This window comes from Rugamonas apoptosis (genome assembly GCF_014042355.1).
Lineage (GTDB): Bacteria > Pseudomonadota > Gammaproteobacteria > Burkholderiales > Burkholderiaceae_D > Rugamonas > Rugamonas apoptosis.
Map to the genome: position 1 here is coordinate 1 of NZ_JACEZU010000010.1, position 57,449 is coordinate 57,449.

Below are 57,449 nucleotides of genomic sequence, written 5' to 3' on the forward strand. Positions count from 1 at the left end.
GTTCATCCGCATTCATCGTTGAAGTTGAAATCGCCTCGCATGTTCAGGAGGGAGCTGGCGCGCCGGGCTCAGGAAAACGGCGCTAACTAAGCGATAGGCTGTGTCCGGCTATACGGGGGCAAGATCATAGAATCACCGGACTAGCATTTCTCGCACAGTTGAGCTGCCGCCTAAACATGCAAAAAAGCGCATTGCTGTACTTGATGCCCTTTTTCTTGCTTACCCATGGAAATTCCTTCGGCTGTTGCTCAAGTACCCACTGCCAGAGATTATCCAAGGTGCGGGCGCCCTTGATAGAGCTTATGTCCTTTTGCCTCGTCACACCGAGCGCTTGAGCCACTTGTTTCCGAGTAAGTAGTTGGGTGTCACTCACATCCGGACAGCATGGATGGCGATAAAAATGCAAAGTTATCCCAGGGTTCAATGCCTTTTGCTCAAGTTGGGCTTCAATGTACATAGCCAAGTCCCGAGCACCTTGAGTCATGCTACGCAATCGAACTATGGCCTTCTTCGAGATAGGGATCATCAATTGAGGCACCCATTTGATATCACCTCCATAGCCTTTGCCGGCGAAATACCGATATCCGTACTGCTGATCCCCGGCCGAGTCTAGGCCCTCAACTTCTAAATCTACAGGGAGGTCGTGCACCTCCTGACCACGCGATGGAGCGCAAAGAAGCATCGCGGCAACCGAGGTTGCGTAAATATCTTTCTGATGCGCTGGATTGAGCGGATCAAGATCGAGGGAAAAAATTTCCGCTATTGCGTCAAGCGCCAAGACATCCGGCATTTTCGTATTTCGCCTTAGCTCGGCATCCTCGCCTATTCGCTGACCGTGCTGAGTATGCGACCCTATAGGATTTTTCCAATCTGATAGGTCCGCAGCAACCAACGATTTCGCGCTCATGATGCGCGCAATGTTTCCTACGCCTCTTACCGCCTCGTAAGCTGTCTGCATGCTGCCGAAATACTCTCGTGCTATCTGCGCAGCACGGTCAAGAACGACATAATCGATTTCGGCCGGATCAGCGCTCCCCCTAACTTCAAGGAGCGCACGTTCGACTAGTCTTAACGCTGATAGCAGGAGTATTCCTTTACCTCTCGATTCTGGATTGAGACCTGCGGCATATCGCGTAATCGCTTTCGCAAACTCAATAAAATCCCGGTCCATATAATTTTGTTCGACACGGATTTTACTGCCGCCAATCCGCTTACCGAGTTTCGAAAAACAGCCCGTACCTGGCCACTGTACATCGGACCATAAAAACTCTGGGCCGAAAACTGTGATATCTTCCCGAGCAAAGCGAATAAACTCCACCATATTCTCTGCCGCAATCCGATTCGATCGAGCAGCAGAAATTGGAATATTTGCCGTCGATCCTGGCGCATCCCGAGCGTTACCAGTCATAGCAGCTTCCTCATTTGATGGGTAGGTCGCAGTTTAGTTCGTGTCGACGTGGTGCGCGACCTTATGTCCGATTCTGCTGCCGCGGCGAGTTCGCCGCGGCGTACCTCGCAACGCTGGATAACATTGATGACCGCGATAATGGTATGGTCCTCTATCCCCACCATTACTGGATTTCCCAATACAGTCAGGCGGTCCTGGCGCTCGCGTAGCAGTTCCAATAAAAATGCCTCATGGGGCCCATCCAACCAAGGCTGAAAATGCTGACATGTATAACAAGGCCGTGGTAATCGCTGCAGCCCGCACTCCGTTTCGGATCCGCACGTGGCAGCTCCATCACCTTTAAAAAGCACACGGCTTACTGCTGGGTCGTCGCCTCTGAATGCGTCAGCTTCCCGATCAACTACTTTACCCAAGAAAAGTCTTGCTAGGCCGGCCATCGATGTCGCCATGGCCAAATTAATGGATGCGGCGTGCTCAGGCAGAATTTTCGTGTATATATCAACACATGCCGTGGTGGAATGGTCGAGCAACTCTGCAATCACAAAAGTGCCGAAGCCTGCGCGGGCAGCATCAGTCCCCTTTGTGTAGCGGAGGCGCTTAGGTGATACATGCAACAGGCCCCCGCTTCGGTTTGTCGCTCCGGATAGTCTGGCATTTTCTTGGATAGTCAGTCCCATTCCCGTCGCGGTCTGGTGCCAAGCGTCAGTCTTGGACAGGTCGTGCAACGCAAGTGATATTCCCGGTTGCGGATATTCTGTCGAAATATTTATCAGTGCTTCGATTGTAGTTTTTATAGAAGACCAACTAGGGAATAACGGCAGCTCTCGATGCAGCTCTGCGAGCTCGTTTTTTCCCAAGGTAATACCGAAGTCAACCAAAATAGTCTCAAACCGACTGATTATGTCCGCACGTTGACGTATTACTGCTGCCCAGATGGGCTGTATCACAGCAACGGCTTTAAAAGAGTTTCTAAAAGACGCTCCTCGCTGCTTACTACGAGGTACATGAATCAAGAATAACGGCCGTTTGGTCTCTGCAATACCTGTCAAAGCATCTTCGTAGCAAGTATCGTCCAGGTCTTGTAGCTTAAGCGCTGCAAGCTGGATACTGCGCCGGCCAGTAAATGCAGCGAGGAGGAAAAATGTAAATTTATGATGTGTGATTTCGCCTCTCTCATAAGCAGCCATCACCGAATTTTTTAGTTCTGCCAACTCTGCTGGTTCTAGCGGACCCTCATCAGGATCAAGGCGCTTTACGGCATCACCGACCATCGGTTTTTTTAACTTCCAGCTTTCAAGTAAATCTACAACCTCCATCGATATTCCTGGATGGGACAGCTTTTTCCACGTGAGCAGAAACGGCCGGAGTAGAATCACGGCCCTATCATCTCCAAACGTTTGAAATGCGCTGCTACGGTAACTAATCAAGTTCGCGCTAGTGATTTCTTTAAGTGAGCCTCCAATAGCAGCAAAACTCACAAAGTGTCGAAATCGTGCCTCATGTTGACTTGCAGTAGCGGACGCGGTGCGTTCGGCGTAATGCGCCAATGTTGAGATGCATCCGTGGGAAATGGTCGCGCCCAGCGTGTTCCGCAGTTCTCGCGTGCTCAGCGATTTGCCTTTTTTTAAAGGCCACCTATCGGAATCGAAGTCAAAATCGTAGCCGCCGTGAGACCGGCGCATCTTATTCTCTACTGTGCTCATTCGGTGTCCTGATTGTGTAGAACTTGGCTGCCCCCCCCCCCCGGTTTACGATGTCTATTTATCTGTTGTCGCTTTGCGGGGGACGTGCATCGCAACCTCGTCATTCTTTTGAAGAGAAAGTCCTGCTAACATTGCTTTGCGCTCCAAAAAGCGAGCGTTGTACGTCTTGGCGCTACTCGAGCCCTGATTCCATCCCATCCAATAAGAGCGAATATTCTCCTGTTCCTGTTCTGACTCTGGGTCTACTTTTTGGTCCATCCACTCGCTGTAGCGATCATTCCAGGCATGTCGTAAATCATGTCCCGAAAATTGTGAGTCAGCAGGCATTGCGCGCGTAATTACGCTGATGACATTGTTGTACGACGCCTCACTCATCGGGTAACCTTGTGTTGGGCCAGACTTGTGAGTTACAAACAGATATGGAAATCTTCGCGCATTGGGAATCTTACGCCGCACGTCGACAATATACTTTCGAATCATTTCTGTTAACCGAGCGCCAAGTGCCAATCGTCGGGATAGCGTCTTCACAAGAGGCTGTTCCGTCCGAGGATCATCCTCCTGATCCGCTCGCCGAACGATCAGAATTTCACCTCGCCGGAAATCGATGTCTTCGATCCGGATATTTAGCAATTCGCCACGCCGTATTCCCAAGGAAACTAACATTTCGATAAGCAGCTGGTTCCTGTACTGTACACCCTGATCACGAAAAGGGTTGGCGATTGCGTTTGGCATCATCAACTCAACCAAGGAGGTTACACCTTCCTTTTTAAGGCCCCGCTTGCGGCTAATAAATGTATTCCGACCAGAATTCCTCGGACGCAAAGCCAATAAGATGTTCTTCACTGCCTCTACCTTAGTAGATGTGGCTACATCAAAAGACTTACCAAGCAAGAGTCGGGAAAGCCAAGTTAAGTAGTCGGCGATGTTAGTAAGTCGAATGTACTGGTACGGAGTCGTTACCGTTTGCGGGGTTCGATTAGGCCCATTGTTGCCCTTGCGAATTGGCAGATCTAGTGAACTAGAGACATGTTCGTTGAAGTTGCGTTGACAGAAATCCCTCAGGCGTGCGCACTCATGAGGCTCGAGGAACATACTTTGGAGTATTCGCTCCTCCATACTGAAACCATTTTCATTACAAAAATCAAGAAGAACCTTCAAGGTCTGGCAAGCCTTGACCATTGCACTCAAACTCAACGATGCATTTCGAACCTGCGTTGTCACATACAACGAAACGTAGTAGTTGGGTAAACCAGTGGCTCGGTCTACGAGCGCACAATATCGCTCACCGTCCGGCATGATCCACTTCCTCGCAACGAGTGCTGTCATGGGGTGACCTTAGCTTATGGACAGAAATGAGTACTAGAGGTTAAGCAGCCGGCGCTGCGGCATAGTGACAGATAGAATGCGCCGCGTTGGCCACTTAGTCAAAGCAAATCAATGGCCTGCAATTTATATTGCTATTTGATGTCTCACCTGTGAGTACTCGTACCAGCCGTGGGCCGGCACCACGGCGCGGCCCGTCTGCAACAGCCGGCGCCAGTAATTGCCGTGGATTTTCTCCAGCCGCGCCTGGTAGGCGACGGGCAGCTTGCCCACCGCCCAGGATGGACGGTAGCCCCAGTACACGTCCTCGGCCAGCGGCACGCCGCCGTGCCGGTGCAGGATCAGCCGTGCCGTGCCCGGGCTGGCGTTGTGGCTGGGTTCGGCCTGGCCACGGTAGGCCGCGTCGGCCCAGCCGAAGGCGGCCACGTAGCGCCGCGCAATATCGTTCTGATCGAATCGTCCGCACATGATGGCTCCGACCTACGTAGTCGATGACTGCATTATTCTAATGCCGAAACAATCATGGCGCAGTCGGCGCCCCCGGCGCCCCGGCGCCCGGCGCGGCGCAACGCGGCGCCGGCACGACTACCGCCTCGCTAGCCGCCAGTCCGATTTGCTCAATATTTCAGCACAATGCATGCACACGACGGGATTGCGGTGTACACTATGGTTTCTTGCCGAAGGGAAATATCATGAGTATCGCCGCCCTCAGCGCCGGCCTGTCCGGTCTGAACACCAGCCAGCGCGCGTTGGACAGCACCGCGCACAACGTCGCCAACGCCAGCACCCAGGGCTTCAAGCCCCAGCAGGTGCAGTTCCAGGAAGCCAGCCCGGCCGGCAGCGGCGTGACGCTGTCGCAACAGGCGCGCGCCCAGGCAGCAGCCACACCGGCGGCCACCTCCGGCGCGCTGCAGGGCGACAGCGGCACCGACCTGGCCAAGGAAACGACGGATGCGCTGGTCTACAAGGCCCAGTTCGACCTGTCGGCCAAGGTCATCAAGACCACTGACCAGACGCTGGGTTCGCTCATCAATATCAAGGCCTGAAATTAAGGCCTGGAATTAAGGCCAGACAACGGGCAATCCTCCTTGCAAGCACGCTTGCGCGCAAAGCAAGCTTTCAGAAAAAACATTGACAGCGATGCCCCCGCAGGGGCACACTGCGCCGGACTGGCGTGGCGCAGCGCCGTTCCCAGGCCCGGCGTCGCACGGCGTTCGCCTGCCCCCGGCCGGGCACTCTAACCTCCACCACGACCAGGGCCAGCACGCGCCCGGCGCCCGCGCGCGAATGGCAGCCGCATCCGCGATACGCGCAATATGCAATATTCGCAGTAGTCGCAATATTTGCAATTCGCGCGATATGCGCGATATGCGCCAGACCCGCAATACCGCAAGCCAACCGCCGGCTACGCCAACGAAAGGACGCCTTTGATACGCGACCAGGAAACGCTACCACCGTTGCTCGACAATGTGATCAGGGCCGACCATGCGTGACGCCGACACCGATCCCGTGCTGGACGCCCTGCCCGCGCGCCTGTCCGACATCGTGCGCGCTGGCGCCGTGCGCGCCCCGCATGATCACGCGCTGCACGACGGCCAGCGTCACTGGACCTACGCCGAACTGGCGCAAGCCGTGGACGACACGGCCGCCCTGCTGCGCAAACTGAAGGTGCGCGGCGGCGACCGCGTGATGGTGGTGGCGGAGAACTGCGTGGCGCAAGTGGTGCTGACCTTCGCCTGCGCCGCCGTCGATGCCTGGGTGGTGCATGTGAATAGCCGCCTGTCGGCGCGCGAGGTGGACCAGATCCGCGACCACAGCGGCGCGCGCCGCGTGTTCTACACTTCGTCCTGCTCGCCGGAAGCGGCGGCCCACGGCCAGCGCCACGGCGCGCGCCCGGCCGACACGCGGTTCGGCCCGTGGATGGTGGGCCAACTCAATGCGGCCTGCGTACCGGAACCCGTGCGCGCGGACGGCGCCGCGCAGACGGCGGCCCTCCTCTACACCACCGGCACCACGGGCCAGCCCAAGGGCGTGATGCTGAGCCACCGCAGCCTGCTGTTCATCGCCGCCGTGTCCAGCCGCTTGCGCGGCCTGCAGGCGAGCGACCGGGCCTGGGGCGTGCTGCCCATCTCGCACGTGTACGGCCTGGCCTCCGTGATGCTGGGTACCTTGTACGCGGGCGCCTGCCTGTACCTGTGCCCGCGCTTCCAGCCCGCGCTGCTGCTGCAAGCGCTGGAACGCGACCGCCTCACCATCCTGCAGGGCGTGCCCGGCATGTATGCGCGGCTGCTGGAATCGCTGCCCACCCGTGGCCAGCGCCTGCCCACGCAACTGCGCTTCATCTACGCGGGCGGCTCGCCGCTCACGCCCAGCTTGAAAGCGGAGGTGGAACAGTTGTTCGGCCTGCCCCTGCACAACGGCTACGGCTTGACGGAATCGGCCCCCACCATCAGCCAGACGCGCCTGGACCAGCCGCGCGCCGACACCTCGGTGGGCATGGCGATACCGGGCGTGGAGACGCGCATCGTCGATAACGACGGCGTCGACGTGGCGCCCGGCGCACCGGGCGAACTGTGGGTGCGCGGCCCCAATGTGATGCTGGGTTACTATCGCGAGCCGGGCCTGAGCGCGGCCGCCATGCGCCCCGGCGGCTGGCTCAACACGGGCGACATCGCCCGCAGCGAGGCCGACGGCGCCCTGTTCATCGCCGGCCGCACCAAGGAAGTAATCATCCGTTCCGGCTTCAACGTCTATCCGCTGGAAGTGGAGACGGTGCTCAACGCGCATCCGGGCGTGACCCAGTCCGCCGTGGTGGGCCGCGACGCGGCCGACGGCAACGAGGAAGTGGTAGCCTACGTGGAACTGGACCCGCGCCACAGCGTGACGCTGGACGAACTGCACCGCTATCTGGCGGAAGCGCTGGCACCCTACAAGCGCCCGGCCGAAATCATCGCCATGGCGGCGCTGCCGGCGGCGGCCAGCGGCAAGATCCTGAAAAACCAGCTGCGCCAGATGGCACAAGGCGCGGCGGCATACAACAAGCAAGGGAGAGATTGATCAAATGCGAACGACATTCAAGCGCGCCACGCAGGCGGCACTGGTGATGACCGCTTGCGCCACCGGCGCGGCGCGGGCCGAGGAATTCCTGGTCGGGGTGGAACTGCCGCTGACGGGCAGCCTGGCCCGGGTGGGCAACGGCATGCAGGAAGGCGTGGCCGTGGCGGCCGAGGTGTTCAACAAGAGCAACGGCAAGCACAAGATCAAGCTGGCCACGGTGGACGATGAATCGGCCCCGGCCAAGGCCATCGCGGCAGTGGAAAAGCTGGCCAGCCAGGGCGTGGTGGCCATCACCGGCGGCTACGGCTCGAACAATATCTCGCCCGCTTCGGACGCGGCCAACAAGCTCAATCTGGTCTACATGACTTCCGGCGGCGTGGACGACAGCCTGGTCAACAGCGGCCGCAAGACCTTCTTCCGCATCAATAACACGGCCGGCTATGAGCGCGCCGTATTGGGCTTGCTGAACGACGTGGGCGCCAAGTCCGTCTCCATCATCTATTCGACCAAGGAGGCGACCTCCGACCTGAGCGCCGCCGTCACCAAGGCGCTCGGTGCGCGCGGCGTCAAGGTCAACGGCCATTCCTTCGATCCGGCCATCACCGACTTCAAACCCATCGTCAACAAGATCAAGCTGCAGGACAAGCCAGACGTGATCCTGATGGTCGGCTACGAAAACGATTACGTGGGCATTCTGCGCGCCGCGCGCGTGCTCAAGCCCGGCGTCAAGGCCATGGTGGGCGTGTGGTCGCTGGCCACGCCCAAAATGGCGAGCGAGTTCCCGGACCTGATGCCCAATGTGTACGGCACAGCCCTGCTGCCCTTCCCCGCCACCTTCGAGACGGCCGACGGCAAGGCCTTCGCCGACGGCTATCGGCAGTTGTACAAGAAGGAACCGGACTACCTGGGCCAGTTCGGCTATGTGCAGGCCACGCTGCTGTTCGAAGCCATCGCGCGCGCCGCCGACAAGGGCACAGTGAAGAAAGGCGGCGTCGCAGAGGAATTGCGCAAGACCGACCGCGACACCCTGATCGGCCGCGTGCAGTTCAGCGCCAACGGCGACAACCCCAACTTCGTGCACCGCATGGGCCAGCACCAGGACAAGAAGATCGTCATCGTGTGGCCGAAGGAACACGCCACCGGCAAACCAGTCTACCCCGGCCTGCCGTGGTAACACCGGCATGACGGAACTGCTGCTCCAGGCCCTGTATTCCGGCCTGCTGCAAGGCTGCTCGTACGCGCTGATCGCACTGGGCCTGGCGCTGGTGTTCGGCGCCATGAATGTGATCAACCTGGCGCACGGCGAACTGGTGCTGCTGGCGGCTTACGTGGCCTACACGCTGGAGTCGGGCTTCGGGCTGGGGCCGGTGGCCGCCATTCCCGCCGCGCTGGCCGTCACCTGCGTGGCCTCGGCCGGCGTGTACGGTGTGGTGCGCCGCATCCGCCAGGACCGCGAAATCAATTCCCTGATCCTCACCTTCGGCATTGGGGTAATCCTCACCAATCTGATGCTGCTGGTATGGAAGGCCGACGTGCGCTCCACCAGTTCCAGCTGGCTGCAGGACGCGGTGGTACTGGGTCCGTTCTACAGCATGCGCAGCGAACTGCTGTTCGCCGTGCTGGCCGTGGTGCTGCTGGCGGCGCTGTGGTGGTGGCTGGCGCGCAGCTGGCATGGCCGCGCGCTGCGGGCCGTGGCCAGTAACCGCGACGCGGCCGCGCTGATGGGCATCCAGCCGGGGCGCGTGGAACTGCTGTCGTTTCTCGTGTCCGGCGCGCTGGCCGCCTTCGCCGGCGTGGCCCTGTACAGCTACGGCGTGATCCAGCCGGCCTACGGCGGCGCGCTCACCATCAAGGCGTTCGTGATCACCGTGCTGGCCGGCGTGGGCTCCATTCCGGGCGTGCTGCTGGGCGCCCTGCTGCTGGGCGTGTGCGAAGCGCTGACCGTCACCCTGGCCAGCTCCGCATTGCAGGAACTGGCCGGCATGGCGCTGTTCCTGCTGGTGCTGTTCGTGCTCCCCAACGGTTTGCTGGGCACGGCCCGGAGGCGCGGATGACAGACCCAAAGACACCGCACACATCGCACACGCCCCGCGCCTCTGATGTGTCCCGCGCATCTCACACATCGCATGGACCTCACCCATCCCGCACCCCGCTGCGGGCACTAATGTGGACGTGCTGCCTGGCGGTGTGCTACCTGCTGGTGCCGCTGCTGCTGGGCGACTATCGCTATGTCATGAGTTTGGTGGTGGCGGCGCTGGTGATCGCCTGCATGGCCCTGTCATGGGCCTTGCTGGGCAACCTGGGCGGGATGGTCAGCTTCGGCCACAGCGCGTTTTTTGGCGTGGGCGCCTACGTCTCGGCCCTGCTGACCACCAAAGCGGGCTTGCCGGTGCCGCTGGGGATGGCGCTGGGCGGCGCCGGCGCCGTGCTGGCCGCCATCGTCATGCTGCCCGTGCTGCGCCTGCGCGGCCCCTACTTCGCGCTGGCCATCCTCGCCTGCGCCCACATCCTGCGCATCGTGGCCACGGAATGGCGCGGCGTGACCGGGGGCGCGGCCGGCATCGCCAACATTCCCGTGCTGCCTGCGATGTTCGGCCTGGCGGCCGGTTCCAAAACGGTGGCCTACCTGCTCATGCTCACCATCGTGCTGCTGTTCGCGTGGATTTACCAGCGCATCCGCGCCAGCCACTACGGCCTGGCCCTGCGCGCCATGCACGACAGCGAGGACGCCACCCGCGTGGCAGGCGTCAACAGCACCCTGCTCAAGGGTGCCATGCTGCTGCTGTCGGCCTTCATGGCGGGCGTGGCGGGCGCGTTCAACGCTCACTACATCAACTTCCTCGAACCGGATTACGCCTTCAACAGCGTGTGGATCACGGTGCCGATCGTGGCCGCCATCTTCGGCGGCTACCGCACCATCGCCGGCCCTGTGATCGGCGCGCTGGTGGTGTTCCTGCTGGACCAGTTGCTGTTCAAGGCCCTGATGCCGACCGGCCACCAGCTGGTGCTGGGCGCGCTGCTGGTGGCCATGATGGTGGTCAGCCCAACGGGCCTGCTGCCGCTGCTGCGCCACCGGGGAGCGCGCCATGCTTGAACTGGATAAGCTGAGCGTGCGCTTTGGCGGCCTGGCGGCCGTCGATGGCGTGTCGCTGCGGGTGGACAGCCACGAGGTGCTGGGCCTGGTGGGGCCCAACGGCGCTGGCAAGACCACGCTGTTCAACGCCATTTCCGGCCTGGTGCGCCCGGCCGGCGGCGCCATCCGCTTCAACGGCGCCAACATCGTCCGCACGGCGTTGTTCCGCCGCGCACGGCTGGGCATAGGCCGCACTTTCCAGATTCCGCAACCGATGCACGAACTGACGGTGCGTGAAAACCTGATCGTCGCGCAGCGCTTCGGCACCGGCCGCGTGGACGAACAACGCATCGATGAAATCCTCGACTTCACCAGCCTGGCCGCCAAGGCCGGCAGCGATGCCGCCACCGGCCTGGCGCTGACGGAGCTGAAGGCGCTGGAAGTGGCCAAGGCGCTGGCCACCAATCCGCGCCTGCTGCTGCTGGACGAAGTGCTGGCCGGGCTGGAGACGGTGGGCAAGCGCCGCTTCATGGCCATGCTGCGCGACCTGCATGCGCGCTTTGGCGTGGCCATGATCATCATCGAGCACGACATCGAAACCATCAGCACCCTGTGCCAGCGGGTGGCCGTGCTCGATTTCGGCCGCCTGATCGCGGACGGCACGCCGGACGCCGTGTTCCGCGATCCGGCCGTGATGCGCAGCTATACGGGCACGTCTTCGGCAACGTCCACGGGAGTGCCCCATGCTTGAACTGAAGGACGTGCGGGCTGGCTACGGCGCCATCAACGTGCTGTGGGACGTGTCGCTGACGGCCGCCGCCGGCCAGCTGACAGCCATCATCGGCCCCAATGGCGCCGGCAAGACCACACTGCTGCGCGCCATCATGGGCCTGCTGCCCTTGGGGGCGGGCCAGGTGGTGCTGGACGGCCTGGCGCTGCACGGTGCGCCGGCCTGGCGCATGGCTGAACTGGGCGTGGCCATGGTGCCCGAGGGGCGCATGGTATTCCGCGACATGAGCGTGGAGGAAAACCTGGTCCTGGGCGCCTTCCTGCCGGCACACCGGCCGCACGTGAAGACGCGGCTGGAACAGGCTTACGCCACCTTCCCGCGCCTGCGCGAGCGGCGCAAACAGGCGGCCGGCGCGCTGTCGGGCGGCGAGGCGCAGATGCTGGCCCTGGCGCGCGGCCTGATGTCCGAACCGCGTTTGCTGATCGTGGACGAACCGTCGCTGGGGCTCGCGCCGCTGGTGGTCAACGAATTGTTCGATATCCTGGCCGGCCTGAAAGCGGCCGGCCGCACCATCGTCCTGGTCGAGCAGAACACGGAACGGGCGCTGGCCATCGCCGACCATGTGTACCTGATGCAGAGCGGGAAAGTGGCCCTGTCGCAGCCGGCCCGCGAAGTGGACCTGGCGCGCCTGCACGACCTGTATTTCGCCCGCTAGCCTGTTAGCCCGCTAGCCTGCCGGCCTGCTAGCCCGTTCGTCCACGGCCCAGTCGCGCGCCGCCCCGGTGCTGGCTGTGGCACACTGAACTTTTTGCACGCATGGGCCCGGGCATGGACCACGGTGAGGACAATCCGCAACCGCCGCGCCGCCGCAAGGAGGACGCGGAGGAAGCCATGCCGCGCTATCTCGATCCCGGCGACACCGTATTCACCCTGTGGGGCCGGGTGCTGCGGGCCCGCTACCGCCACCTGGCCGCCGCCGTCACCCGCCACATCATCCAGCGTCCGCTGCACATCGGCATATCGGCCCGCATCTTCCACCCGGAGCCGGGCGCGCGCGGGCTGCGCAGCAAGAAGCTGCAATACCTGGAGGAGTCGATCGCGCAGTGGGTGATGTCGCGCGACGTACTGGTGTTCATGATCCCTACCGTGAACACGGACGGCCTGCTCCACCCCAGTAACATCCGCCTGCGCGACTACGCGCGCCACCTGGACGGACTGGTGCTGCAAGGCGGCGCCGACGTCTCGCCCCAAAGCTACTCAGAATCACCGACCCGGCCCGAATGGAGCGGCGACCGCGCGCGCGACATGTACGAGCTGGAACTGCTGCATGAATTCGTGGAGGCGGGCAAGCCGGTGCTGGGCGTGTGCCGCGGCTGCCAGTTGATCAATGTGGCCTTCGGCGGCACGCTGTACCAGGACATCGCCTCCGACGTGCCCACCGCGCAGCCGCACGTGCATGACGATTACGACCGCCACCGCCACGCCGTCACGTTCCCGCGCGGCTCATCGCTGGCCAAGCTGTTCCAGGACCAGGCGCCGGGCGTGGTCAACTCCATCCACCATCAGGCCGTCAAGACGCTGGGACGCGACATGATGATCGAAGCGCTGTCCGTGCCGGACCAGATGGTGGAGGCGATCCGCTATCGCAAGGCGCCGTTCGTGATGGGCTTGCAGTGGCATCCGGAATTCCACCGCGCGGGCGGCGTCGAGCTGCTCGACTGCACGCCCATCCTCGACAACTTCCTGCGGGTGGCGCGCGAGACGCGATTCTGAACGGCGAGCGCCCGTAATTAGTTGATTACTCAAGTATCTGCGCGGCGCCGGCGCTGCCGCACCGCAGCTTGTCACCAGCCGCCATGCGGTATAGCATGCGTTGAACCGGCCCCGCAGCTTTAAAAAATGAAGGGAGTGCCCACCATGTCTGCGCTGCGTTACGCCATGCTGATCACCACCTGCCTGTGGCCGGCGTTCGCCCTTGCGCAAGCGGCCGCGCCGCTCATCGTCGGCTACAGCCTGCGCCCGCCCTACACCATCGCCGCGCCGGATGGCTCGCTCAGCGGCCTGCTCGGCACGCCGGCCACGCAAGCGTTCCGGGCCGCCGGCATCGCCGCCGAATGGCGCGCCATGCCGCCCAACCGGCAACTGGCCATGGTGAAAAACGCGGCCACGCCCAGTTGCGCCGTGGGCTGGGCCGTCACACCGGAACGCGCGCACTTCGCCAAATTCACCCGTCCCATCTACCGCGATCACGGCTGGGTGGCGCTGGCCAATGTGAAATTCGCCGCGTACGGCGACACCACGCTGCTGGCGGCCTTGCAGCGCAAGGACACCCGTGTCCTGGTCAAGGATAACTACTCCTACGGCGCGCAGATCGACCAGATGCTGGCCGAGCTGCACCCCATCACCGCCGTCACCACCACCACCGTGATGAAGATGGCGCATTCCGTCAGCAGTGGCATGGTGGACCTGATGTTCGCGCCTGAGGAGGAAGCGCGCTACGTGCTGGAACACGCCGGCGAACAAAGCGCCAACCTGCGCCTGCTGCGCTTCAGCGATATCCGCAGCGATAACACGCGCCACATCATGTGCGGCCTGGCCGTGCCGGACGAGATCATCGAACGCCTGAACCGGGTCATCAGCTTCAGGTAGGGTCGTTCCGGAAGCGGGCGATGGCTTCCTCCACCATGCCTTCGGCGCTGCCGCGCGCCAGGAACTGGGCGCGCAGGTGCTGCGCGTCGCCACCCTCGCGCACCACCTGCTCCAGGTGCGCCAGCGCGGCGATGCCGCCCAGCGCCGCGCTATGCGGCGCCATGGCCGCCAGTGTGGCCAGGATGTCGTCGCGCAGCGGCAGGTTGTCGTAGCTGCGCGGGTGCACCAGCGTGCCGTCCAGCCCGAAGCGGCAAGCCTGGAAACGGTTGTAGTTGTAGACCAGGTAGTCGTCCTCGCACGGCATCTCGTGCCGGTGTTCCAGCAGGTAGCTGCACAAGGCCTGCAGGTAGGCGGCCAGCGCGGCGGCCCGTTGCACCGTCAGCGGCGTGTCGCACACGCGCAGTTCGATGGTGCCGTATTCCGGCTTGGGCCGGATATCCCAGTAAAAGTCCTTCATGCTCTTGATCACGCCCGTATGTTCCATCTTGGCGAAGTAATCGTCGGCGAACTGGCTCCAGCGCAGCATGAACGGCGCCCGCCCGCTCATGGGGAAGGCGAACACGGAATTGAGGCGGGCCGAATGGAACAGCGTGTCGTTGCCCTGCACGAACGGCGACGAGGCCGACAAGGCGATGAAGTGCGGCACGTAGCGGCCCAGCGCGTGCAGCAGGTACAGCGCGTCGTCGCCGTTGGCGCAGCCGATGTGCACGTGCTGGCCGAACACGGTGAACTGCTTGGCCAGGTAGCCATACAGGGCCGACACCTGCTGGAAGCGGGGCTTGGCGAAGATGCGCCGCTCCGACCAGGTCTGGAACGGATGGGTGCCGCCGCCGCAGATGCCGATGTTGAGCATCTCGCCGGCCTGCACCAGCTTGTCGCGCACCTGCTCCAGCTGCGCCAGCAGTTCCGTATGGTTGGTGTGCACGTCCGAGTTAATCTCGATCATGCTCTCCGTGATTTCAGGCGTCACATTGCCGGGGAAGGGTTTACGGGCCAGCAGGTGCAGCAAGTCCGGGCTCGACGAAGACAGGTCGAAGTCGGACAGGCTGACCAGTTGCAGCTCCAGTTCCACGCCCATGGTCAGGGGCACGGAGTTCTTGAACGGTTCCAATGCCATGTCAGGCCTCCGGTCGTTGGGTTTCGTTGGCCCACACCAGCGCACACTGGGTGAGAATGGGGCCCACCAGTTCCAGCAGCAGGATCATGGCGGCCAGCGCCGCCAGCTCGTCCACCAGCACCACACCCATGTCGCGGGTCTGCTCTAGCAGCAGCGTGATGAACACCGACATGGGCGACAGCGCGATCCCCGTCAACAGCCCCTTGCGCCAGGACGCGCCGCCCGGATGCGAGAACAGCGCCACGGCCAGCATCTTGACGATGAAGCGCGCGCCCACCAGCACCGCGCCCAGCGCGGCGCCCTCCACCACCCGCTCCCACGGCAGCACGGTGACGGCGAACACGAACAGCAGCACCGTCAGCAGTTCGCCGATGCTGCCAAAGTTACGCTCGGTGCGCGCGAAGGCCACGCGCCGGTGGCGCGCCACCAGGCCGAACGCCAGCGCCGCCAGCACGGGCGACAGGTTGGCCGCGTGGGTCAACGCCACCAGCAGCACCACGCCCAGCGCGAAGCCTACGGTGCCGTCCTGCGACAAGGTGCCCAGGCGGCGCAGCAGGGCCGGCGCACCATAGCCGAACAGCGCGCCCAGCGCGGCCGACGCCGCCAGCTCGATCAAGCTGTGCGAAACGGCCTGCCACAGGTTGCCGGAAGTCTGGAACACCCAGACCCCTACGATCACCTTGAATACGAACACGGACAGCACGCAGTTGATGGCCACCAGGTGCAGCACCCGTTCCGTCACCTGGCCGGAGCTGTTCTGCTCATTGACCACCCGCAGCACGCCGGCCGGCGAGGTGGACATGGCCAGCGACGCCAGCAACAGCGACGTCAAGGGCGGCATGCCGGTGAGCTGGGAAATGCCGTACACGGCGCCAAACGTGGCGGCCGCCTCGGCCAGCCCGCTGACGGCGATCCAGGGATTGATGCGCAACCAGTGCAGGTTGATGCGGTAGCCGAATTCGAACAGGATCAAGCCGAAACCGAGATTGGCCAATAGTGTGACGGTGCTGGAGGCGCCGCTGGCCAGCGCATCCGGCCATACCTGGGCCAGGCCGAAGCCCACCAGTCCATACATGCTGATACGGGGCACGCGGACCCAGCGGTGCGCGCACTCCCCAGCCAGCCACGCCAGCGCGATGGCGAGCGGCCAGCCCAATTCCGTTAACACGAGGTCAAGATGCGGCATGCGCCTCCCTACTGTTGTGGACTTGGCGCCATATTGCCCATCCTTGCCCGCGCTCACTGTGCGGTACTAAACATAAGGAGCGTGGCGGGGGGCGCAGTCCAGTCATGGCAGGGCGGCGCGCATCCGCCACGAGCGCACGCGCCGGGAGGCGCGGCGCGTACGGGTACTTGAGGCTTACAACTTGATTTCCGTTCCCAGCCGTTGCAGGAACTGGCCCAGCCAGGCCGGATGGGCGGGCCAGGCCGGTGCCGTGACGAACTGGCCATCCGTGACGGCCTGGTCGACCGGGATATCGGCATATTCGGCGCCGGCCTGGCGCACTTCCGGCGCGCAGGCCGGATAGGCCGAGATACGCTTGCCGCGGATGACGTCGGCCGCCGTCAGCAACTGGGCGCCGTGGCAGACGGCGGCGATCGGTTTGCCGGCCGCCGCCATCTGCTGCACGATCTCGATCACGCGCGGGTTCAGGCGCAGGTACTCGGGCGCGCGGCCGCCGGCGATCATCAGGGCGTCGTACTTGGCCGCGTCCACGCTGTCGAAAGCGGCGTTGAGGGTGAAGCGGTGGCCCGGCTTTTCCGTGTAGGTCTGGTCGCCTTCAAAGTCGTGGATGGCGGTCTTGATGGTGTCGCCCGCTTGCTTGCCGGGACAGACGGCATGCACCACATGGCCCACCATCTGCAGTGCCTGGAACGGCACCATGGTCTCGTAGTCTTCCGCGAAATCGCCGGTCAGGAACAGTATCTTCTTAGCTGCCACGGTATATCCTTTCGAAAAGGGTTGAGGGCCGGGGCGGCCTGGAAAGTTATCCAAACCACCACGGCCCTCAAAGTGTAACCCGATTCGAATCGCGGCGCCGCGCGCCTCTTACTTCTGCAGCACCTGGCGGATGGTGGCGGCCAGGTCCTCGGCCACGAACTTGGCCACGTAGGCGTCCGCGCCCACGCCCTTGACGTGGTCCTCGTTGGTCTTGCCCGACAGCGAGGAGTGGATCACCACCGGAATCTTGGAGAAACGGGCATCCTGCTTGATCAAACGGGTCAGCGTGAAGCCGTCCATCTCCGGCATTTCCAGGTCGGTCAGCACCAGCGCCACGCGCTGGTCGACGGCCACCCCTTCGGCCTTGGCGCCGTCGGCGATATGCTGCAGCCGGTCCCACGCTTCCTTGCCAGTCTTGGTCATGATGAAGTGCACACCCATGGCCGTCAGGCCCTTCTCGATCAGGCTGCGCGCCACCACCGAGTCGTCGGCCGCCAGGATGATCTGGCCCGGCTTGAGCAGCAGTTGCGGGCCGATGGTTTCCGGGTCCACGTCCTTGCCTTCGGGCGGCACCAGCTCGCGCAGGATGGTTTCCACGTCCAGCACCTGGGCCAGGCGGGTGTTCTGCACGTCGCCGTCAACGCGGGCGATACTGGTCACGCGGCCGCCGGCCGTGCCTTCGGCCGTCAGCACCTGGCTCCAGTCCAGGCGCACGATCTCGTCCACCGACTCCACCGCGAAGGCTTGGGTGGTGCGGGCGAATTCCGTCACCAGCATGATGTTCAGGCCCGTCTTGGGAATCACGCCGACGATGGACGGCAGGTCCAGCACGGTGATGATCTGGCCGCGCAGGTTGACTACGCCCAGCATGTGCGGCGAGGAGCCGGCCACGGCCGTCACTTCCGGCATGGCGACGATTTCACGGATCTTGAAGACGTTGATACCAAACAGCTCGGAATGGTCGCCGTTCGCGTCGCCACCGAGGCGGAACAGCAGCAGTTCGAATTTATTGGAGTTGGTCAGGTTACTGCGTTCGTCAACTTCCTGTTGAACTGATTTCATTTCTCATCTCCGTGTTCGGTCATAGTGGCGCCCCGGCTGCGGCCGGTCGCTGGCCCATAGGTAAAGTCCTGCCCACGCAATCGTAACATTGCGCTGCCAGTATAGCGAATAAGCATGTAAATACGACAGCTTTGGGCCGCCGCGAGGTCATTCTGGCGCATGTTATACAACGTTCGCGCCGATGGCGATGTACTGCTTGCAGAAAGATTGACGCCGATGCCAGATCGGTCCGACATGGAACAAGATGGACGTAAAAAAAGGAAGCCAGCGGGCTTCCTTTTTTTTGAATCTGGAGCGGGAGAAGAGTCTCGAACTCTCGACCTCAACCTTGGCAAGGTTGCGCTCTACCAACTGAGCTACTCCCGCGGAGAGCCCGTATTATGACAGAAAGATTTCCGCTTGGCCAGTATCCGGGCCAACTTTCTTAAAAAACATGATTGCCATCCATCCCCTATAATTTGCCAGCTCAACACAGAATGGAACAGGGAACGGGAATGGATGCGATCGAAGTGGTGCTGGCCATGTTGCTGGCCGTGGTGGCCAGCGCCTTCATCGTGCGCGTGCTGCCGCGCGCGCCGCTGCCGCTGGTGCAGATCGGGCTGGGCGCGCTGATCGCGGCCAAATCGAGTCACGGCGTGGACCTGGAACCGGAACTGTTCTTCCTCACCTTTTTGCCGCCGCTGCTGTTCCTCGATGGCTGGCGCATCCCCAAGAGCGGCCTGCTGCGCGACAAGGGCACCATATTGGAACTGGCACTGGGCCTGGTGGTGTTCACCGTGCTGGGCGCCGGTTTCCTGATCCACTGGCTGATCCCGGCCATGCCGCTGCCGGTGGCGTTCGCGCTGGCGGCCATCGTCTCGCCCACCGACCCGGTGGCCGTGTCGGCCATCGCCGCCCGCGCGCCCATCCCCAAACGATTGATGCATATCCTGGAAGGCGAATCGCTGCTCAACGACGCCAGTGGCCTGGTGTGTTTCCGCTTCGCCGTGGCCGCCGCGCTGACCGGCCATTTCTCGCTCGGCTCGGCCGCCCTCACCTTCCTGTGGCTGGCATGTGGTGGGCTGGCGGCAGGGATCGCCATCACCCTGCTGGTGACGGGCGCCCTGCGCTGGCTCACGGCGCGCTTTGGCGAACCGTCAGGTTCGCCCATCCTGGTCAACCTGCTGCTGCCGTTCGGCGCCTACCTGGGCGCCGAACACCTGCACGCTTCCGGCATCCTGGCCGCCGTGGCGGCCGGCGTCACCATGAGTTATGTGGAGCTGAGCGGCCACGCGCTGGCGGCCACCCGTATCCACCGGGCCGCCGTGTGGGACACGGTGCAGTTCGCGCTGAACGGCATCATGTTCGTGCTGCTGGGCGAACAACTGCCCGACATCTTCCATGGCGCCCGCGAATCCATCGCCCAAAGCGGCCACGCCAATCCGTGGTGGCTGGCCGCGTACGCGCTGGCCATCAGCGCCGGCCTGCTGGTGCTGCGCTTTGGGTGGGTGTGGGCTTCGCTGCGGCTCAGCATCTTCAAGCATCACATGCGCGGCCAGCCCCGCGCCAAGATCAAGCCGCGCCTGTTGCTGGCCACCTCGCTGGCCGGGGTGCGCGGCACCATCACCCTGGCCGGCGTATTGACGCTGCCGCTGGTGATGCCCGACGGCTCGCCCTTCCCTGCGCGCGACCTGACCATATTCCTGGCCAGCGCCGTGATCCTGATCTCGCTGCTGGCGGCCAGCATCGTCCTGCCGCATCTGCTGCAGGACGTGCACTTCCCGGACGAACCGGCCGAACAGCGGGCCGAGGACCGGGCCCGGCGCGACGCAGCGACGGCCGCCATCATCGCCGTCGAAACGGCCCAGGTGGAACTGATGCCGCGCAGCGAAGACGCGCAAGCCTGGCCGCAGGCGGCGGCGCGCGTGATCGCACTGTACCGGCACCGGCTGCACGAGGCCGACAGCGACGGCGAGAGCGACGGCGGCAGCCGCGCCGCGATGCGCGAATTGGCCAACGCGGAACGGGCGCTGCGCCTGGCCGCGCTGGCGGCCGAGCGCGACGCCATTTTCCGCCTGGCGCGCCACGACCTGCTGCCGGACGACGTGACCCGCAAGCTGGTGCGCGAAATCGACCTGGTCGAGGCGCGCTACAATTAACGTTTTCAGAACCACACCAAGCACACCATCATGATGACCATCTTCGCCGCACCCGTATTCGACGCCACCGTCATTTTCGAGGACAAGGAATTATTCAAGGGCCAGGGCGCCGCCAAGGGCTGGGCCGAAAAACTGGCGCGCGAGCTGGAAACGGAAATCACCGTGCAGAAAATCGGCACCGGCTGGGCCCTGTGCGGCACCGTGGACGGCGAGGCGTGCCAGTGGGGCATTCACGGCCAGCGGCTCAAGCGCATCAACTAATGGTTCAACCCGAAAGCCCGCCTTGCGTTCGGACTTTCGAGTCAACGTTGTTTTAGCGTTCGATTAAGATTAACTTAACAATAGCGTTTGCTTTTCAGGTATTTTATGGATCGGCGCCGCCACGAGCCGCGCCATTCAACCTAACCTGAAGGGGACGTCCACATGCACCAGCATCCACGCTTCAAGCAACGCCTGACCCAAGCCGCGCTCGCGCTGAGCCTCGCCGCCTCGATCGCGCCCGGCATCGCCCTGGCCCACGACGCCGCCACCGCCGCGCCCCAGTACGCCTCCATCATCGCCAGCCCGCTGCGCACGGCCGACGACATCAAAGGCGACGCCAAGCGCCATCCGGCCGTGTTCCTGGCCTTCACCGGCGTGCAGCCCGGCATGAAAGTGCTGGACGTGGCCGCCGGCGGCGGCGCCACCTCGCAGTTGCTGGCGCTGGCCGTGGGCAGCGGCGGCGAAGTATGGGCCCAATCCCAGAAAGCCTCGCCGGCCATGGAAAAGCGCCTGGCCGAGCATCCGCAAGCCAACCTGCACCCCGTGCTGCAAAGCTTCGACAACCCGGTGCCGGCCGGCGCGCCGGCGCTGGACCTGGTCACGCTGATCATGAATTACCATGACATCGTCAACCTGCCCACCGACCGCGCGGCCATGAACAAGCACATTTACGACGCGCTCAAGCCGGGCGGCCACTTCATCGTGATCGATAACGCGGCCAAGGCAGGCAGCGGCCTGAGCGCCACCAACACCCTGCACCGCATCGACGAGGCGACGCTGGTGGAGGAAGTGACCAAGGCCGGTTTCGCCGTCGAAGCCAGCAGCGACTACCTGCGCGCGCCGTCCGACCCGCGCGAACAGCCGTTCTTCAAGATGGAAGGTAAGCCGGACGACAAGTTCGCCATCCGCTTCGTGAAGAAATAAGCGTCCGCCCGCCCCTGCCGTCAGCGCACGAAGGTCAGCGTGTGCGCGGCGGGGCCAGGCAGCAGCGGCGTCTGGCGGCCCGCCACCCAATCCTCCCGGCCGTCGAGGAAGTATGGCGACAGCGGATGGCCGCTCTGCCCGCCCGGCATATTGAAGATGCCCTGCTCCTCCTTACCTGGCGTCACCGTCAAGCGTTCCGACTGGCCGAACGTGGGCCCCGCCACGCGCGGCATGTGGCTGTCGCCAGGCAGCATCTCGGCCGGCACCTTGAGCCAGCGGCCCAGCAGCGGCACGGCGCTGGAGAATGGATGGGCGCTGGCGGCCGTGTTGCGCTGGCCCCAGGTGGCCGCCGCCAATGGCTGGCCATCCTTGGTCAGGTCGGCGATCACGCGGTCGATGGCCGCCAGTTGCAGCTCCTGCCAGTTGGCGTACGACGCCGGCAGCCAGGCGGCCGGTTTGGCGTCCACCAGGCGCGCCAGCGGCACCGGCCAGCGCTGCGTGACGCCGGCCATCGTTGATTTGGGATCGAGCTTGGCCAGTTCGTCGTTGGCGTGCTCGAACACGATGTCGTACAGCGCGTGCATGTAGCCGCGCGCGATGCGGTAGCCGGTCGAATCGACGCTGGCATGGCCGGTCCAGCTATCCTTCAACAGCCGCAGCGCTTCGGCGCGCTGCGCGTGACCCGCCACGGCCTTGCCATTGTCGGCCGTCAGCACCTTGAGCGCCCGTTCGCGCCAGCCTTCCATGAACACGGCACGGTCGTCCAGCCCCACCGCGTACACTTGCGGCACACTCGTCTTGCCACCCAGCGCGCGCAAATCGTCGCGCACCTGATGCGTGCGCGCGCCCAGGTCGAAGCCGCCGTCACCGATCAGCGCCGCACCGGGGCCAGCCAACTGGCGGCTGTTGGCGGTGGCCAGCTGGCCGCCGGCCGGATTGAACACGCGCGGGTAGTCGGCCGGCGCCAGCCAGCCTTGCCACACGCCAGCCGCGTCGCCCGCCGCCAGCGGATAGGTGGCCGCATCGCCCGTGGCGGCGCGGCGCGGCAGCGGGCCGGCGATGGTCCAGCCGATGTTGCCACGATCGTCGCCGGCCACGAAATTCTGGGCCGGGATGCCCAGCGTGGGCGCGATCATCAGCGCCTGCTCCACCGAGTTGGCCGATTCCAGCCGCAAGGCGTTGAAGTTGACGGCGGCCGCCGTGTGGGCCGTCCAGTGCACGGCGTACTGGCGGCCGGCCACTTCGCGGATCGGCCCCAGCGACGTTTCGCGCACCAGCAGCTTGTCGGCCGGCGCCCCCTTGACGAGGATGATTTCCTCATGCGGGGCCGGCGTCTCCCAGCCGGTTTGGGTGCGCACTTGGCCGGGGTGGGCGCCGTCTGAATCGAGTGCGATCAGGTCCAGGTAATCGCCGTAGCTGTTGGTGAAGCCCCAGGCCACGCGGCCATTGCTGCCCACCACCACGGCCGGCGTGCCGGGCAGGGTCACGCCCACCACGCGGCGCTGGCCACCGCCCGCGTCCGGGAATTGCAAGGCCGCCCGGTACCAGGTATTGGGCAGTTGGATCCCCAGGTGCATATCGTCCGACACGATGGCGCCGCCGTCGGCGCTGCGGCTGCCCGCCACGGCCCAGTTGTTACTGCCCACCATATCGAGGAAGGCGATGGACGCGGTTTGCGGTGCGCCTTGCGCGCGCGGCCTGCCCCACCACGCGGGTGGCGCGGCCGGAATCGGCGCTTCGGCGTCGGCCAGCTGGTCGGCGTCCAGCGGCGCATCCCACTGGCTGGCCGTGGGCGCCAGGAACGCGCGCTGGGCCTCATCCGTATTCGCCATCAGCCAGCCGCGCGCCAGTTCGCGCGGTTCCTGGCCGCCCTGCAAATCGAAATACATGGCCCAGATCACCAGTAGCGTGTCCTCGGCCGACCATGGGCGCGGCGCCATGCCGATCAGCGCATATTCGAACGGCCGCGCGCTCAGCGCCTGCAAGCCCGCGTTGACGCCGCCCACGTAACGATCCAGCAGCGCACGCTGGCCGGCCGGCATGTCCCGCAGCGCCAGCGTGGCGCGGGCGCGGAAACGGTGCAGCCGGTGCACGCGGTCCACGCCCAGCGCGCGGGCGCCGAACAGTTCGGACAGTTCACCGGCCGCCACCCGGCGCAGCAAATCCATCTGGAAGTAGCGGTCCTGGGCATGCACGTAGCCGGTGGCATAGGCCACGTCGAGCCGGTCGGCGCCGCTGATGAGCGGCACGCCGTGCGCGTCGCGCGCCACACTCACCTGCGCGTGCAAGGCCGGCACCTGTAGTTCGCCATCCAGTTGCGCCATGCTGGCGCGCAGGTACAGCCAGCCGCCCAACGCGCTCGCCGCCACCAGTCCCGCCGCGCCCAGCGCGATCCGCCCCGTCCACACCCTCGTTCTGCTCTTGCGCATGCATTTCCCTCTCGTCAGCGGCTGGCGCCGGCGGCAACCAGCGGGCAAGTGTGCCAGAAAACGGCGCGCCGGGATAGCGCGCGCCGGCCCCACAAAATTGCGCGCGGCACGGCCCGCATCTGCTACATTAGGCACACGATCGACTCGCTTGCAAGCTACCAGCCGCCATGCTCACCGCCCCCATTCCCGACAACGAAACGCAACGCCTGGCCGCGTTGCGCGCGCTGCTGATCCTGGACACGCCGCCCGAGGAACGTTTCGACAAGGTGGTCGCCTTCGCCCAGGCGGAATTCGACGTACCGGTGGCGCTGATCTCGCTGGTGGACAGCGAACGCCAGTGGTTCAAGGCCAACGCCGGCCTGCCCATGTGCCAGACCGCGCGCGGCATCTCCTTCTGCGGCCACGCCATCCTGCAACCCGACATCCTGGTGGTGCCCGATGCGCTGGCCGACGCCCGCTTCGCCGACAATCCGATGGTGACGGGTGAGCCCCATGTGCGCTCTTACGCCGGCGCGCCGCTGATCGCGCCGTCCGGCCTCGCGCTGGGCACCTTGTGCCTGATCGACTACCGCCCGCGCCAGTTCGACGCGGTGGAACTGACCATCCTGGCCACCCTGCGCGACCTGGTGGTGCAGGAACTGTATCCGCCCGCGGAGGCGCCCCATGTCTGACCGCGCCGCGAGAACCCTGCTGCTGGTGGAACCGGAAACGCTGCTGCGCCGTACCGTCTCGCTCACGGCGCGCACGCTGGGGCTGGGCAATGTGCACGAGGCGGCCAGCCTGGCCGAAGCGCGCCGCCTGCTGCGGGACCAGGCCTTCGACGGCGCCATGATCGCCATCGACTGCGAAACGTGCGCCAGCACGCCCTACGACCTGGGCCTGCTGGACCTGGTGCGGCTTGGCCATTCAGCCAGCGCGCCCACCATTCCGATCGCCGTGCTGGCCGACAGCGCCACCGCGCCCATGCTGCACGAGCTGCGCGAGCGCGACGTCAAGCGCGTCATCCTCAAGCCGTTCCGGGCCCGGGTGCTGCTCGACGCGTTCGCGGAATTCGACGGGTCCGGCGCCTGAGCGCGGACGGCGCAGCCCGCCGTCCCCGTCCTACTGGAACGCCACCTCCGTGAAGCTGCGCAGTTTGCGGCTGTGCAGCTTGTCCACGCCCAGCGCGCGCAGCATCTCCATGGCGCGGATGCCGATGCGCAGGTGCTGGTCGACCCGCTCGCGGTAGAAGTGATTGGCCATGCCGGGCAGTTTGATCTCGCCGTGCATGGGCTTATCGCTCACGCACAGCAAGGTGCCGTACGGGACGCGGAAGCGGAAACCGTTAGCGGCGATGGTGGCGCTTTCCATGTCCAGCGCCACGGCGCGGCTCTGGCTGAAACGGCGCTCCGGCGTGCGCTGCGGCAGCAGCTCCCAGTTGCGGTTGTCGGTGCTGGCCACGGTCCCCGTGCGCATCACGCGCTTGAGGTCATGGCCCGTCAGCTGCGTCACCTCGGCCACGGCCGCCTCGATCGCCACCTGCACCTCGGCCAGCGGCGGGATCGGCACCCACAGCGGCAAGTCCTCATCCAGCACATGGTCCTCGCGCACGTAGCCGTGGGCCAGCACGTAGTCGCCCAGTTGCTGGGTGTTGCGCAAGCCGGCGCAGTGGCCCAGCATCAGCCACGCGTGCGGCCGCAGCACGGCCACGTGGTCGGTAATGGTCTTGGCGTTGGCCGGCCCCACGCCGATGTTGACCATGCTGATGCCGCTGCCATCGGCCCGGATCAAGTGATAACCGGGCATCTGCGGCAGCCGTGGCAACGGCGCGCCGTGTGCGTCGCCCGGTTCGGCCGCCGTGCCGGCGCGGCGCGTGACCAGGTTGCCCGGCTCGATGAAGGCGATGTAGTCGTCCTGCCCGTCCTTGAGCGGTTCGCTCATCAGGGACAGGCCCAGCTTCACGAATTCGTCGATGTAGAACTGGTAGTTGGTGAACAGGACGAACTTCTGGAAGTGCTCCGGCGACGTGCCCGTGTAGTGGCGCAGCCGCTGCAACGAGTAATCGACACGCGGCGCCGTGAACAGGGCCAGCGGCTCGGGCTTGCCGGGCGGCGTTTCGTGGGTGCCGTTGGCAATGCCGTCGTCCATCGCGCCCAGGTCCGGCAAGTCGAACACGTCGCGCATCAGCAAACGCCGCTCGGCGCTCAGGCTGCCCTCGATGTGTTCATGCTCGGCGAACGAGAAATGGATGGGGATGGGCTGGGTGCTGATACCCACCTGCAGATGCACGGACTGGCGGCTGCCGTGGTTCTTCAGCAGCAGGCGGAATTGCTGCTGGTAGTAATTCGCGTACAGGTCGGGGCGGGTGAGCGTGGTCTCGTAGGTGCCAGGGCCGGCCACGAAACCGAACGACAGGCGCGAGTCGGCGCGCGCCACGGTGTCCGTGTGCACGCGCACGAAGGGGTAGCAGGCGCGCACCCGCTCGCCCACATCCTCGCCGGCCACGAAGCGCCGCATGGCTTCGCGCAAGTGGCCGATGCTGCCATCGTAAATGGTTTTGACCTGCTCCCAGGCGGCCTCCGGATCGTCGAACAACATGGGGGCGATGAACGGGCGGTGATGCATGGCGGCTCCTTCGACGGCGATAACGTGGGGCAATTAACGCCAGTGTATGCGAACCGCAGGATCAGTGCCAACATTCATGCAATTCGGTGTCAGGTCTGTCAATTGGACACGGCCTCAGCCACAAGTTCTTCTACGGCTGAGCTCGTGTCCGATTGACAGACCTGACACCGGTTTTCGACACCGGTTTTCCGCTATTTGCCCATCACGTATTGGCCCGGCGCATCGCACAGGGCCTTGCCCATCTTGGGTGGCGCCACTTGCTCGGCGGCGGAATGGCGCGCCAGCCAGGCGTGCCAGTGCGGCCACCATGAGCCTTCCGTCACTTCCGCCGTCTGCTGCCATTCCTCGGGACTCATGAAGTGCGAGCCGGGCGGACGGTGCGGCATCGATTTGAAGCTGCGGTTGGCGTGCCCCGGTTCGCAGACGATGCCGGCGTTGTGGCCACCCGAGGCCAGCACGAAGTCGACCGGTGCGTCGGCCATCAGGTGGATCTTGTACACGGACTTCCACGGCGAGACGTGGTCGCGCCCCGTGCCCACCACGTACATGGGCGCCTTGATGTCCGATACGACGGCGGCCTTGCCGTCCACGCAGAAGCGGCCTTCGGCCAGGTCGTTATCGAGGAACAGGTGCTTGAGGTATTCGCTGTGCATGCGGTAGGGCATGCGGGTGGTGTCGGCGTTCCACGCCATCAGGTCGTTCGGGATATTGCGCTGTCCCATCAGGTATTCGCGCATGATGCGCGACCAGATCATGTCGCGCGAATTGAGCAGGCGGAACGAGCCGGCCATCTGCGAGCCATCCAGGTAGCCGTGCTGCCACATCATGGCGTCCAGGAAGGCCAGTTCGCTGTGGTCGATAAACAGTCCCAGCTCGCCCGGGTCGCTGAAGTCGGTCTGCGCGGCCAGCAGCGACACGCTTTTCAGCTTGCCCGCGTGGCCATGCCGGCCCGACCCGTACACGGCCGCCGCGATGGCCAGCAGCGTGCCGCCCAGGCAGTAACCGACGGCGTGGATGGGATGGCCCGTCAGGCGGTCCACTTCTCGCACGGTGTCGAACACCCCGTGCCGCAGGTAGTCGTCCATGCCCAGGTCGCGGTCGGCCGCCACCGGATTGCGCCACGAGGCCAGGAATACGGTATGGCCCTGCTCCACCAGGTAGCGCACCATGGAGTTGTGCGGCGACAGGTCGAGGATGTAGTACTTCATGATCCACGACGGGATGATCAAAATCGGTTCGCGGTACACCTTGGCCGTCTGCGGCTTGTATTGGATCAGCTCCACCAGCTCGTTGCGGTACACCACCTTGCCCGGTGTGACGGCCACGTTGCGGCCCACCTCGTAGGCGCTGGCCTCGTCCTTGGGCGCCTGGCCGCGGCCGCCCAGGTCTTGCAGCCAGTTGCTCCAGCCCTTCAACACGCTCTGGCCCTGCGTCTCATACGCCTTGTGCAGCACTTCCGGATTGGTCCAGAAGTAGTTGGACGGCGAAGCCACGTCCAGCAGTTGGCGGGCCGTGAAGCTCACCACGTCCGCATGGTGGGCCGACACGCCGCGCACGCCGGTGGTGGCTTCGCGCCAGAATTGTTCGGTTTGCAGGAAGGCGTGCGAAAATGCGTTGAACGGCCAGGCCGACCACTCCGGCGCCGAAAAACGGTTCTCGCCTTCGCGCCGCTCGGGGGCGATGGGCGCCCGGTCGGCCCCCAGTTTGATGGCCAGGTCGAGCAATTCCATCTGTTTGCCGGGCGACGCGGCCAGGTGCATCAGCCAGTCCTGGAACGCCAGCGACATGGCGATGGGCGATACGCCGCCTGTGATCTTGGCCACCGCGCTTTGCATGCGCAAGTCGAGCGGGTTGGTGGAGACGCCATGCTCGTCGATGTAGCAGGCCGGATGCTCTTCGGCCTTGGCGGCCGTCTGGGGTTCGGACTGGGTGGTCACGTCGTTCAGGTTCACGTTTGCTCCTTCTCGAATTAATTTTCATTATTGCAATTAGCGAACGTTAATGTATTTGATCTAGATCAAATACAGCTACATGATACGTCCCCTACACTGCGCTGCATCAATACCAACCTTTTCGGTATCCATGAAGAATAAAAATACTCAGCACTTCAGGTGCTGCCAGGCGGTCATCGCCTGTTTGATCGGTGCCATGTGCAACCGCAGCATAGCATCCGAAACGCTGGCCCAGGCATGGGCCAGCGCGCAGCAAGTCGACCACACGGTCGCCGCCGCGTCCGCGCGCGAGTCGGCCGCCCGCGACGGCCTGGCCGCCGCCGAGGCACGCCGCCTGCCCAACGTGAGCCTGACGGCCGGCTACACCCGGCTGCAGTCGGAACCCACCGCCGCCATCACCATTCCCGCCCTGCACCTGAACGGTTTGCCGTTCGCGCAGGATGAAGCCTACTCCGCCGCCGTCAGTTTCAGCGCACCGTTGTTCACGGCCGGCCGCATCAGCCACGGCATCGCCGCCGCCGGCGCCGTGACGGACGCGGCCCGCGCCGCCAGTGCGCTCAGCAAGCAGGAACTGAAGCTGGCCGTGGCCGAAGCCTACGTCACCGTGCTGCGTGCCCAGCGCCTGAATGGCGTGGCCGCGACCCATGTGACAGCCATCGCCCGTCACGCGGACGACGTGGAACAGCTGTACAAGCAAGGCTACGCCGCCAAACACGACGTGCTGGCCTCGCAAGTGGCGCTGGCCGACGCGCGCCAGCAGGCGCTGCAGGCGGCCAACGGTGTGGCGCTGGCCAGCGCGGCCTACAACCGCTTGCTGGGCCGCGCCCAGGATGCGCCGGCCGACCTGGCGGAATTGAACGATGGCGAGGAACCGTCGGCCAGCCAGTTGGCCGGGCTGATCGCGGCCGGCCGTGCCCAGCGCAACGAGTTGAGTCAATTGGGGGCGCAGGAAACGGCCTTGCGCCGCCAGTCCGACAGCGTGGCCGCCCAGCGCGCGCCGCAAGTGGGCTTGAACGGGGGCTGGGGCAAGCTGCAGAACCGCTACCTGGTCGAGGACAAGGGTTGGTGGATAGGCGTGGCGCTCAAGTGGGAGCTGTTCGACGGCGGCCAGATCAAGCGCGAATCGTCCCAGCTGGCGTCCAACGCCCGCGCCGTGGCCGAGCTGCGCGCCGATGCGGCCGACAAGATCGAGCTGCAGGTGCGCCAGGCCTGGCTGCGCTGGCAGGAGGCGGCGGCCCGCATCGACGTGGCGCGCGCCGCGCTGGCCCAGGCCGACGAGACGCTGGACCTGTCGCGCGAACGCTATCGCGCCGGCTTGGCGCCCAACAGCGAAGTGCTGGACGCGGAAACCCGCCGCGCCGGCGCCTACGCCAACCGCGACAACGCCTGGTACGACCGCGCGCTGGCCCGCCTGCGCCTGCAATACGCCAGCGGCAGCCTGTGAGCGCCGCCCTTCCCCATACTCCGAAAGCCATTCCATGACTGACAAACGCAAATACCTGGGCCCCGCCGTGATCACGCTGGTGCTGTGCGCCGTGGGCGGCGGCCTGGTCTACTACCTGCTGCACGCGCGCGGCCTGCCCGAAGGCCTGATCGCCGCCAGCGGCCGCATCGAGGGCGACCGCATCGTCGCCGCCAGCAAATTCCCCGGCCGCATCAACGCCATGCTGGTGCATGAAGGCGACAGCGTGAAAGCGGGCGCCGGTGTGGCCCAGCTGGACGACCAGCAGATCGCCACCCGTCTGGAGCAGGCGCGCCAGGCTTACAACGCCGTGCAGGCGCAGGTGCAGGCGGCCGAAGCCGGCCTGGCCATCGCCCGGCGCGAAGTGCCGCTGTCCCAGGCCAGCGCCAACGCCGGCGTGAACCAGGCCGAAGCCGTGCTGGCCAAGGCGCAGGCGGTGGAAGCGCAGGCATCGCGCGACGCCCAGCGTCACCGCGAACTGTTTGAACACGGCAGTATCGAGCGCCACCGTGCCGAGCAGGCCGACCTGGCCTGGCGCGTATCGCAGGCCGACGTGAGCGCCGCGCGCGAGACGCTGGTGCGTGCGCGCCAGGGCGCGAGCGAAGCGGCGCTGGGCGGCGACAAGGTCAAGGCCCGCCAGCAGGAACTGGAAGCGCTCAAGGCGCAACTGGCCCGCGCGGCCGGCGCCGTGGCCGAGGCGCAGTCCGTCAGCGGCGACCAGTTGGTGGTGGCGCCCGCCGCCGGCGTGGTGGTGAGCCGTCTGCGCGAACCCGGTGAAGTGATCCAGGCCGGCAGCGCCATCGCGGAGCTGGCCGACCTGGACGCGCTGCACCTGAAGGTCTACGTGCCGGAAGCGCAGATCGGCAAGGTCAAGCTGGGCCAGCCCGTGCGCCTGTACGTCGATTCGCAGCCGGGCAAGCCGTATGAGGCGAAGGTCAGCTACATCGCCTCGCGCGCTGAATTCACGCCCAAGGAAGTGCAGACGGCCGACGAACGCGTCAAGCTGGTGTACGCCGTCAAGCTGGCCATCCAGTCCAATCCGGAGCACCGCCTCACGCCCGGCCTGCCGGCCGACGCCGTGATCCGCTGGGACGAACACGTGGCATGGAAGAAGCCAACGTGGTAAGCGCGCCTTCCCTGCTGGTTGAAGCGCGCGGCCTGGGCAAGCGTTACGGCGCCGTGTGCGCCGTGGACGCGGTGGAACTGGAAGTGCGGCCCGGCGAGATCTATGGCCTGATCGGCCCGGACGGCGCCGGCAAGAGCAGCCTGCTCAAGGCGGTGGCCGGCATTTTGCGCTTCGACAGCGGCACGCTGGACGTGTTCGGCGTGCGCCTGGACAGCGAACGGGCCTGCGAACGCATCAAGGACCGCATCGGCCTGATGCCACAGGGCCTGGGCCAGAACCTGTATGGCGATTTGTCGGTCGAGGAGAACATCGACTACTTCGGCGGCCTGCGCCTGCTGGGCGGCGACGAGCTGGCCAAGCGCAAGGACAGCCTGCTGCGCAGCACGCGGCTGGAAGCGTTCCGCGACCGGCCCATGAAGAACCTGTCGGGCGGCATGAAGCAGAAACTGGGCCTCGTGTGCACCCTGATCCACCAGCCGCAACTGGTGATCCTGGACGAACCCACCACCGGCGTGGATCCCGTGTCGCGCCGCGAGTTCTGGGCCATCCTGGACCGGCTGCTGGCCGAACACGGCACCACGGCGCTGGTATCGACGGCCTATATGGACGAGGCCAGCCGCTTCCATCGCGTCTCCATGATGCACGAAGGCCGCATGCTGGCCAGCGGCACGCCGGAACGCATGCGGGCCTTGAGCGCCGGGCGCATCGTGCGCAGCGGCGCCGATACCCGCCAGGCTGAGGCGCTGGAACGGCTGCAGCGCAGCTATCCGCAAGCCGAGGCGCTGGGCCGCGAACTGCGCGTGTTCGTGGATGGCGATGACGCCGGCGCCGCGCTGGCACAGGTGGAGCAGACGCTGGACGGCTTGCCGCATGACGCCTGCGAAGTGCAGGAACCGGAACTGGAAGACGTGTTCATCGCACTGCTGCGCCAACGGGGTGCGCAGGCGACGGCCAAGGCGGCCACGCCTATGGCAGGCAGCCACGCGAGCGCGCCCGCCAAGCCGGCCGGCGCCGTGCCCACACTGGCACCCTCACCCTCACCTGCGCCTGCGCCCTTGCCCGCGTCCGTGCCTGCGCACTCGTCCGTGCCCGCATCTGCGCCCGCGCCTGTGCGCTCGCCTGCGTCCGCGTCCGCGAGCGCGCCCGATGTCGTCCCCGCCATCGAAGCGGACCAATTAACCCGTACCTTCGGCGCCTTCAAGGCCGCCGACGCCGTCAGCTTCCGCGTGCCGCAGGGCGAAATCTTCGGCCTGCTGGGCGCCAACGGCGCCGGCAAAAGCACCGTCATCAAGATGCTGACGGGTATCCTGCGTCCCAGCGACGGGCGTGGCCGCGTGGCCGGCGCCGACATGCGCGACGCCGGCCGCCAGATCCGCGAACGTATCGGCTACATGTCGCAAGCGTTCTCGCTGTACCTGGACTTGACGGTGATGGAGAACATCCGCCTGTACGCCGGCATCTACGCCGTGCCGCCGCACCTGGAAGTGGAACGCATCACCTGGGTGCTGGACATGGCCGGCCTGCACCCGTTCGCCGGCGCGCTGGCGGCCAGCCTGCCCATGGGCCTGCGCCAGCGCCTGGCGCTGGGATGCGCCCTGCTGCACCGGCCGCAAGTGCTGTTCCTGGACGAACCCACGTCCGGTGTGGACCCGGTGGGCCGGCGCGCTTTCTGGGACATCCTGTTCCGCCTGTCGCGCGAGGACAAGGTGACCATCCTCGTCACCACCCACTACATGTCCGAGGCCGAGCACTGCGACCATATCGCCCTGATGTATGCGGGCCGCGTGGTGGCCGACGCCTCCCCCGAACAACTCAAGGCCGGCGTGGAACGCGACGGCGGCAAGCTGTACGAACTGGCCACCAGCGCGCCGCAGCCACTGCTCGACATGCTGCGCGCCGAAGGTCTGGGCCAGGCCGCCCTGTTCGGCTCGCGCATCCACCTGCTGCTGCCGGACCCGCAAACGGAACTGGCGCGGCTCGACGCCCTGCTGGCCACCCACGGCATGAAAGTGGACGCCATCACCCCGCGCCGCCTGTCGATGGAAGACGTGTTCGTCCACCTCGTCACAAAACTGGAAGCGGCCGACCAGGCCCGCAACGCCGCCAGGACCGCCAACGCGGCGGGCGCGCCGGCCGCAGCGGCAAGACCCGGAGTACCAGCATGAACCTGCACCGCATCGCCGTCGTCGCCTACAAGGAGTGGCGCGAAATCGTGCGCGACCGCCTGTTCTTCGCGCTGGCCTTCATCGTGCCCTCGCTGCTGATGCTGTTATTCGGCTACGGCCTGTCGCTGGACGTGGAGAACATCCCGCTGGCGGTGGTCGATTACGACCAGAGCGTGCAGTCGCGCGACTACGCGCACCGCTTCACCGACTCGCGCTATTTCGAGTTCTACGGCTACGGCCAGCACGAGGAAGCGCTGCGCAAGCTGGTGGTCAACAACACCCTGCGCGCCGTGGTCGTGATCCCGCCGCAGTTCGGCGCGCGCCTGGCCAGCGGCCACCCTGCCGAAGCGCAGACCTGGATCGACGGCACCTTCCCGTTCCGCGCCCTGACGGCCAAAGGCTACGTGACCGCCATCAACGCGGCCGCCACGCTGGACCACATGGCCACCTGGCTCGGTAACGCCAACGGCGTGCCGGCGGCCAGCGTACGCGCCCTGCTGCAGCCGGTGCGGCTGGAAACGCGCTACCTGTACAACCAGGAAGTGAAAAGTATCTGGTCGATCGCGCCCAAGCTGATCATGGTGATCCTGATGCTGTCGCCGCCGTTCCTGACGGCGCTGGGCGTGGTGCGGGAAAAGGAATCGGGCGCCATCTACAACGTGTACGCCTCCACCCTGTCGCGCGGCGAATACCTGGTCGGCAAACTGACGCCCTATGTCGGCATCTCCATCATCAACGCCATGCTGTTGACGGCCATGGCGCTGCTGCTGTTCGGCGCGCCGTTCAAGGGCAATCCGCTGCTGTTCATGCTGGCCACGGTTCTGTATGTGATCTGCACCACCGGCATCGGCCTGCTGGTGTCGGTGCTCGTCAACACGCAAGTGGCAGCCATGGTGGGCACGGCCATCGTGACGGTGGTGCCGGCCGTGCTGTACTCGGGCATGATCATCCCCATTCCTTCGCTGTCGGCGGAAGCGGCGTTGATCGCCCACCTGCTGCCGGGCATGTACTACGCCGACATCGCCACCGGCAGCTTCCTCAAGGGCGCCGGCCTGGCCGCGCTGTGGCAGGACTTGCTGATCCTGGCCCTGTACGCGGCCGCGCTGTTCACGGCCGGTTTCCTCGGCTTCCACAAGCGCCCCGCCAATTGAATGAACAAGACTATGCGACTCTGGCCTGATACCGCAAATGCCACCTGGTGGCGACGCCTGCGCGTGATGACGTGGAAGGAACTGGTGCAGCTGATGCGTGACCCGCTGCTGCTGCTGTTCGTCGTCTACGCCTTCTCGGCCGACATCTACAACGCCGCCGCCGGCGTCACCCTGCAACTCAATAACGCGGCGCTGGCCGTGCTGGACATGGACCGCAGCGCCGCCTCGCGCGAGCTGGCCGGCCGCTTCCTGGCGCCCGAATTCCGCCAGATCGGCAGCGCCGGCCACGCCAGCACCGGGCAAGCCCTGCTCGACAAAGGCCAGGCCATGGCCCTGCTGGACGTGCCGCCCGGCTTTGGCGCGTCGCTGGCGCGGGGCGAACCGGCATCCGTGCAGATGCAAATCGACGCCTCCAACTCCGTGCAAGGCTTCCTCACGTCGGTGGACGCGGCCCAGATCGTGGCCCGCTTCGGGCTGGAGACGGCCGCCGCACGCCTCGGCCTGAATCCGAACGGCGCCACGCTGGACGGCCCGCTGATCGACAACCGGGTGCGGGTCTGGTTCAACCCCAATCAGAACGACGCCTGGTTCATGGGCATCTCCGAACTGCTCAACGTGATCACGCTGTTCTCCATGCTGCTGCCGGCGGCCGCCATGGTGCGCGAAAAAGAACGGGGCACCATCGAACAATTGCTGGTGTCGCCGTTGGGCCCCTTGCAGATCATGCTGCCCAAGATCCTGGCCATGGTGGCCGTGATCCTGTGCGGCACGGCGCTGGGCCTGTTCGGCCTGTTGATCCCCGTGTTCGGCGTGCCCGTGCAAGGCAGCCTGCTGCTGTTCCTGGCCGTGTGCACGGCCTACATCTGCACCCTGGCCGGCATCGGCATCCTGATCGCCACCGTGACCCGCAACATGGCGCAGGCGGGCATGATGGTGATCCTGATCCTGGCGCCGATGATGTTCCTGTCCGGCGCCTGGACTCCACCGGAAGCCATGCCCACCGTGATGCGGGCGCTGATGTACATCTCGCCGCTGTACTATTTCATCAACGCCAGCTACGGCATCCTGCTGAAAGGCGCCGGGCTGCTCAGCCTGTGGCCCATGATCGCCGGCATACTGGCGCTGGGCCTGGCCGTGGGCGTGGCGTGCACGCTGCGCTTTACCCGCCAGTTTGGCTAGGCCCATTCCCTCCACCACCAACCAATCAACCCATCGACCGAGGCATCATGAACCCAAACGCCAACCCAAGCGTCACCTCCCCCTTCTCGCTGGCCGGCAAGCGTGGCCTGATCGTCGGCCTGGCCAATGAGCACAGCATCGCGGCCGGTTGCGCGCGCGCCGCGCATGCGCTGGGCGCGAACCTCGTGCTGTCCTGCCTGAACGAAAAGGCCGTCAGCTACGCCTCGCCCGTGGCGACAGCACTCAATGCCCCCCTGCTGGCGTGCGACGTGGAGCAGGACGGCGCACTGGAAAGCCTGGTGCAGCAAGCCGTAGCCCAATTGGGCGGCCTCGATTTCGTGATCCACTCCATCGCCTGGGCGCCGCTGGCGGACTTGCGCGGGCGCGTGGCCGACAGTTCGGCGGACGGCTTCCTGCGCGCCATGAATATCTCCTGCCACTCGTTCGCCCGCCTCGCGCGCCTGTGCGAACCGCACATGGCGGCCGGCAGCAGCTTGATCACCATGAGCTACCTGGGCGCCGACGAAGCCGTGCCCCATTACGGCGTGATGGGGCCCGTCAAAGCCGCGCTGGAATCGCTGGTGCGCTACCTGGCGGCCGAACTGGGACCACAGGGCTTGCGGGTACACGCCGTCTCGCCCGGCCCCATACCCACCCGCGCCGCCTCCGGGCTGGAAGACTTCGATGGCCTGATGGCGCGCGCCGTTGAACGCTCGCCATTGCGCCGCCTCGTCACGCTGGACGAAGTGGGCCAGTTGGCCGCCTTCCTGGCCGGCGGCGCCGCCTCCGGCATGACGGGCCAGACTATTTACGTGGATGGCGGTTATCATATCGTCAACTGAACCGCGTCGCACACCTCCCCATAACGCACAACGAGCCACCGCCATGAACGACCATATCCACGACGACCTGCCCGACATCATCGAGAACGTTACCTACGCCGAACTGCAGGTAGGCCAGAGCGCGCGCCAGACCCGCACCCTGACGGCCGACGACATCGCCGCCTTCGCCGCCGTGTCGGGCGACGTCAACCCGGCCCACCTGGACACCGACTACGCCGACGCCACCCTGTTCCATGGCGTGATCGCGCACGGCATGTGGGGCGCGGCCCTGATCTCCAAGCTGCTGGGCACCACCCTGCCCGGCCCGGGCACCATCTACCTGGAACAATCGCTGCGCTTCCTGAAGCCGGTGCGCATCGGCGACACGCTGCGCATCACGGCCACCGTGCTGACCAAGGAAGACGCCAACCACCACGTCACCCTCAACTGCGAAGTCAAGAACCAGACCGGCGCGCTGGTGCTGGCCGGCGTGGCCACCGTGATCGCCCCAGTTGAAAAAGTGCGCCGCCCGCGCACCCAGTTGCCGCTGCTGCGCCTGGTGGACCCAACCGAACGCTTCGGCGTGCTGCTGGCCAGCGCGGCCGCGCTGGAACCGGTGCGCTGCGCCGTGATCCACCCGTGCGACACCGAATCGCTCAAGGGCGCGCTGGACGCCGCCGCCCGCAAGCTGATCGTGCCCGTGCTGATCGCCCCGCTGGCCCGCCTGCGCGCCGTAGCCGAGGAAGCGCACATATCGCTGGACGGTGTCGAGATCATCGACGTGGCGCATAGCCACGCGGCGGCCGAGAAAGCGGCCGCCATGGGCGCCGCCGGCGAAGTCGAAATGCTGATGAAGGGCAGCCTGCACACGGACGAAATGATGCTGGCCGTGCTGGCGCAACCGGCGCTGCGCACCAAACGCCGCTTCTCGCACGTGTTCCGGCTGGAAGTGCCAATGTACGACAAGGTGTTGCTGATCTCCGACGCCGCCCTCAACATCCAGCCCACGCTGATGGAAAAGGCCGACATCGTGCAGAACGCCATCGACCTGGCGCACGCGCTGGGCACGCCCGAACCGAAAGTGGCCATTTTGTCGGCGGTGGAAACCGTGACCCCGAAAATCGCCTCCACGCTGGACGCCGCCGCCCTGTGCAAGATGGCCGAACGGCGCCAGATTACGGGCGGCGTGCTCGATGGCCCGCTGGCCTTCGACAACGCCATCTCGCCGCAAGCGGCCCGCATCAAGGGCATCGATTCGCCTGTGGCCGGCCACGCCGACATCCTGATCGCACCCGACCTGGAAGCGGGCAACATGCTGGCCAAGCAGCTCGAATACCTGGCCGGCGCCGCCACCTGCGGCGTGGTGCTGGGCGCGGCGCTGCCGATCGCCCTCACCAGCCGCGCCGACGCGGCCGACGCCCGCGTGGCCTCGGCCGCGCTGGCGCTGCTGCTGGCCCACCGCTACCGCAAGGAACGCCCATGAACAACGGACAGCAAGCCATCATCGCCGTCAACGTCGGCTCCTCCTCGATCAAGTTCGCGCTCTATCCGTTCCGCGCCGGCGTGACCGGCGGCGCCCTGCTGACGGGCACCATCACCGGCCTGGAACCGGACGGCCAACCGTGCGTGGACTTCAGCACCGACGACGGCTTCAAGCTGAACGAAGCGCTGGCGCCCGGCGCCGGCGACAACTTCGAACGCGCGCTGGACGCCATGCGCGCCCTGCTGGCACGCTATGCCGCCCCGGCCAAGCTGATGGCCGTGGCGCACCGCATCGTCCACGGCGGCGCGCGCTACGCCGACTCCGTCATCATCGACGACGACGCCATGGCCTACCTGCGCACGCTCGAGCCGCTGGCCCCCCTGCACCAGCCGCACAACCTGGAAGGGGTGGAACTGTTCATGCGCGCCTTCCCCGAGCTGCCGCAAGTGGGCTGCTTCGACACCTCCTTCCACACCACCATGGACCCGCTGGAGCAGCGCTTCGCCCTGCCGCACACCATGCACCGCGACGGCATCCGCCGCTACGGCTTCCACGGCCTGTCCTACCGCTACCTGGCGGCGCGGCTGGCCGAACGCAGCGGCCGTAGTGGCCGCAAGGTGCTGATGGCCCACCTGGGCAACGGCGCCAGCGTGTGCGCCATGCGCAGCGGCGTCAGCGTGGCCACCAGCATGGGCTTCTCCGCGCTGGATGGGCTGATGATGGGCAGCCGCTGCGGCGCGCTCGATCCCGGCGTGCTGCTGCACCTGATGCGCCAGGGCTGGGACACGGACCGCATCGAAAAGCTGCTGTACCGGCAGTCCGGCCTGTTGGGCGTATCGGGCCTGTCGGCCGACATGCGCACGCTGCGCGCCAGCGCGCAGCCCGAAGCCCGTATCGCCATCGACCTGTTCACGCACCGGCTGGTGCGCGAATGCGGCGCGCTGACGGCCTGCCTGGGCGGTCTGGATCTGCTGGCCTTCACGGGCGGCATCGGCGAACACGACGCCGCGCTGAGGCTGGCCGCGTGCGAACAGCTGCTGTACCTGGGCGTGCGCATCGACACAGCCCGCAACAAGGCGGCCGACGGCAGCCAGATCATGGCGATCCACGCCGACGACAGCAACGTGGAAATCTGGGTCGTGCCCACCGACGAGGGACGCGTGGCGGCCAGCGACGCGGCGGCGTTGTTGGCGTAGGCCGCGCAGGCCCAGGCATAGGCTGCGCGGTCAACCTTTGATGGAAAATGTGATCGGCATGGCGGCGCATATGCAAATATGAAATTATTCGTTCTCTCGGCGGGAACGTCTCGCTAATCTCTTTTTGGATTGCAAATCAGCGGCAAGGCGAGGAAACCCATGCGGGCTTTCCTCAGCGTTGCGCATTACGGAGAAACCATGAAGCTTGAAACCATCGCAGTACACGGCGGCTATTCCCCTGATCCGACCACCAAGGCGGCCGCCGTCCCGATTTACCAGACTGTCTCGTACGCGTTCGATGACACGCAGCACGGCGCGGACCTGTTCGATCTCAAGGTACAGGGAAATATCTACACGCGCATCATGAATCCCACCCAGGACGTGCTGGAGAAGCGCATGGCCGCGCTGGAAGGCGGCGTTGGCGCACTGGCGCTGGCCTCCGGCCAGGCGGCGATCACCTATGCGATCATGACCATCGCCGAAGCGGGCGACAATATCGTGTCCGCGTCCACGCTCTACGGCGGCACCTACAACCTCTTCGCGCATACGTTGCCGCAGTTCGGCATCGAAACCCGTTTTGCCGACTACCGCGACCCGGAATCGTTCGCGCGCCTGATCGATGAAAAGACCAAGGCCGTATTTGTGGAATCGATCGGCAACCCGCTGGGAAACATCACCGATTTCGAAAAAGTGGCCGCCATCGCGCACAGCCACGGCGTTCCGCTGATTGTGGACAACACCGTCGCCACGCCTTACCTGTTGCGTCCCTTCGAGCATGGCGCGGACATCGTCGTGCACTCGCTGACCAAGTACCTGGGCGGGCACGGCACCTCGCTCGGCGGGGCCATCGTCGATTCCGGCAAATTCCCGTGGGCCGAGCACAAGCAACGGTTCAAGCGCCTCAATGAGCCGGACGTGTCCTACCATGGTGTGGTGTACACCGAGGCGCTGGGCGCGGCCGCCTATATCGGCCGCGCACGCGTCGTCCCGCTGCGCAATACCGGCGCCGCGATCTCGCCATTCAACGCTTTCCAGATCCTGCAGGGCATCGAGACGCTCGCCTTGCGCATGGATCGCATCACCGAGAATACTCTGAAGGTGGCGCAGTTCCTGCAACGGCACAAGAAGGTGAAGTGGGTAAACTACGCGGGTCTTCCGGAACACCGGGATCATGCGCTGGCAGTCAAATATCTCGGCGGCCGGCCGTCGGGCGTGCTGACCTTTGGCGTCGAGGGCGGACGCGACGGCGGAGCGCGCTTCCAGGATGGCTTGAAGCTGTTCACCCGGTTGGTAAACATTGGCGACGCCAAGTCGCTGGCCTGCCATCCGGCATCCACCACGCACCGGCAACTGAACGGCGAGGAATTGGCCAAGGCCGGCGTCACCGAGGACACGGTGCGACTTTCCATCGGCATCGAGCACATCGACGACCTGTTGGCGGATCTCGATCAGGCATTGGCTGAAGTTTGATTTTCGGACGCAGGAAGCTGATGTTGATGATTGATCAGCGACCCTGCCGCCAGGCCGATGCCGAACGCGGCGTACACCAGCGCGAGCGACCTGCGCGACAAGCGTTCCTCGTAGCCCGGCCGCAACCGTTCCGGCGTCATCTGGTAATCCACAAAACACGCAACCGCGGTGGCGGCCGCCGACGCCACCAGCGTCGTCCTGGCCGAATGCCGCACCAGCATCTTGCCGGCGGCCTGTTCGAATAGCGTGGCCCAAAACATCGAACTGGCGTGGTGTATGCCATACCCCAGTACCGTATATTTCCAGGTTGGACCATTTTGCCGGAAGGCTTGATCACCCCACAACCAATGGCTGATCGCGTTGGCGGCCGCAAACATATGGCCGCTCTCCTTTTTGGCGCACAGCGCCAGCGCCGCCGCCGACGCCACACTGGCCATCGCCCCCGGTACGACAGCCTTGCCTACCGCCGTTTTCCAATTGTCCATAACGCTTTTCCCGTCTCGTGTGAGGCCGATATCCCATCTCAGGGACCCGGACTTTGGCCACGATACCGACAAATCAACGTGGACGGCGCCGCTTACGGGCGTGGACGTCGTGGTCATTGCGGGCGGCTATTTGCACGAGCGCCGCAGGCAGATTGGCAAATTTTCTTCTTGCCTGGTTTTCAACTAGGACATTTTGTCTCGATGTATGGATGTTGCTTTTTAGTAGTATGTCTAAGGACGTGCGGCGACACTTTACTTGCTTGGCAGTCGCTGACGTTTTCTCCTGGTTGGAACAAGAAATATAGCTGTTGAAGCAGCGTCTTGAGGTAGCGTTCCTCACCATGAATAGTGTCAAAATATTAAGCAATCGCCTGGAAATACTCAAAATGATGGAATTAATCCCGCTGTTCTTAGTTGCGTTCAAGGTTCTCGTGCTCGGCACGGGCATGTACTACGCCATCAAGTGGCATTACGATCAAGGCAAGAAGGAGAAGAACAAGCAGAAGGAGATGCGCGCGGTGCTACGCACGAGCGGCAAGGTGGCCGTCGTCTTCGTGCTAACGCTCGTGGGGCTGGGGTTCGCCACCTTCCTCCTTGGCAGCACGCTCGGTTTGGACTTGACCTTCCCGTGATGGCAAAGAATAGTCGGCCGATGGCCAATGATGCGGCAGCAATTCCACGCTGCGACTATTGAACGTCACGGCGTCAGGTCGGACAAAGCATAGGGCACAAAGAGCACTTGGTTGGCCGCCGGCGGAGCAAAAGGCAAGGACAAGCGCGGCAGATTCATCACCCCAGTGACGACACGGATGCCTTCTATGTCATCGAATAAGCGCACCATGACCAAGTTCAATCAAGGGCTGCTGCTCACGGCGGCGATGCTTTATGTGCTAACTGCAGGCAACATTGCGCTCGCCGCGAATGCCGCCCTCACCGGCCAGCAAGTAGAGTGCCCCCCGTCAATCAAAGGAACTTCCGTTCAGTTGACCGAGGCACCGCCAGGCTCGAAACTGTTCGTGCCAGATGCGCTCTACCTGTACTCCGCCGCGCCGATCGACGGCCCGCCGGAGAGGTTGGGCGACTTGGCCGAATTCACCGAGCATCGGCAAGGCGCCGACCAAGTCCATCACGCTGTCGAAACAAATCGATGACGGCATTTCGCGTTGCGACTTTTATTTCCACAAAGAAAAAAGCCGAGCAAAATGAGATCAAAAATACACTGCAAATAACATCATATTGACAACAAAAATAAGCCGTGTGAATTACCTGGTGACTGTCGGTTTCCGCCCTAAACAGTCATTGATTACTCAAATTTAAAATACTAAAACATCGGTTAAATCCAATGCTTCGACTATATTTCTGTAAAAGCGAGCATTAATTTAGGTAATTGCAAAATGTTGCTGATTGCACGAATAGAAATGAATCTAAGGTATTTTATCGGTGTCGTTCATGGACATCCATAGACAGAAGTGTTTTTAAAAATATTATCGCTCCAGAAAATTATGTCAGGTGAGTTTGACTAGCTTCAGGAGCGTTTGTTTCCTTGGATGACGTTAAGTTATAAGTTAAACTAAGCTACCGGCCTTAAAATCGATACATTTGAGGCTTTTTCCCATGCATCCAATTTCGCATATAACTGCGTTTTAGAGAACTTCAACAAGTCGAACCCCATAGTAAGCAAGTTCTCAACACAGTCGGAATCTGGAAGCCCCCTGCTATCAGCTTTCAAGCCATGCTTACTAATTAATCGAAGAAGTTCGGCTGAATCATGTCCGTGAACAATTTCAGTGACAGCATGCTTTTCGCCAAAAATCACTAAAAGCTTTTCCAAAATTTCTTCTTTAGATGCAATTTTTTTTGATTTATTATTCGAATAATCCCGAGCGGCTTGGACCATTTTTTCATGCCCAAGATACTTCCAAGTCTTATCACAAATAAATTTATCAAGTTTAAGGATTGGACCATCAACGCGTTCAGGCTTAAAAACCAACCCAAGAGAAAATCTCTTATTGGCAAGTTTTAAACATCCAAAATTATAAAGATTATCTAAAATTAAATCCTTAATGGTTTTTTTGTGTACTTTCTCAAAATCACGCACCTTCACCTCATCACTTATAACAGCCAAGAAATCCAAGAGGCAGCCTTGCTCTAGCATCATCATCTCGGCGTCATGGCAATCTGTGACAAATATACTATCAATGAAATTTGGGTCAAATTTTGGATTATTACTTAATCTCAAAAAATCAGAGTCTCTAATTCCAATCTTTCTAGAAAACCCTTTTTCAGTTAGTTGCTGATAGACAGTGCGCATCTTATATTTTCCAAATGATGGCCTAATTTTTACAGCGTCTTCAACTACCAAACGCTTATATAGTTTTATATCTTTTTTTCCTTCAACTAAAAGATAAATTCCTTTATAAGACGAATCCATTAAAATCGAATTAACGATACGTTCGGGCGTAAGATGTTCTTCCATTACTCCAGCCCTTGTAATTCAACTTTCAAATCCCAATTCTCGTCAATGATATCGGGCGAATGTGTCGCAATAATGATCGAGACGTTATTCATTGAAGTAACGTCTTTCAAGTCTTTTATGAATTTGTTTTGCCACGAAATATGGAGAGATAATTCTGGCTCATCAATTAATATCATATCTCCAGAATTTGATTTAAAAATGAGTTCATAGAAAAGGATTAACTCATTCTGCTCTCCTGACGAAAGCTTCTTCGGTGATATGCTTGAATACCCGCCCTGTTCGTCCCTCTTAAATCTTGACCTAAAAACAAAACCTTGCTTCCGATTCACCTCCAGATTTTTATGTTTGAAGCGCTTATTGACAATCTCCATGAACAAATTAATTCTCTTCGCAAGATCTTCGTAAGGAGCAAGTTTTTGATCACTATCTTCCACATATAATTTTAATGGATAAATCAAATCTGACTGCTGTGAAGAATTGGGATAGTCATTAATTTGCAAGCCAAAATCATCGGTGTTTGTAGTTTCAATTAGACCTGCCGAGGCAAACAATTGCCTCTTAGAATTCAATTTCTGTAGCCTATTATTAAGCTCGCTTAGGTCAATTGCATTATCAGGCCTTTTATCTCTCAAACTTTGGACAAGACGGCTTGGATAAGTACTATCTAAAGCGACGGCGATATCTGATGCTGCCGCCTCTGCTGTTGCAATCAATTTTATTAATTCATCTGCACATTTCTGGACGGTACTAACATAAGATTCTCCGCCCCTTTCTTTAGCTGTAATGATTCGTTGAGTTTCAATAAGACGTACATCCAATTTATGATTTGCAAACCATATTGGTAAAGCATCGGCTTCCGACTGCTGACGATTTAGAAATACCTCGTACCTATCATCGAACATCCATTGCATCATCTCAAAATCGCGCCTACTTAGATCACCACGAAACATAAAGTGTTCCATAGCCCGTCGCTTTGCCCAAGACAACTCTTCAAGCGTTTGATGCGATTCTTTTTTTTCTAAGTTCGTGAGTGGTATCCGCGCATACGCAGGGGGCTTTACTGGCTTCGACTTAGACTTTGAGTCTTTCTTGGGTCTTTCTTCTCTTTCGGCAAGCTGTCGAGCCTCTTCATTCAGGAATTTACGCTCAACATGTAACGCCAACGGCGAACTTTTTGAACCGCCGTGCTTGGTAATTTCCCAACATTCGTCTGTCGAAAATGTAAAAGTAAACTTATCAAATTCTAGCTCTCGAAAAAAACTGTAGCTTTTCCCGAAAAAGGCATTTGTTGCCTCAAGCATTACTGTTTTCCCAAGGCCATTTTCACCAATGACAATGGTGATATCTGTTTCCCTATTTAACGGGATAATATGATTAAACGCACCAAAAAGTTTGTCGACTGCAATTTGCGTTATGCGCATATTTTTTCTCATCAATGTTTTCTAAAAAATAAATGTAAATCGCTATACGATGTGGCTCGACCATATATGTAAAGGCGATGACGGACTCCCTCATATCCTTTTCCAGAAGGATATTTCCGAGAAAGCTGAAATCCAAGTTTGGTTCATTTCTAAAAATGCCCGCAACTGGCCGCATTTAGATCGGTCTAGTTTTCAAGCTCGAATTTATTCCACATCAACTCTATCTTCGCCGCAAAGTCAGACTGTCTATCGTTGTACGCTCCGATTGTTTCATAACTATTCGGCTTTACGCTCGCTAGCGCAGTCAACCAAGTCGCAAAGTATTCTTTCAACGCCGTTTCAGCTGGAGCTTTTCCATTCACCTCTGCAAGCGCTGCTGCGTACAGCTTCTTTCCTTCCACACGCGCTTCCGCAATGCAATCTCCAAACTCATATTGTTCGTTGACCAAGCGACCGGAACGCCAAGCATTTATAGCTCGTCTCGCACCAGTGCCACAAATCGTAAGGTTATAGTCTGTAAATTCCCTGAACTCTTGCTCAGCACTTATCTTCTCTGCGCCCTGTGCCCAGTTTGGAAATAAAATTGCAGCGCAAGCACCGAAAATTACGGCAAAAAGGCATTTTCTTAAACGTCTCATGGATTCGTTGTCAGTTATATTCAAAGGCGGCTACTGGCCGTTTTCGGCTGAATTTATTAACTACGGTCGTGTAATAAAGTAATTTGAGTGTGAAAACACGTGTCCGGCTCGCGTTGTTTTCATATAGCGCCACGTTTCATCGTCTGCGGCAAGAAGCGCATAAAGCTGCATGCCAAGTACCTGTGCTGGCCGTGAGCCTGGAAAGCGTTCATTGAACTGGCGGAAAAACGTATGCCTAGGGCCCAAATTATTTAGTAATTCGTTAATTATAATCTGTGAATCCACGTGCGGTCGGGCCGCCTGTTTTGCACTAGCAATACGTGTCAGCAGCTCTGTTCGTGTCATATCAAAGAGCTCATTTCCTTGCTCTGCGAAGGTGAAATACTCACGCCAATATTCATTAAGATTCTCTCGTCGAAGTTCAGGTCCGACCACCGAATCTCCATCTAGGCTCTGTATCACTTATATTCCTATTCTTTTTAGAGGGAAAGAGTTAGCTCTACTTTTCGAAAGGCTGCTGCTGGCCGAACCCGGCCAGCTGCGTTTAGCATAGCAGCTTGCTCATCTGCACGAATTCTCACGCCAAGCTGAGGAGCTCCAAGGCGGACTTGGATTTTCACAAAACTGGTTCATCGGTAGCCGCCCAGTGAAACACAGCACGTTTGGCACCGATGACAATGAAACTGTTCGTTGAGCTTGAATATAGATAATGAACGAACGCCTCCGCAGGTATATCTTTAGGGATGCTCCTACTAATCGGAAGCTGCTCGTCTGGCAACGGCCCTTCAGCAGTAATCCACAAGGGCGAATTCCTATTTTCTCGTGTATCGCAAAGTGCAGGTTCGACCCAACAAAAACACAATCCAGAAAATTCTAGTGTTCCCCTTTGGATTGAAAACTGTTCTTCGGCCGCGTTTGGTGAGCATTGTATATCGAATATTAGAACAGCAGTTGCGCGCACAACATCGAATGAAATTGACAGAAGTTCTGAGTCATGAAAAGTCGCACCCTTGTATGTCGTATCGAGCAAATCATCCAACGTTAGCATTTACATCTACCTTAAACAGACAGCTATTGGCCGGTTACAGCCTATCCGAAAACCTCAGTGTGCCAATACATCCGCGGGGATGCAAACCACACTTCATTACTGGCATTTTTAAACTGGGCAAGCTGCTTCATGGGTATCTGGTATCGAGAAAACAGCGCCAGTAAGTCTCTTAGAGACGCTTGGCTCAGTTTCAGTGATTTCACCACAAGTGTATCGTGCTCCCACCGCACGACACCTGGAATTTGCATGGCCCACTCAAACAAATGGCGCTCATCGAGCTGAGAGCCGAAGGTGACGCCAGAACAATCAAGTCGAACTATCAATTCCGTACCTTATTTTTCGGATGGCGGCCTCTAGCCGGTCGCCGCCAGAACGTTTAAAAAAAACATTAACCCAAACCAAATGATGTGTTTAGAGAATCGAGGTCCCAGCGGCAATTCCGGTCGTTTCGATAAAGCAACACTTCGCCCGCATCAATCAAGTGCTCAAGACGCTGCCGAATTAGGCGAATAGCGAGATGTAGCGCCTGCATGGAGCTTCCACCCACAATATCTGGATATCGTCCATCAACGCCTATCAGAGCCGCTGGACATGCCCAAGCACCGACCTGCTCATAAGGCTTTCCAACATTTGCCTGAATCAGTATTTCGTCACCATCTTCTCGTAACCAAATAATTTCTTCGGTGGCGATGATGGTAGGGTTCTCAATTTTCAACTTTCTCGCCCTCACGAAAATAGTGCTGACAGGCTGCTCCTGGCCGAAAACAGCCGGCACCAAAATCACCGCCCACCACCACAAGTCAACGCATGATTCCCCTTCCGCTCCCGAATCACCTCCTGGCGCTGCGCTTCAGTCAATAGCACCGGCGCGCCACTGCCATGCGAAATGGCCAAGTGTTTGGTCTGTTCCGCGAACTCGATCTGCTGGCGGTCGCGCCGGCACACTTCCTCGTCGGTCATCGGTTTGTTGGAACGGTTGGCGCTGGGATTAAACGGCGCTTGCTCCGCCTTTGCCGCTTCTTGCCTTGCAGCGGCGCGGCGCTCGATGTCGGCTTGCCGCGCCCGGTTTTGACGCGAAACTCTCTCGCGCTCGCGCCAGTCGTCGTTTGAAGCTGCCGGCGCCGCTTCCGCACGCGCGACCGAGAGTAACTTGGCGTCGGCGCCATCCTGCGGGTGATCAGAATATTGGACGTGCCCGTTGGCATCGGTCCACTTGTACACTTGCGCCTGCCCCGGTAGGACGATCAACGCAAGCACAAAAGGTAAGAATGTTTTCATTGTGCAACTATATGCGAGCTCCCTGCCGCGAAGGCTCACACATTGTCACAAGGCATTCCACAATGCCTGAAACTGGCCACTTGCCAGCGAGCCGCCTCAACGGCGCCCGAGCCCCGGAATCATGCGCGCCAACACGCCATCCTTGAACACGTATTGATGCACCAACCCAGCCACCGCATGCAAGCCCGCCAGCACCATCAACAGGTTGGCGGCCAACTCATGGTATCCCTCGACCGTGTGGCGCAGTTCCTTGTTGCCGGGATCGAAGGCGGCCACTTTTACCAGGTTGAACAGGTTGTCTCCCCGCACCCAGACGTTGGCCACGCCTAACACCACCACCGCCACCAAGCACGCGTACAAGGCGATGTGCATGACCTTGGCCAGGATTTGCATCGCGTTGCTGCCCACGCCCGGCAAGTGTTCGCCGGCCGTGGCACGCCACCAGATGCGCACCAGCAGCACCAACCCCAGCAACGCGCCCAGGCTGATGTGCGTGCTGCGGGCGAACACCCGTGCCGTGCCGCGCGGGAACCAGTCTATCGTTTCGCCCAGCGCCCACAATGCAATGACGAGGCCCGCTGTCAGCCAGTGCAGGCGTATGGTCCGGGCGTCGTATTGCCGGACGGTGGCATGAACAGTTTTCATCGCAAACCTCTTTTCATTGAAATTCGATAAGAGCCTCAACGCACCGACGTACGATGGACATCCGCAGGTGAACGCCGAAAAAAGCACGCCCGCACTGAACATGATGTCACATTTTCCCTCTTGGCAACAGCGTGCCAGATCACGCGGAAACGTACTGGCCAGCGCCCCCGATCGCAGCCCGCCTCATGCCGTTATCCCATCACGCCGCGAATGCAGCCGCATGCCTCCCCTCTCGCCTCATGCCGGCTGATGCCCGCCTCATGCCAGCCTCAAGCCCGCCCCACACGCGGCCCCGCGCCCGAGATCAACGTGAAACTGGCCACCAGTTCCTCCAGCTTGCGCGCCTGCTGCTGCATGCTGGCCGCCGACATCGCCGCCTCCTCCACCAGCGCCGCGTCCTTGCGCGTCACGCTGTCCATTTCGGCGATGGCGCCGCGCACCTGTTCGATGCCTTCGCTCTGCTCGCCACTGGCGCGGTTGATCGCGCCCATGATGCCGGTGGCCTGATCCACCGCCGCCACGATCTCGCTCATGGTGCGTCCGGCCTGGTCGACCAGCGAAGCGCCCGCCTCCACCTGCGCCACCGCGTCACCGATCAGCGTGGCGATTTCATGCGCGGCGCCGGCCGAGCGTTGCGCCAGGCTGCGCACTTCCGACGCCACCACCGCGAAACCGCGCCCTTGCTCGCCGGCGCGGGCCGCTTCCACCGCCGCGTTCAAGGCCAGAATATTGGTCTGGAAGGCGATGCTGTCGATCACGCCGATGATGTCGGCGATGCGGCGCGAGCTGTCGCGGATCGAGCCCATGGTCTGCACCACCTGCCCCACCGCCTGCCCGCCACGGGCGGCGATGCCCGAGCTTTCCACCGCCAGCCGCGCCGCGTGCTGGGCCTCGGCCGCGTTGTGCTGCACGGCGCTGGTGAGTTGGGCGATGGACGCCGCCGTCTGCTGCAAGGAACTGGCCTGCGCCACCGTGCGCTGCGACAGGTCGGCGTTACCCGCCGCCATCGTATGCGCGCCCCGGTTGACGATGCCCGTCACTTCCTTGATCTGTCCCACCAGCAGCTTGAGGTTGACCTGCAGCACCCGCAGCGATTGCCGTACCTGGCTCACTTCGGCCGCGCCGTGCGCGTCGAGCCGGCCGCTCAGGTCGCCCGTGCTCATGCGTTCCAGATCGCGTCGCATGCCGGCCAGCGGCTCCACGGCGCGCCGGTAGGTGAGCCAGCCGCCCACCATGGTCAAGGTGGCGCCGGCCGCCGCGCTGGCGTCGGCCACGGCCGGGCCGCCGGTGGCGGTCAGCACGAACAGTGCGACCAGCACCAAACTGGCGCCCAGCATGCCGTGCCGGATCGACAGCCCGCCCATCCAGTCGCGCAGGCCATGGCGGGCGCGCTTGACGACGGCGCCTTCGCGCACGGCCAGCTTGCCGTCGCTGGCGGCCAGCGCCCGGTAAGCCGCGTCCGCCGCCGCCACAGCCGCGCGCTCGGGCCGGATGCGGATCGACGTGTAGCCCACCACTTGGCCCCGTTCGTACAGGGGCGCGGCGCTCACGTCCACCCAGTAAAAGTCGCCATTCTTGCAGCGGTTCTTCACCAGGCCACTCCACGCCTTGCCGCTTTGCAGCGTGCGCCAGAAGTCCTCGAAGGCGGCGGCCGGCATGTCCGGGTGACGCACGATGTTTTGCGGTGCTCCCATCAATTCCTGCTCGGAATAGCCGCTGATCTTGATGAAGTCCTGGTTGACATAGGTAATATTGCCCCGCAGATCGGTCTTGGAGACAACGGTTTCATGTGGCTGCAAGATGTATTCGGTGTCGGTCACGGTCGGGCGGTTGCGCATCGCGTTCATTTCCAGATGGTTGATGGATCGGCCACAGGAGGCCGGGCGTATAGAGGCGCCAGTCTAATGAGGCTGTGTACAAAAAAATATGATCCTTATCAAAGATTTACAATCAATCATTAAATGTTGTAATTTGTTAAATCAAGAAAAGCACGTCCGGCAACCCGCTTTCCCTATGGTGCGGACGATGCTTGCCGTACAATGACAGCCCTTCCGCCCCGTCTGTAAGCGGAGGGCAACACATACCGAAAAGCACCGCATGAACGATTTGACCCCACAGCCCCTCGCGCAATTGCATCCCGACATCCTGTACGGTCCCCGTCAGAACGAGTTGCTGCGCGAGGAAATCCTGGCCGACCTGCTCGAAGCGAGCGCGGCCCGCACGCCCGGCCAGCCGGCCCTGGTCTGCGGCGGCCGCAGCGTCAGCTATGGCGAGCTGGACGCCCAGGCCGACCTGGTGGCGGCCCGCCTGATCGCGGCCGGTGTGGGGCCAGGCAATATCGTGGGCTTGTGGCTGCCACGCGGCATCGAGCTGCTGGTGCTGCAGGCCGGCATCGCCAAGGCCGGCGCCGCCTGGCTGCCGGTGGATGAGGACACTCCCGTCGAACGCCTGCAAGTGTGCCTGGACGACGCCAATGCGGCCGGCGTGCTCACCAGCGCCAGCTTCGCGCCCCGGCTGGCCCAGCTGGGCCGCCCCGTGTGGACAGCCGAAGCCGTGCTGGCCCCGCCAGCGCAAGGCGAAGTACTGGCCCGGCGCGGCGCCGTTTCGCCCGATGCACCGGCCTACGTGATCTACACTTCTGGCTCCACCGGCAAGCCAAAAGGCATCCTGATCACCCAGCGCAGCATCTGCCACTTCCTGCGCAGCGAGAACGCGGTGCTGGGCGTGCGCGCCGACGACACCGCGTACCAGGGTTTCTCGGTGGCGTTCGACATGTCGTTCGAGGAAATCTGGATCGCCTACCTGGTGGGCGCCACGCTGTTCCTCGGCCCGCGCGAAGTGAGCGCCGACCCGGACGCCCTGCCCCAACTGCTGGCCGACAACGGCGTCACCGTGCTGCACGCCGTGCCCACGCTGCTGGCCCTGTTCAACCAGGAAGTGCCCACGCTGCGCATCATCAACCTGGGCGGCGAGATGTGCCCGGAATCGCTGGTCACGCGCTGGTCGCGCGCGGGACGCCAGATGTTCAACACCTACGGCCCCACGGAAGCCACCGTGTCGGCCAGCCTGGCGTCGCTGGCACCGGGCCGCCCCGTCACCATCGGCACCCCGCTGCCCAACTATGGCCTGCTGGTCATCGACGCCGAAGCGGCCCAGACGGCCGCCCCACTGCGCCTGCTGCCGCGTGGCGAGACGGGTGAACTGTGCATCATCGGCCCCGGTCTGGCCGCCGGCTACCTGGGCCGCCCCGACCTGACGGACGAAAAATTCCTCCCCAACCCGTGGAGCGCGGGCGAGCACGACGCGCGCCTGTACCGCACGGGCGACCTGGCCCGCATCGCCGACGACGGCGAAGTGCTGTGCCTGGGCCGGGCCGACGATCAAGTCAAGATCCGCGGCTTCCGCGTTGAACTGGGCGAGATCGAAGCGCTGCTGGCGCAACAACCGGGCGTGGGCACGGCCGCCGTCCTGCTGCGCAAGGATGACGGCATCGACCAGCTGGTGGCCTACCTGGTGCCGGAAGCCGGCGCCGCGCTGGAAGGCCGCGCGCTGCGCCAGGCGCTGGCTGCCGTGCTGCCGCCCTACATGGTGCCGGGCCGCTACGAACTGCTGCCGGCCATGCCACGCCTGACTTCCGGCAAGATCGACCGCAAGGCGCTCAAGGCCACGCCACTGAGCGCGCCGGCCGCCGGCGACAGCGCCGATTCCGACCTGCCCGAAACGCCGGCCGAAGCGGCCCTGTTCGCGGCGCTGGCCACGCTGTTCCCCGGTCAGCCGATATTGCGCCAGGCCGACTTCTTCTCCGACCTCGGCGGCCACTCCTTCTTCGCCGCGCGCCTGGCCTCGGCCCTGCGCGCCGATCCCCGCTTCGCCCATGTGACCGTGCGCGACATCTACCAGCAGCGCCAGGTCGGCAAGATCGCCGCCGTGCTGGCCGACGCGCCTGCCGCCGTCGCGGCCGAAGCGCCATGGACGCCGCCGTCCGCCCTCAAGCGCTGGACGTGCGGCCTGGCCCAGGCGGCCGCCATGCCGGGACTGGTGGGGCTGCGCATGGCCCAGTGGCTGGCGCCCTTCTTCACCTACCACTTCTTCACGGGCGACCCCGGTGACTCGGTGGCGCGCGCCATCGCCGCCTCTGCCGGCGTGTTCCTGCTGGCCACCGTGATGGAATTCGCCATCGCCATCGCCGGCAAATGGCTGATCGCTGGCCGCCTCAAGGCCGGCGACTATCCGCTGTGGGGCCTCACTTACTATCGCTGGTGGCTGGCCGACCGGCTGGTGGAAGCGGCGCCGGCCTACCTGCTGAGCGGCTCCTCGCTCAACGCGTGGTGGCTGCGGGCGCTCGGTGCGCGCATCGGCAAGGATGTCATCGTCGGTTCGTTCACGCTGCGCGCCGCTGATCTGCTCTCGATCGGCGACGGGGTCAGCATCGGTAACGCCGTCAACCTGGAAAACGCGCGGGTGGAACGTGGCCGCCTGCGGCTGGGCCAGATCCGCCTCGACGACGACGCCTGCGTCGGCTCCTTCGCGATCCTGGAAGGGAACACCCGCGTCGGCGTGGCCGGCCACCTGGAAGGCCAGTCGGCGCTGGGCGACGGCATGAGCGTGCCGGCTGGCCGCGTGTGGAGCGGCTCGCCCGCGCGCGACACCGGCGCGCACGACGCCGCCCGTCTGCCGCCGCGCCCCGCCGTGAGCACCGCGCGCCAGCTGGGCGAAGGCGTGTTCTTTGTATTCGGGATCCTGCTCATCGTCACGCTGTTCTTCATGCCCGTGTTCCCCAGCTTCGTGCTGATCGACTGGTTCGACGAGGCGGGCTGGCTGCCATGGGTGCAGGGCGACGACGTGCGTATCCAGCTGCTGCGCTACTTCCTGCTGGCCTTCCCCGCCAGCACGGTGCTGATCGTGCTGACGGCGTTGCTGTCGGCCGGCATCCGCTGGAGCGTGCTGCCGCGCCTCACGCCGGGCCGCTTCGCCATCCACGGCAACACCTACTGCGCCAAGTGGCTGGTGAGCCAGATCCAGGAATCGAGCCTGAACGTGCTGCACGGGATCTACGCCACCATCTACGCGCCGTTCTGGTATCGCCTGCTGGGCGCCAAGGTCGGGCGCGACGCGGAAATCTCCACCGCGCTGGGCGTGGTGCCAGACATGCTGACCCTGGGCGACGAAACCTTCATCGCCGACGCCGTGATGCTGGGCGACGAGGAGATCGATGGCGGCTGGATGACCATGCAGCCCACCGTCATCTCGCACCGCAGCTTCGTCGGCAATGGCGCCTACATCCCGGACGGCACCGTGCTGCCCGAGCATGTGTTGATCGGTGTGCATTCGCGCGCGCCGGACAACGAACAGATGAACAGCGGCGACACCTGGCTCGGTTCCCCGCCCATCAACCTGCCCGCGCGCGAAACCACCAGCGGCTATCCCGAGTGGCTCACCTTCCACCCCTCGCCGCTGCGCCGGCTGGGACGCGGCCTGATCGAAGCGTTCCGCATCGTCGCCCCGCACGCGCTGGTGATCGCCGTCGGCTATACGCTGGTGCTGTCCGTGATGCCGGTGGCCGGCGCCGGGCGCTGGGCCGAAGTGACGTGGGACTTGACCCTGGCGGGACTGGCCTACGGCATCGGCAACTACTTCTTCGTGGTCGGTTTCAAATGGATGCTGCTGGGCCGCTACCGCAAACAGTCGGAACCCATGTGGACCCCGTTCGTGTGGCTGTCCGAAGGCGTGACCAATATGTATGAAGGCATCGCCGTGCCCAACTTCATGCGCTACCTGCGCGGCACGCCGTGGCTGCCGCTGGCGTTCAACCTGCTGGGCAGCCGCATCGGCCGCGGCGTCTACCTGGACACCACGGACATCACGGAATTCGACTGTGTGCGCATCGGTGAATACAGCGAGCTCAATGCGCTGTCCTGCCCGCAGACCCATTTGTTCGAGGACCGTGTGATGAAGATCGACCACGTCGACATCGGCGCCCGCGTCTACGTCGGCCCGCGCAGCGCGGTGCTGTACAGCGCCAAGGTGGCGGACAATGCCCACCTCGGCCCGCTCACGCTGGTGATGAAGGGTGAACACATCCCGGCAGGCAGCCGCTGGGTGGGATGCCCGGCCGCGCCCGCGCGCACCTGAGCGGCTGTGCGGCTGTGCGGCTGTGCGGCCAAGTGCTTGAGCGGCTAAGCAGCGCGCAACGAGCAGTGGCGGAACACTAGCGGAGGAGGCACCATGCAGGCCCGAAGTGACAGCTTTCCCGTGCATCCCTGGCCCGGCCCCCTGCCCGTGCTTACCGACGGGTGTTGCGTGATCGCTATCGCCACCAACGGCTGTACGCGCCCCGAAGCGCGCCAACTGGCCCGGCAAGCACTGCGGCAAGTGCTGGCGGGTCTGCTGGCCGTCGATGCCAGCCGCATCAGCCTGCCCGCCACGCCTGGTCAACCGCAGTCCATCGTGCTGGACGCCAGGGCGGCCGACACTGAGCACGCGGACCTCGGCCACGCGGCCACACTCTACTGTTCGATCAGCCACGAAACAGGATGGTCGCTGGTGGCCATCAGCCTCAATGACCCGGTCGGCATCGACGTGATGGCGCCCCAGGACATAGATGACTGGGCCGTGCTGGCGCGCGACTATCTGGGCCCGCAAGTGGCACAGGCGCTGGCCGCCTGCCCGCCCGCCGCGCGCGCCCGCGCACTGGCGCAGGCGTGGACAGCGCGCGAAGCAAGCCTGAAATGCCGGGGACAGCAACTGACGGAATGGGTGAACGCGCAAACGCTGGCTTGCCGCGACATACCACTGGCCGTGCCTGCAGGGTTGGCAGGATCGCTGGCCATGCCGGAAAACGGCTCAGTGTCCGATTGACAACGCTGCGTGGAAGTCGCCTAATAGCGCGATGAACGCTCCAGCCGCTTCGCCGTCCCGGGCAGCCAAACGCCGCGCCTTGCGCGCATGGGGGCGTGCGTGCACTTGCGCGTGCGCGCTGGCGGCCAGCGGCCCGCACACTGTCGCGGCGGCACCACTCACGCCGGGCGCCGGCGCCCCCCCGATCGCCGTCACTATCTACGGCGACGACGATTACCCGCCCTACTCCTACCTGGAAAACGGCGAAATGAAGGGCATCTACACCACCATCATCCGCGCCGCGCTCAAGAAAATGCCCGGCTACCAGGTCGAACTGCAACCGGTGCCGTGGAAGCGGGGCCTGGTCAAGCTGAAGACGGGGGAAAGCTTCGCGCTCTACCCACCCTACCTGCGCGAGGCCGAGCGGCCCTACATGGCGTACTCGGAGCCCATCATGGCCGAACAACTGGTGGTGTACTGCAACCGGCCCGCCATCGCCCAGCGCACGCTGAAGAACTGGCCGGCCGATTACTACGGCCTGCGCATCGGCTTCAACGCCGGCTTCCTCAGCGGCGGCAAGGCCTTCGACGACGCCGCGCGGGCCGGCCGGCTGAGCGCACTGCCAGCCCGAAATAGCCGCCTGAACCTGCTCAAGCTGCTCAAAGGCCGCATCGACTGCTACCTGAACGACCGTCTGTCCATCGTGTGGGAACTGGGCAAGCTACGCCACGAAAAACTGATCGAGGCGGGCGCGCTGGACGTGGAGGAAACGACGGCCCTGAGCGCCGAACAGGGCCATCTGGGCTACACCATGCGCGACGATGGCCGCTTCCCGTACAAGCAGGACTTCATCCGCCAGTTCAACGCCATCATCCGCGACATGAAACATGATGGGGAAATCCGCAACACGGTCGAGCGTTTTCTGCGCGAGCCGGGCTAGCCCGGCCAAAAAGCCATTGAGCCACGGCCCGCGTTCGGGTACAGTATGCGCGCGCAGTGTGCGCCAACCTCCCACATCATGACGACTATCGCAGTTATCGGCGGCGGCATCACCGGCGTCACCACGGCCTACGCGCTGGCCAGGCGCGGCTTCCAGGTCACCGTGTTCGAACGCCATCGCTACGCGGCCATGGAAACCTCGTACGCCAACGGCGGCCAGCTGTCGGCCTGCCACGCCGAGGTGTGGAACCACTGGGGCACCATCGCCAAAGCCCTGAAATGGATGCTGCGCGACGACGCGCCGCTGCTCCTCAATCCCAAACCGAGCTGGCACAAACTGTCGTGGTTCGGCCAGTTCGTGGCCGCCATGCCCCGCTATGAGAGCAACACCGTCGCCATCGCGCAACTGGCCATCGCCGCCCGGCGCCACCTGTTCTCCTGGGCCGAGGAGGAAGGCATCGCCTTCGACCACCGGCGCGAAGGCATCCTGCACATCTACCGCGACCGTGCCGGTTTCGAACACGCGGCCGGCGTCTCGCGCCTGCTGGCTCGGGGCGGGCTGGAACGGCGCGCCGTCACGCCGGAGGAAATGCGCGCCATCGAACCGACGCTGGCCGGCGACTACTACGGCGGTTACTTCACCGAGAGCGACAGCACCGGCGATATCCACCTGTTCACCACCGGACTGGCGCAAGCGGCCGCGCGGCTGGGGGTGGAATTCCGTTACCAGCAGGATGTGCGCGCCGTGGCGGCTGACGGCGCCACCGCCATCGTCACCGTGCAGCAGGATGGCGAAGGCCACACCAGCAGCTACGATGGCGTGGTGATCTGCGCCGGCACGGCCAGCCGCGCGCTGGCGGCCATGCTGGGCGACCGGGTCAACGTGTATCCCGTCAAAGGCTATTCGATCACGGTGCAGCTGGACGACGCGGCCAGCCGGGCCGCCGCGCCCACCGTCAGCCTGCTCGACGACGCCACCAAGCTGGTCTCCAGCCGCTTCGGCGAAGACCGCCTGCGGGTGGCCGGCACGGCCGAATTCAATGGCTTTAACCGCGATATCCGCGCCGACCGCATCCGGCCGCTGGTGGAATGGGTACAGCAATGCTTCCCCGGCGTGAGCACGCGCGACGTGACGCCGTGGGCCGGCCTGCGCCCCATGATGCCGGACCTGATGCCGCGCGTGGGCCGGGGCAAGTCGCCCTGCGTGTTCTACAACACGGGCCACGGCCACCTGGGCTGGACGCTGTCGGCCGCCAC

The 57,449-nt window shown here is 63.3% G+C and carries 49 protein-coding genes and 1 tRNA gene (1 of these 50 running past the window's edge); 29 read left to right on the forward strand and 21 right to left on the reverse strand.

Annotated elements, in window-relative coordinates:
• Positions 1–124: 124 nt before the first annotated feature.
• From H3H39_RS19160 to H3H39_RS19175, 4 genes are all read right to left on the reverse strand, one after another.
• A complete protein-coding gene (locus tag H3H39_RS19160) occupies positions 125–1,408 on the reverse strand; it encodes a hypothetical protein (RefSeq protein WP_182155502.1) in 1,284 nt (427 codons plus the stop codon).
• Entirely contained in the window at positions 1,405–3,111 is a 1,707-nt protein-coding gene (locus H3H39_RS19165) for a site-specific integrase (protein ID WP_182155504.1), read from the reverse strand. Before H3H39_RS19165 ends, H3H39_RS19160 begins: the two co-directional genes overlap by 4 nt.
• Before the next feature lie 54 nt (positions 3,112–3,165).
• On the reverse strand, positions 3,166–4,437 hold the full coding sequence (locus tag H3H39_RS19170) for a tyrosine-type recombinase/integrase (protein ID WP_182155506.1): 1,272 nt from the start codon (positions 4,435–4,437) through the stop codon (positions 3,166–3,168).
• 123 nt (positions 4,438–4,560) lie between these two features.
• Entirely contained in the window at positions 4,561–4,902 is a 342-nt protein-coding gene (locus H3H39_RS19175; protein WP_182155508.1) for an SOS response-associated peptidase family protein, read from the reverse strand.
• A gap of 224 nt (positions 4,903–5,126) precedes the next feature.
• Between H3H39_RS19175 and H3H39_RS19180 the strand changes: the two genes are divergently transcribed.
• From H3H39_RS19180 to H3H39_RS19220, 9 genes are all read left to right on the forward strand, one after another.
• Positions 5,127–5,480, forward strand: coding sequence for a flagellar basal body protein (locus H3H39_RS19180; protein WP_182155510.1), 354 nt, complete (start codon positions 5,127–5,129; stop codon positions 5,478–5,480).
• A 439-nt stretch (positions 5,481–5,919) separates the two neighbouring features.
• Positions 5,920–7,491: a class I adenylate-forming enzyme family protein gene (locus H3H39_RS19185; RefSeq protein ID WP_182155512.1), complete on the forward strand. Its 1,572-nt coding sequence runs from the start codon at positions 5,920–5,922 to the stop codon at positions 7,489–7,491.
• Between the two features lie 4 nt (positions 7,492–7,495).
• Positions 7,496–8,665, forward strand: coding sequence for an ABC transporter substrate-binding protein (locus H3H39_RS19190; RefSeq protein ID WP_182155514.1), 1,170 nt, complete (start codon positions 7,496–7,498; stop codon positions 8,663–8,665).
• Positions 8,666–8,672: 7 nt separating this feature from the next.
• Positions 8,673–9,545: a branched-chain amino acid ABC transporter permease gene (locus H3H39_RS19195; RefSeq protein WP_182155516.1), complete on the forward strand. Its 873-nt coding sequence runs from the start codon at positions 8,673–8,675 to the stop codon at positions 9,543–9,545.
• 110 nt (positions 9,546–9,655) lie between these two features.
• On the forward strand, positions 9,656–10,585 hold the full coding sequence (locus H3H39_RS19200) for a branched-chain amino acid ABC transporter permease (RefSeq protein ID WP_182155518.1): 930 nt from the start codon (positions 9,656–9,658) through the stop codon (positions 10,583–10,585).
• Positions 10,578–11,315, forward strand: a complete 738-nt coding sequence (locus tag H3H39_RS19205; RefSeq protein WP_182155520.1) for an ABC transporter ATP-binding protein — start codon at positions 10,578–10,580, stop codon at positions 11,313–11,315. The genes H3H39_RS19200 and H3H39_RS19205 overlap by 8 nt, the downstream gene beginning before the upstream one ends.
• On the forward strand, positions 11,308–12,009 hold the full coding sequence (locus H3H39_RS19210; protein ID WP_182155522.1) for an ABC transporter ATP-binding protein: 702 nt from the start codon (positions 11,308–11,310) through the stop codon (positions 12,007–12,009). Before H3H39_RS19205 ends, H3H39_RS19210 begins: the two co-directional genes overlap by 8 nt.
• 101 nt (positions 12,010–12,110) lie before the next feature.
• Entirely contained in the window at positions 12,111–13,067 is a 957-nt protein-coding gene (locus H3H39_RS19215; protein ID WP_182155524.1) for a gamma-glutamyl-gamma-aminobutyrate hydrolase family protein, read from the forward strand.
• A 144-nt stretch (positions 13,068–13,211) separates the two neighbouring features.
• Positions 13,212–13,943, forward strand: a complete 732-nt coding sequence (locus H3H39_RS19220) for a substrate-binding periplasmic protein (RefSeq protein ID WP_182155526.1) — start codon at positions 13,212–13,214, stop codon at positions 13,941–13,943.
• Here the strand turns inward: H3H39_RS19220 and H3H39_RS19225 are convergent.
• From H3H39_RS19225 to H3H39_RS19245, 5 genes are all read right to left on the reverse strand, one after another.
• A complete protein-coding gene (locus H3H39_RS19225) occupies positions 13,936–15,060 on the reverse strand; it encodes a YbdK family carboxylate-amine ligase (protein ID WP_182155528.1) in 1,125 nt (374 codons plus the stop codon). The two genes, H3H39_RS19220 and H3H39_RS19225, sit on opposite strands and share 8 nt — an antisense overlap.
• A gap of 1 nt (position 15,061) precedes the next feature.
• The gene (locus H3H39_RS19230; RefSeq protein ID WP_182155530.1) at positions 15,062–16,246 is read right to left on the reverse strand and encodes a cation:proton antiporter; all 1,185 of its coding nucleotides are present in this window, start codon (positions 16,244–16,246) and stop codon (positions 15,062–15,064) included.
• Positions 16,247–16,420: 174 nt separating this feature from the next.
• The gene (locus H3H39_RS19235) at positions 16,421–17,002 is read right to left on the reverse strand and encodes a DJ-1/PfpI family protein (RefSeq protein ID WP_182155532.1); all 582 of its coding nucleotides are present in this window, start codon (positions 17,000–17,002) and stop codon (positions 16,421–16,423) included.
• A gap of 108 nt (positions 17,003–17,110) precedes the next feature.
• Positions 17,111–18,064 carry a chemotaxis protein gene (locus H3H39_RS19240; protein ID WP_182155534.1) on the reverse strand — a complete coding sequence of 318 codons (954 nt, stop codon included), beginning with the start codon at positions 18,062–18,064 and terminating at the stop codon, positions 17,111–17,113.
• Positions 18,065–18,354: 290 nt separating this feature from the next.
• A tRNA-Gly gene (locus H3H39_RS19245) sits at positions 18,355–18,430 on the reverse strand.
• A gap of 128 nt (positions 18,431–18,558) precedes the next feature.
• Between H3H39_RS19245 and H3H39_RS19250 the strand changes: the two genes are divergently transcribed.
• The 3 genes from H3H39_RS19250 (at position 18,559) to H3H39_RS19260 (ending at position 21,387) form a co-directional block, all read left to right on the forward strand.
• Positions 18,559–20,202 (forward strand): Na+/H+ antiporter, encoded by a 1,644-nt coding sequence (locus H3H39_RS19250; protein WP_182155536.1) that lies wholly within the window; start codon positions 18,559–18,561, stop codon positions 20,200–20,202.
• A gap of 33 nt (positions 20,203–20,235) precedes the next feature.
• On the forward strand, positions 20,236–20,463 hold the full coding sequence (locus H3H39_RS19255; protein WP_182155893.1) for a hypothetical protein: 228 nt from the start codon (positions 20,236–20,238) through the stop codon (positions 20,461–20,463).
• A gap of 162 nt (positions 20,464–20,625) precedes the next feature.
• Positions 20,626–21,387 (forward strand): class I SAM-dependent methyltransferase, encoded by a 762-nt coding sequence (locus tag H3H39_RS19260; protein ID WP_182155538.1) that lies wholly within the window; start codon positions 20,626–20,628, stop codon positions 21,385–21,387.
• 20 nt (positions 21,388–21,407) lie between these two features.
• On the opposite strand, the gene H3H39_RS19265 is transcribed toward H3H39_RS19260, so the two are convergent.
• Complete coding sequence (locus tag H3H39_RS19265; protein WP_182155540.1) at positions 21,408–23,816, reverse strand: penicillin acylase family protein; 2,409 nt, start codon at positions 23,814–23,816, stop codon at positions 21,408–21,410.
• A 167-nt stretch (positions 23,817–23,983) separates the two neighbouring features.
• Here H3H39_RS19265 and H3H39_RS19270 point away from each other — a divergent pair, with 167 nt between their 5' ends.
• Positions 23,984–24,487, forward strand: a complete 504-nt coding sequence (locus tag H3H39_RS19270; protein ID WP_182155542.1) for a GAF domain-containing protein — start codon at positions 23,984–23,986, stop codon at positions 24,485–24,487.
• Positions 24,480–24,887 (forward strand): DNA-binding transcriptional response regulator, encoded by a 408-nt coding sequence (locus H3H39_RS19275; RefSeq protein ID WP_182155543.1) that lies wholly within the window; start codon positions 24,480–24,482, stop codon positions 24,885–24,887. The genes H3H39_RS19270 and H3H39_RS19275 overlap by 8 nt, the downstream gene beginning before the upstream one ends.
• Before the next feature lie 30 nt (positions 24,888–24,917).
• Here H3H39_RS19275 and H3H39_RS19280 read toward each other — a convergent pair whose 3' ends face one another.
• Positions 24,918–26,420, reverse strand: a complete 1,503-nt coding sequence (locus H3H39_RS19280) for an AMP nucleosidase (RefSeq protein ID WP_182155545.1) — start codon at positions 26,418–26,420, stop codon at positions 24,918–24,920.
• A 191-nt stretch (positions 26,421–26,611) separates the two neighbouring features.
• A complete protein-coding gene (locus tag H3H39_RS19285) occupies positions 26,612–28,372 on the reverse strand; it encodes a PHA/PHB synthase family protein (RefSeq protein ID WP_311196942.1) in 1,761 nt (586 codons plus the stop codon).
• 196 nt (positions 28,373–28,568) lie between these two features.
• Between H3H39_RS19285 and H3H39_RS19290 the strand changes: the two genes are divergently transcribed.
• The 9 genes from H3H39_RS19290 (at position 28,569) to H3H39_RS19335 (ending at position 40,425) form a co-directional block, all read left to right on the forward strand.
• The gene (locus tag H3H39_RS19290) at positions 28,569–29,816 is read left to right on the forward strand and encodes a TolC family protein (protein WP_182155547.1); all 1,248 of its coding nucleotides are present in this window, start codon (positions 28,569–28,571) and stop codon (positions 29,814–29,816) included.
• Positions 29,817–29,850: 34 nt separating this feature from the next.
• Complete coding sequence (locus H3H39_RS19295; protein ID WP_182155549.1) at positions 29,851–30,960, forward strand: HlyD family secretion protein; 1,110 nt, start codon at positions 29,851–29,853, stop codon at positions 30,958–30,960.
• On the forward strand, positions 30,939–33,125 hold the full coding sequence (locus H3H39_RS28000) for an ATP-binding cassette domain-containing protein (RefSeq protein WP_229218137.1): 2,187 nt from the start codon (positions 30,939–30,941) through the stop codon (positions 33,123–33,125). The genes H3H39_RS19295 and H3H39_RS28000 overlap by 22 nt, the downstream gene beginning before the upstream one ends.
• Positions 33,122–34,276 (forward strand): ABC transporter permease, encoded by a 1,155-nt coding sequence (locus H3H39_RS19310; protein ID WP_182155551.1) that lies wholly within the window; start codon positions 33,122–33,124, stop codon positions 34,274–34,276. The genes H3H39_RS28000 and H3H39_RS19310 overlap by 4 nt, the downstream gene beginning before the upstream one ends.
• 12 nt (positions 34,277–34,288) lie before the next feature.
• The gene (locus H3H39_RS19315) at positions 34,289–35,455 is read left to right on the forward strand and encodes an ABC transporter permease (protein WP_182155552.1); all 1,167 of its coding nucleotides are present in this window, start codon (positions 34,289–34,291) and stop codon (positions 35,453–35,455) included.
• 47 nt (positions 35,456–35,502) lie between these two features.
• Positions 35,503–36,297 carry an enoyl-ACP reductase FabI gene (fabI, locus tag H3H39_RS19320; protein WP_182155555.1) on the forward strand — a complete coding sequence of 265 codons (795 nt, stop codon included), beginning with the start codon at positions 35,503–35,505 and terminating at the stop codon, positions 36,295–36,297.
• Positions 36,298–36,340: 43 nt separating this feature from the next.
• Positions 36,341–37,759 (forward strand): bifunctional enoyl-CoA hydratase/phosphate acetyltransferase, encoded by a 1,419-nt coding sequence (locus H3H39_RS19325; RefSeq protein WP_182155557.1) that lies wholly within the window; start codon positions 36,341–36,343, stop codon positions 37,757–37,759.
• Positions 37,756–38,955: an acetate/propionate family kinase gene (locus H3H39_RS19330; protein WP_182155559.1), complete on the forward strand. Its 1,200-nt coding sequence runs from the start codon at positions 37,756–37,758 to the stop codon at positions 38,953–38,955. Before H3H39_RS19325 ends, H3H39_RS19330 begins: the two co-directional genes overlap by 4 nt.
• A gap of 198 nt (positions 38,956–39,153) precedes the next feature.
• Complete coding sequence (locus H3H39_RS19335) at positions 39,154–40,425, forward strand: O-acetylhomoserine aminocarboxypropyltransferase/cysteine synthase family protein (protein WP_182155561.1); 1,272 nt, start codon at positions 39,154–39,156, stop codon at positions 40,423–40,425.
• Here H3H39_RS19335 and H3H39_RS19340 read toward each other — a convergent pair.
• Positions 40,404–40,910 (reverse strand): hypothetical protein, encoded by a 507-nt coding sequence (locus H3H39_RS19340; protein WP_182155562.1) that lies wholly within the window; start codon positions 40,908–40,910, stop codon positions 40,404–40,406. The two genes, H3H39_RS19335 and H3H39_RS19340, sit on opposite strands and share 22 nt — an antisense overlap.
• A gap of 386 nt (positions 40,911–41,296) precedes the next feature.
• Here H3H39_RS19340 and H3H39_RS19345 point away from each other — a divergent pair, with 386 nt between their 5' ends.
• Positions 41,297–41,542, forward strand: coding sequence for a hypothetical protein (locus tag H3H39_RS19345; RefSeq protein ID WP_182155564.1), 246 nt, complete (start codon positions 41,297–41,299; stop codon positions 41,540–41,542).
• 207 nt (positions 41,543–41,749) lie between these two features.
• Positions 41,750–42,061, forward strand: coding sequence for an STY0301 family protein (locus H3H39_RS19350; RefSeq protein ID WP_182155566.1), 312 nt, complete (start codon positions 41,750–41,752; stop codon positions 42,059–42,061).
• Between the two features lie 419 nt (positions 42,062–42,480).
• Here H3H39_RS19350 and H3H39_RS19355 read toward each other — a convergent pair whose 3' ends face one another.
• The 8 genes from H3H39_RS19355 to H3H39_RS19390 all read right to left on the reverse strand — a co-directional run bounded on the left by H3H39_RS19355 (position 42,481) and on the right by H3H39_RS19390 (position 50,254).
• Complete coding sequence (locus H3H39_RS19355; RefSeq protein ID WP_182155568.1) at positions 42,481–43,386, reverse strand: DUF4435 domain-containing protein; 906 nt, start codon at positions 43,384–43,386, stop codon at positions 42,481–42,483.
• Positions 43,386–44,819, reverse strand: a complete 1,434-nt coding sequence (locus H3H39_RS19360; protein ID WP_182155570.1) for an AAA family ATPase — start codon at positions 44,817–44,819, stop codon at positions 43,386–43,388. The genes H3H39_RS19355 and H3H39_RS19360 overlap by 1 nt, the downstream gene beginning before the upstream one ends.
• A gap of 173 nt (positions 44,820–44,992) precedes the next feature.
• Positions 44,993–45,445, reverse strand: a complete 453-nt coding sequence (locus H3H39_RS19365) for a hypothetical protein (RefSeq protein WP_182155572.1) — start codon at positions 45,443–45,445, stop codon at positions 44,993–44,995.
• Between the two features lie 60 nt (positions 45,446–45,505).
• Positions 45,506–45,907 (reverse strand): hypothetical protein, encoded by a 402-nt coding sequence (locus H3H39_RS19370; protein ID WP_182155574.1) that lies wholly within the window; start codon positions 45,905–45,907, stop codon positions 45,506–45,508.
• 974 nt (positions 45,908–46,881) lie between these two features.
• Positions 46,882–47,208: a DUF6968 family protein gene (locus H3H39_RS19375; RefSeq protein WP_182155576.1), complete on the reverse strand. Its 327-nt coding sequence runs from the start codon at positions 47,206–47,208 to the stop codon at positions 46,882–46,884.
• 65 nt (positions 47,209–47,273) lie between these two features.
• Positions 47,274–47,771: a DUF4124 domain-containing protein gene (locus H3H39_RS19380; protein WP_182155578.1), complete on the reverse strand. Its 498-nt coding sequence runs from the start codon at positions 47,769–47,771 to the stop codon at positions 47,274–47,276.
• Between the two features lie 96 nt (positions 47,772–47,867).
• Positions 47,868–48,416 (reverse strand): cytochrome b, encoded by a 549-nt coding sequence (locus tag H3H39_RS19385; protein ID WP_182155580.1) that lies wholly within the window; start codon positions 48,414–48,416, stop codon positions 47,868–47,870.
• Positions 48,417–48,685: 269 nt separating this feature from the next.
• Positions 48,686–50,254 (reverse strand): methyl-accepting chemotaxis protein, encoded by a 1,569-nt coding sequence (locus tag H3H39_RS19390; RefSeq protein WP_182155582.1) that lies wholly within the window; start codon positions 50,252–50,254, stop codon positions 48,686–48,688.
• Positions 50,255–50,513: 259 nt separating this feature from the next.
• Between H3H39_RS19390 and H3H39_RS19395 the strand changes: the two genes are divergently transcribed.
• The 4 genes from H3H39_RS19395 to H3H39_RS19410 all read left to right on the forward strand — a co-directional run.
• Positions 50,514–54,548 carry a Pls/PosA family non-ribosomal peptide synthetase gene (locus H3H39_RS19395; protein WP_182155584.1) on the forward strand — a complete coding sequence of 1,345 codons (4,035 nt, stop codon included), beginning with the start codon at positions 50,514–50,516 and terminating at the stop codon, positions 54,546–54,548.
• 93 nt (positions 54,549–54,641) lie between these two features.
• On the forward strand, positions 54,642–55,274 hold the full coding sequence (locus H3H39_RS19400) for a 4'-phosphopantetheinyl transferase family protein (protein WP_182155586.1): 633 nt from the start codon (positions 54,642–54,644) through the stop codon (positions 55,272–55,274).
• A 31-nt stretch (positions 55,275–55,305) separates the two neighbouring features.
• On the forward strand, positions 55,306–56,193 hold the full coding sequence (locus tag H3H39_RS19405) for a substrate-binding periplasmic protein (protein ID WP_182155588.1): 888 nt from the start codon (positions 55,306–55,308) through the stop codon (positions 56,191–56,193).
• A 78-nt stretch (positions 56,194–56,271) separates the two neighbouring features.
• Positions 56,272–57,449 carry the 5' portion of a D-amino acid dehydrogenase gene (locus H3H39_RS19410; RefSeq protein ID WP_182155590.1) on the forward strand. It continues 85 nt past the right edge of the window, so 1,178 of the gene's 1,263 nt are visible here — the first part of the coding sequence; it begins with the start codon at positions 56,272–56,274; the stop codon falls past the right edge of the window.

What these genes read in the sequence shown, in the direction of transcription:
- H3H39_RS19160 (WP_182155502.1), bottom strand. Translation starts at nt 1,408, where the DNA reads ATGACTGGTAACGCTCGGGATGCGCCAGGATCGACGGCAAATATTCCA.
- H3H39_RS19165 (WP_182155504.1), bottom strand. Translation starts at nt 3,111, where the DNA reads ATGAGCACAGTAGAGAATAAGATGCGCCGGTCTCACGGCGGCTACGAT.
- H3H39_RS19170 (WP_182155506.1), bottom strand. Translation starts at nt 4,437, where the DNA reads ATGACAGCACTCGTTGCGAGGAAGTGGATCATGCCGGACGGTGAGCGA.
- H3H39_RS19175 (WP_182155508.1), bottom strand. Translation starts at nt 4,902, where the DNA reads ATGTGCGGACGATTCGATCAGAACGATATTGCGCGGCGCTACGTGGCC.
- H3H39_RS19180 (WP_182155510.1), top strand. Translation starts at nt 5,127, where the DNA reads ATGAGTATCGCCGCCCTCAGCGCCGGCCTGTCCGGTCTGAACACCAGC.
- H3H39_RS19185 (WP_182155512.1), top strand. Translation starts at nt 5,920, where the DNA reads ATGCGTGACGCCGACACCGATCCCGTGCTGGACGCCCTGCCCGCGCGC.
- H3H39_RS19190 (WP_182155514.1), top strand. Translation starts at nt 7,496, where the DNA reads ATGCGAACGACATTCAAGCGCGCCACGCAGGCGGCACTGGTGATGACC.
- H3H39_RS19195 (WP_182155516.1), top strand. Translation starts at nt 8,673, where the DNA reads ATGACGGAACTGCTGCTCCAGGCCCTGTATTCCGGCCTGCTGCAAGGC.
- H3H39_RS19200 (WP_182155518.1), top strand. Translation starts at nt 9,656, where the DNA reads ATGTGGACGTGCTGCCTGGCGGTGTGCTACCTGCTGGTGCCGCTGCTG.
- H3H39_RS19205 (WP_182155520.1), top strand. Translation starts at nt 10,578, where the DNA reads ATGCTTGAACTGGATAAGCTGAGCGTGCGCTTTGGCGGCCTGGCGGCC.
- H3H39_RS19210 (WP_182155522.1), top strand. Translation starts at nt 11,308, where the DNA reads ATGCTTGAACTGAAGGACGTGCGGGCTGGCTACGGCGCCATCAACGTG.
- H3H39_RS19215 (WP_182155524.1), top strand. Translation starts at nt 12,111, where the DNA reads ATGGGCCCGGGCATGGACCACGGTGAGGACAATCCGCAACCGCCGCGC.
- H3H39_RS19220 (WP_182155526.1), top strand. Translation starts at nt 13,212, where the DNA reads ATGTCTGCGCTGCGTTACGCCATGCTGATCACCACCTGCCTGTGGCCG.
- H3H39_RS19225 (WP_182155528.1), bottom strand. Translation starts at nt 15,060, where the DNA reads ATGGCATTGGAACCGTTCAAGAACTCCGTGCCCCTGACCATGGGCGTG.
- H3H39_RS19230 (WP_182155530.1), bottom strand. Translation starts at nt 16,246, where the DNA reads ATGCCGCATCTTGACCTCGTGTTAACGGAATTGGGCTGGCCGCTCGCC.
- H3H39_RS19240 (WP_182155534.1), bottom strand. Translation starts at nt 18,064, where the DNA reads ATGAAATCAGTTCAACAGGAAGTTGACGAACGCAGTAACCTGACCAAC.
- H3H39_RS19250 (WP_182155536.1), top strand. Translation starts at nt 18,559, where the DNA reads ATGGATGCGATCGAAGTGGTGCTGGCCATGTTGCTGGCCGTGGTGGCC.
- H3H39_RS19255 (WP_182155893.1), top strand. Translation starts at nt 20,236, where the DNA reads ATGACCATCTTCGCCGCACCCGTATTCGACGCCACCGTCATTTTCGAG.
- H3H39_RS19260 (WP_182155538.1), top strand. Translation starts at nt 20,626, where the DNA reads ATGCACCAGCATCCACGCTTCAAGCAACGCCTGACCCAAGCCGCGCTC.
- H3H39_RS19265 (WP_182155540.1), bottom strand. Translation starts at nt 23,816, where the DNA reads ATGCGCAAGAGCAGAACGAGGGTGTGGACGGGGCGGATCGCGCTGGGC.
- H3H39_RS19270 (WP_182155542.1), top strand. Translation starts at nt 23,984, where the DNA reads ATGCTCACCGCCCCCATTCCCGACAACGAAACGCAACGCCTGGCCGCG.
- H3H39_RS19275 (WP_182155543.1), top strand. Translation starts at nt 24,480, where the DNA reads ATGTCTGACCGCGCCGCGAGAACCCTGCTGCTGGTGGAACCGGAAACG.
- H3H39_RS19280 (WP_182155545.1), bottom strand. Translation starts at nt 26,420, where the DNA reads ATGCATCACCGCCCGTTCATCGCCCCCATGTTGTTCGACGATCCGGAG.
- H3H39_RS19290 (WP_182155547.1), top strand. Translation starts at nt 28,569, where the DNA reads ATGTGCAACCGCAGCATAGCATCCGAAACGCTGGCCCAGGCATGGGCC.
- H3H39_RS19295 (WP_182155549.1), top strand. Translation starts at nt 29,851, where the DNA reads ATGACTGACAAACGCAAATACCTGGGCCCCGCCGTGATCACGCTGGTG.
- H3H39_RS28000 (WP_229218137.1), top strand. Translation starts at nt 30,939, where the DNA reads ATGGAAGAAGCCAACGTGGTAAGCGCGCCTTCCCTGCTGGTTGAAGCG.
- H3H39_RS19310 (WP_182155551.1), top strand. Translation starts at nt 33,122, where the DNA reads ATGAACCTGCACCGCATCGCCGTCGTCGCCTACAAGGAGTGGCGCGAA.
- H3H39_RS19315 (WP_182155552.1), top strand. Translation starts at nt 34,289, where the DNA reads ATGCGACTCTGGCCTGATACCGCAAATGCCACCTGGTGGCGACGCCTG.
- fabI (WP_182155555.1), top strand. Translation starts at nt 35,503, where the DNA reads ATGAACCCAAACGCCAACCCAAGCGTCACCTCCCCCTTCTCGCTGGCC.
- H3H39_RS19325 (WP_182155557.1), top strand. Translation starts at nt 36,341, where the DNA reads ATGAACGACCATATCCACGACGACCTGCCCGACATCATCGAGAACGTT.
- H3H39_RS19330 (WP_182155559.1), top strand. Translation starts at nt 37,756, where the DNA reads ATGAACAACGGACAGCAAGCCATCATCGCCGTCAACGTCGGCTCCTCC.
- H3H39_RS19335 (WP_182155561.1), top strand. Translation starts at nt 39,154, where the DNA reads ATGAAGCTTGAAACCATCGCAGTACACGGCGGCTATTCCCCTGATCCG.
- H3H39_RS19340 (WP_182155562.1), bottom strand. Translation starts at nt 40,910, where the DNA reads ATGGACAATTGGAAAACGGCGGTAGGCAAGGCTGTCGTACCGGGGGCG.
- H3H39_RS19345 (WP_182155564.1), top strand. Translation starts at nt 41,297, where the DNA reads ATGATGGAATTAATCCCGCTGTTCTTAGTTGCGTTCAAGGTTCTCGTG.
- H3H39_RS19350 (WP_182155566.1), top strand. Translation starts at nt 41,750, where the DNA reads ATGACCAAGTTCAATCAAGGGCTGCTGCTCACGGCGGCGATGCTTTAT.
- H3H39_RS19355 (WP_182155568.1), bottom strand. Translation starts at nt 43,386, where the DNA reads ATGGAAGAACATCTTACGCCCGAACGTATCGTTAATTCGATTTTAATG.
- H3H39_RS19360 (WP_182155570.1), bottom strand. Translation starts at nt 44,819, where the DNA reads ATGAGAAAAAATATGCGCATAACGCAAATTGCAGTCGACAAACTTTTT.
- H3H39_RS19365 (WP_182155572.1), bottom strand. Translation starts at nt 45,445, where the DNA reads ATGAGACGTTTAAGAAAATGCCTTTTTGCCGTAATTTTCGGTGCTTGC.
- H3H39_RS19380 (WP_182155578.1), bottom strand. Translation starts at nt 47,771, where the DNA reads ATGAAAACATTCTTACCTTTTGTGCTTGCGTTGATCGTCCTACCGGGG.
- H3H39_RS19385 (WP_182155580.1), bottom strand. Translation starts at nt 48,416, where the DNA reads ATGAAAACTGTTCATGCCACCGTCCGGCAATACGACGCCCGGACCATA.
- H3H39_RS19390 (WP_182155582.1), bottom strand. Translation starts at nt 50,254, where the DNA reads ATGCGCAACCGCCCGACCGTGACCGACACCGAATACATCTTGCAGCCA.
- H3H39_RS19395 (WP_182155584.1), top strand. Translation starts at nt 50,514, where the DNA reads ATGAACGATTTGACCCCACAGCCCCTCGCGCAATTGCATCCCGACATC.
- H3H39_RS19400 (WP_182155586.1), top strand. Translation starts at nt 54,642, where the DNA reads ATGCAGGCCCGAAGTGACAGCTTTCCCGTGCATCCCTGGCCCGGCCCC.
- H3H39_RS19405 (WP_182155588.1), top strand. Translation starts at nt 55,306, where the DNA reads ATGAACGCTCCAGCCGCTTCGCCGTCCCGGGCAGCCAAACGCCGCGCC.